The following is a 50,786-nucleotide window of genomic DNA, read 5'->3' on the forward strand; positions in this document are numbered from 1 at the left end:
TAGAACGTGCCCACCATTGGCGAGCGAGCCACGGTGCCGTTGAGCGCTGGTGCTGCCGGAGCTGCCGGAGCGGCGGCGGCAACGGGCGCTGCTGCCGGAGCAGGGGCGGCGGCCGGTGCGTGCATCGGTGCCGGTGCATAGAACTGCTGGGCCGGGGTCTTGCTGTGGCGGCTGATGCGTACGGACTCTTCGCCTTCCTTGATCTCGAGCTCGTCGATGCCGGACTCTTCCAGCAATTCGATTAGTTTCTTAACTTTACGGATATCCATGAATCATCAACTCCCAAGGGTCGGTCAGGGGCGTTTAACGCTTGTTGTTCAAGCTGTTGCCTGTTTTTCAAGCTGCTCTAGAGCGGCCTCCAGGGCCAGTCGGTAACCGCTGGCGCCAAGGCCGCAGATCACTCCCACCGCTACATCGGAGAAGTAAGAGTGATGGCGGAAAGGTTCGCGTTTGTGCACGTTGGACAAATGCACTTCGATGAATGGGATGCTCACCGCCAGCAGCGCGTCACGTAATGCGACACTTGTGTGCGTAAAAGCTGCGGGATTGATCAAAATGAAGTCCACGCCTTCGCCGCGCGCGGCATGGATGCGGTCGATCAATTCATATTCGGCGTTGCTTTGCAGGTAGAGCAAATGATGGCCGGCGGCGCGGGCTCGCTGCTCCAGGTCCTGGTTGATCTGGGCCAGTGTCACGGCCCCGTAGACGCCCGGTTCGCGGGTGCCCAGCAGGTTCAGGTTGGGTCCGTGCAGGACCAATAGGGTCGCCATCTGCTGTTCCTTGTTATCTGTGAGCAGGTGTCAGAACCCGGCGACTATGCCGCAAAGTCTTTGTGACTGTCCAGTTCTCTGCAATAGCCAGCACGATGACCGATGTTTGCGCGAAATTTGTGACCGAGGTCTCTGATCCGGTCATACGGTTTGAAATCGAACCCTGTGGGAGCGGGCTTGCTCGCGAAGGCGGCGGTACATCCAACACCGATGCAAACTGACCCACCGCTTTCGCGAGCAAGCCCGCTCCCACCATGGATCTGTGGTGCTTAAACCCTGAACGCCTGCACCGCCGTGTGCAGCCGCCCACCCAGCACCAGCAGGTTGTCGCCCTGTTCCCGGCCTTGGCCGATGCGTAGCAGGTTATCCCCACCCAGTTGGTGAATCCGCTCGCTGTGATCACGGATTTCGCTGACGGCACCGCTTTGTTGGGCGGTGACATCGGCGATGCGAACTGCGGTGTCGGAAATGGTCTGGATGGCCCCGACGATTTTATCCAGCGCACCGTCGGCAGCTTGTGCCTGGCTGGCGGTGGCTTCGGCGTGTTCGACCTGGGCGCGCATGCCATCCACCGATTGGCGTGCGGCCAGTTGCAGGCGGGCGATCAGCGTTTGGATTTCGGCCGTGGCCCCGGCGGTGCGTTGGGCCAGGGAGCGGACTTCCTCGGCCACCACGGCAAAGCCGCGGCCCATTTCTCCGGCGCGAGCGGCTTCGATAGCGGCGTTGAGGGCCAGCAGGTTGGTTTGGTCGGCAATCGAACGAATCACGGTCAGCACGCCGCCGATGGTGGCGGATTCCTCCGCCAGTTGTTCGATCATCTGCGCGTTGCCTTGCACTTCCCCCACCAGCGCGTGCAGACCGGTGAGGCTCAGGCCAATGACCTTCTGGCCTTGCTCCACGGCATGTCCGGCGCTGCGGCTGGCGTCGGCGGCCTGGCTGGCATCGCCGGCGACTTGCTGGATGGTCGCTTCCAGTTCGCTGAGGGAGTCGCGGATCAACGCCGTGTCGCCGGCCTGGTGCTCGGCACCGCTGTGCAGCTCGCCGCTTAACTCGGCCAGGGTTCGGCTGCTGCCGGCGACCTGCTCGGCGTTGACGCGAATGGTGCCCACCAGGTCCACCAGATAAGCCCGCAGCCGATTGAGCGACGCTTCGATGTCCTGCAACTCGCGATTGCTGGCGCCCACATGGATGTCGCGGCTGAAATCCCCTTCGGCCCAGGTCGACAGGGCCGGTGCCAGTTGCGTCAAGGTCCGGGCCAGGCGCCGCTGCAAGGTGTCGATCAGCAGCGCGATCAGCAGGATCAGGCCGATCATCACGCCCTGGATCACGCGAACCTCTCCTTGAATCTGCCCATGTTGAGCACGAACCGCAGGCTCCATGGCATCGATTGCCTGTTGTACATCGGCGATTTTCAAGTGGGTGGCGCTGCTCAGTTCACTGCGCTTCTGGATCAGCTCGCGGGTGCGTCCCAGTTCGGCGGGGTAGCGGCTGAGCAGGCTATTGAGTTCGCGCTTGAGGGCGATGCCGGCATCTTCGGCAGCGGCTTTTTCCTGGGCCTCCAGGCCCATCAGCGCGGCGAAATCATCACTGCCGGATTCGCTGCTGGCTGTCACGCCCAGTAGCGGCAGACTATCGAGGCGTTCGGCCTGCGCGCGGATGCTCGCCAGCTCCCGTTCGACGTCGGCGGCCAGTTCGCTGCGACCGCTGCTGACCAGTTTGTCCCGGGCCAGGGACAACCGGCCCAGGTGTTGTGATGCGGCGAACAGCGGGGGCAAGTAAGCGGGGGCAGCATTGGCATATTGGGCGAGCTGGTCGAGACTGGCGCTCAGTTCACGTTCAGCCTGAAGCAGCAAGGCCTGCGGATCGCCCGCCAGTTTGCCGGCGGCCAGCAGATCGGTCTTGCTGAAGCCGTCAAGGTTCGACAGGCTCGGGCGCAGGGTCTTGGCCAGTTCCGGCGGGAATTGATCCAGGTCTTTTTGCAGGGTCTCCAAAGCCTGGGTGGCAGCGCTCAGGCGCAAGGCGTCGCCGCTGTCCAGGTACGCCCCGATATTGCGCGCCACCTCGCCCTGGAACTGCCGCGACAGGCCCAGGTAACGTTCCATCAGAAGATAGGGGCGCTCCAGGGCGATTTGCGACCACCACAGCGTGGCGCCCAAGCCAAGGCACACGGCGACTAAAAGGAGGGTGTTGAGATTGGTCAGCAGCTTCAGGCGCATCAAAGGTCTACCAGGGGCAGAATCGTAAGTGCCTGAAGTTATTGCGTTTGCGTTACAGGTTTATGACCGAGTCAGTGGATTCTGATGAAAAGGTGGCACTTTGCTTTGATTGCCGGGCGCTCTGCACGCGGTTGCGTCCTGCGTGCTTGGCGCGGTACAGCGCTTCGTCCGCCTGGCTGGCCATCATCAGGCTGTCGGAGTCGTCGCTCATCTCCACCACGCCGGCGCTGAAGGTGCACCACAAGTCTTGGGGCTGAGCCGGATAATGGATTTCGGCAAAGCGTTGGCGGATTTCATCGAGCACCTTGCAGGCGGCATCGATATCGGTATCGGGCATGACGATGGCGAACTCTTCACCGCCGTAGCGGCCGATGAAGTCGGTCTTGCGCAGACGCTGCTTGAGAAACAGCGCCAGACTCTTGATCACCCGGTCGCCCATGGGGTGGCCGTGGCTGTCATTGACCCGTTTGAAATGGTCGATGTCCAGCATCGCAAAGCTCAGGGGCTTGCCTTCGCGACGAGCCCGGAAGCTGCAATCTTCGAGCAATTGCAGGATATGAGTGTGGTTGTACAGCCCGGTGAGGCTGTCGCGTACCATCCGTGCCTTGAGATTACGGGCCCGCGCCGCACGGTTGCGCACGGTGGTGATCAGGTGTCGGGGCTTGATCGGTTTGGTCAGGAAGTCATCGCCGCCTTCGCTCATGGCGTCGAGCTGTTTGTCCAGGTCGTCTTCGGCGGACAGGTAAATGATCGGCACACTGACGTAACGGTCGTTGTGGCGAATGACCTTCGCCAGTTCCGTGCCGGTGCAGGCGGGCATGTACATGTCGAGGATGATCAGGTCGGGCTGGAAGTCCGCCAGCTCGGCCATGGCCTGGATCGGCTCGATCAACGTGCGGGTGACGATGCCGGCGCTGTTGAGCAGGCGTTCGGTGTGCAGGGCCTGGGCGCGGGAGTCGTCGATGATCAGCACTTTGTAGGGTTCGTACTGGGCGACGCAGGTCAGCACTTCGATTTTTTCCAGCAGGCTTGAGGCTTCGAGGGTGCCGGTGAGAAATTCCTGGCCGCCAGCGCGCACGGCCGCCAGGCGTGTCGGGGTGTCGGTTTCCAGCAGGCTGAAGAACAGCAACGGCAGCGGCTGCTCCAGGCCTTCCTGGGCTTCGGCGGCCAGTTTCAGGCCGATGCCTGGGCCGCTGAAGTCCACGTCCATGACAATGGCCGCGGGCAGGCGCTCGACCATCGAGGTGCGAAACGCTGCGACGCTGTCCAGGGCCAGGGCGCTGAGGCCAAAGAATTCCAGCTGCTTGGCCAGCCGTTCAGCGCGGTCATGGTCCTGCAGCATTACGTAGATGGGTTTGCGCAGCGGCGGCAGAAAGGTTTGTTCGAGCTGGTCGCCGTGGCGCAGGCCGGTGCGGGACAGGCGCTGCATCAAGCGGTTGATTTCGGTGATCAGGTGGCTGCTCAGGCGCCCGCGATTGGCGTCCACTGCTTGCAGTGACTGGCTGATGCCTTCGGCAAGCTGGGAGTGTTCCGGCTGTTCGAAACGCTCGGCAAAACGCAGCAGGCGCAGATTGGCTTCGCTGAGTTCCGACAGGTCGGTGCTGGACCATTCACTGCGTTGCAGGCGCTGCCAGATCTCCAGGATCTGACGAGCCTGATGAATTACCCGCTGGGCAAAGTGGTGCTTGAGGCGCTCACGGCTGGGGTCTTCTGGCTCGGTCATATCCTGACTACTAGTTAGGGTGCATGCTGAGATCGACTGGTGGCTCTATGCTAGCACCTCTTTCTCCCCGTCATGAGTGTCATACGTCAATATTATGTCTAGGGGCGAAATTCAGTTTATGACCCATCAGTCTCATAGGCCGATGACGGCGCTTCCTTTATAGTGGCAGATCGATTGCCCTGTCGTGGCCGGCATGATTTGCGCCGCATTATCGCGTTTCAAATCAGGCACGATGGCGTAGGGTTGTGGTCGAACCGTGAACTCAAGTGATTTGAAGGGACATCGCCATGCTGGACTGGAAAAACCGCGCGGGCAGCGCGCCTGAACGTGCCGCCGAACCGAAATCGGCTACCCGCGGCTACCTGGGTGGGCTGTTTTTCAGCCGGGCACTGGCCACGCTGATCGGCCTGTACCTGCTGGTGACCATTGCCGTCGGCTGGTACTGGAGCCAGGAACCCGCCCTGTTCCCGGTGCAGCAAAATGCCCAGGCGGCGGCCGAGAAGGACGGCCGGCAAATGGTGGTGGGCTACACCACCGTCGAAACCCTCAAGACCGTGGCCGGGACTCTGCTGAACAAGCCCGGCGGCTACATTTCCAACGACCGCTTCCCGCCAGGCCTGTGGATGGACAACATGCCGAGCTGGGAATACGGCGTGCTGGTGCAGGTTCGCGACCTGAGCCGCGCCTTGCGCAAGGACTTCGCCCGTTCCCAGTCCCAGTCCGCCGAAGACGCCGACCTGGCCAAGGCCGAGCCGCGTTTCAACTTCGATAACCGCAGCTGGGTGTTGCCCTCCAGCGAGTCGGAATACCAGGAGGGTATCAATTCCCTGAGCCGCTATCAGGCCCGGCTGTCCGACCCGACCCAGAAAAATGCCTTGTTCTACGCCCGCGCCGACAACCTGAACAACTGGCTGGGTGATGTCGGCACTCGCCTGGGATCGCTGTCCCAACGCCTGTCGGCCAGTGTCGGCCGGGTCAAGCTCAATACCTCGCTGAAAACCGAAGTCCCGATTCCGGGCCAAGTGCCGCAGGTAGATGAAGAGGTGGTCGAAACCCCGTGGCTGCAAATCGATAACGTGTTCTATGAGGCCCGCGGCCAGGCCTGGGCGCTGTCGCACTTGCTGCGCGCCATCGAAGTGGATTTCGCCGATGTGCTGGCGAAAAAGAATGCAACGGTCAGCGTGCGGCAGATCATTCGTGAGCTGGAAGCCTCCCAGGAGCCGGTCTGGAGCCCGATGATTCTCAACGGCAGCGGCTTCGGTGTATTGGCGAACCACTCGCTGGTGATGGCCAACTACATCTCCCGCGCCAACGCGGCGGTGATCGACTTGCGGCAATTGCTGAACCAGGGCTGATTCCATGGACGAAAGCAGCCGGGAGGTCGCTCATCGGGCGGCCTCGGATGCCGAGCTGATCGCTTGGGTCGACGAACACGACAACCCGCTCGGCAGCCTGGTGCGTTCCGATCTGCGTGAGCGCGGCCTGATCGGCCGCGGCACCTACATCCTGCTGTTCAACTCGGCCGGTGAGCTGTGCGTTCACCGGCGGACTTTGAGCAAGGCGATCTACCCGGGTTTCTGGGACGTGGCGGCAGGAGGCATGGTCCAGGCGCACGAGACTTACGCCGAGTCGGCCGCCCGTGAGCTGGCGGAGGAGCTGGGCGTGAGCGGCGTGGAGCTGACGGCCCATGACCATTTCTATTTCGAAGACACCGGCAGCCGCCTGTGGTGCTCGGCGTTCTCGGCCGTGTGGGACGGTCCGCTGATCCTGCAACCTGAGGAAGTTCTCGAGGCGCGTTTCCTGGCCGTCGACCAAGTGCTCGATGAAATCCAGCGCAAGCCTTACTGCCCGGACTCGCTGGCGGCGCTGGAACGTTATTTGCGCGTCCATGGCGATGGCGTCGCAAAGAAGCTATAAATTGGCGCCGATTGGCCCTTAGCAAGTCGGCTTTTTGCCGTTACACTGCGCGACTTTTCAAGCTGAATCGCCTCTGCGGTCCAGTAGCGCTGCCCCTGCCTGAGTGGGGCTTCGCGGCCGAGGTACGTTCTCCCCCTCGACCAGTCTTTGTCCTCCCAAGAGGATTGCCGGTGGCCAAAAAAGCCGCATCCTTCGCCGCCCTGGGCGGCCTGGTATTTTCTACCGACGCCGGTCGTCACTGCCCTGATTGCCGTCAACCGGTGGATGCCTGCATCTGCAAACAGACCGCCATCCCTGAAGGTGATGGCATCGCTCGCGTGCGCCGTGAAAGCAAAGGCCGCGGCGGCAAGACGGTGACCACGATCACCGGCGTGCCGTTGGCCGAAGACGCGCTCAAGGAACTGGCCACCACGTTGAAGAAACGCTGTGGCACCGGTGGCGCGTTGAAAGACGGCATCATCGAGATCCAGGGCGATCACGTCGAGCTGTTGCTGGCGGAACTGACCAAGCACGGTTTCAAGGCGAAAAAATCCGGCGGCTAGCAGCCTCTGTGAAAACCACCCTCGGCTTGATCCGAACCCAACGTTCGGCGTCGCCTACATGGTTTTCACAGAGCCTGTTCTGAACGGGCTTCTAAACTCAGCGCTGCGAGCAGGGTCTACCTTGCTGACAGACAATTCGTCATTTTCACTCTTTAGACTGCGCCAGCCTCCGACCGGATGGTGCATTTTGACTTCTTTATAGGGGACTTCGATGTCCGTACGACGCACACGCAAAGACGATGGCAGCCAATGGACAGTTGCGGACAGCCGCAGTGTTTACGGGATTCGCCATTGGGGGGCCGGGTATTTCGCGATCAATGACGCCGGTCGCGTCGAAGTCCGTCCCAACGGCCCCGACAGCTCGCCCATCGACCTGTTCGAGCAAGTCGACCAGCTGCGCCAGAGCGGCCTGTCGCTGCCCTTGCTGGTGCGCTTTCCCGACATCCTGCAGGACCGTGTGCGCCAGCTCACCGGCGCGTTTGACAGCAACATCGCGCGCCTGGAATACCAGAGCCAGTACACCGCGCTCTATCCGATCAAGGTCAACCAGCAGGAAGCGGTGATCGAAAACATCATCGCCACCCAGAACGTCTCCATCGGCCTGGAAGCCGGCTCCAAGCCGGAGTTGCTGGCGGTGCTGGCCCTGGCACCGAAGGGTGGCACCATCGTCTGCAACGGCTACAAGGACCGTGAGTTCATCCGCCTGGCGCTGATGGGCCAGAAGCTGGGTCACAACGTCTTCATCGTCATCGAGAAAGAGTCCGAAGTCGGCCTGGTGATCGAAGAGGCCGCCGTGCTCAAGGTCAAGCCACAGGTTGGCCTGCGGGTGCGCCTGTCGTCCCTGGCGTCGAGCAAGTGGGCCGACACCGGTGGCGAGAAGTCCAAGTTCGGCTTGTCTGCCGCACAACTGCTGTCGGTGGTAGAGCGCTTCCGCGCCGCCGGCCTGGACCAGGGTATCCGCCTGCTGCACTTCCACATGGGTTCGCAGATCGCCAACCTGGCGGACTACCAGCACGGTTTCAAGGAAGCGATCCGTTACTACGGTGAGCTGCGCAACCTCGGCCTGCCGGTGGATCACATCGATGTCGGCGGTGGCCTGGGCGTGGACTACGACGGTACCCACTCGCGCAATGCCAGCTCGATCAACTACGACATGGACGATTACGCCGGTGTCGTGGTCGGCATGCTCAAGGAGTTCTGCGATGCCCAGAGTTTGCCGCATCCGCACATCTTCTCCGAAAGCGGCCGCTCGCTGACCGCCCACCACGCCATGCTGGTGGTGCAGGTGACCGACGTCGAGAAACACAACGATGACGTGCCGGTGATCGAAAACAAGGAAAGCCTGCCGGAAACCGTGCAGTGGCTGGTTGACCTGCTGGGCCCGACCGACATCGAGATGGTCACCGAGACCTACTGGCGCGCCACCCACTACATGAGCGACGTGGCCACCCAGTACGCCGACGGCAAGCTGACCCTGGCTGAAAAAGCCCTGGCCGAGCAATGCTACTTCGCCGTGTGCCGTCGCCTGCACAACTCGTTGAAAGCTCGCCAGCGTTCCCATCGCCAGGTGCTGGATGAACTCAACGACAAGCTCGCCGACAAGTACATCTGCAACTTCTCGGTGTTCCAGAGCCTGCCGGACACCTGGGCCATCGGCCAGGTGCTGCCGATCCTGCCGTTGCATCGTCTTGACGAAGAGCCGCTGCGCCGCGCCGTGCTGCAAGACCTGACCTGTGACTCCGACGGCAAGATCAAGCAGTACGTCGACGAGCAGAGCATCGAGACCAGCCTGCCGGTCCACTCCCTCAATCCGGGTGAGGACTACCTGCTGGGGATCTTCCTGGTGGGCGCCTATCAGGAAATTCTTGGCGACATGCACAACCTGTTCGGTGACACCGATTCGGTGAACATCTACCAGAACGCCGATGGCAGCGTTTACCACGCCGGTATCGAAACCCACGACACCATCGAAGACATGCTGCGTTATGTGCACCTGTCGCCGGAGGAGTTGATGACGCACTACCGCGACAAGTGCGCCAGTGCCCGCATCAGCGCCGCCGAACGCACCCAGTTCCTGGATGCGTTGCGCCTGGGGCTGACGCGTTCGTCCTACCTGTCTTCCTGATGGGCCGTTAACGCCCTCCGGGGCTGTCAGAAAATACACCGTATTTTGCGGGTTTTTTCGGACAATCCCGGAGGGCGTTTTTATTTGTGCCGGCTGTTCATTCCGCAACTCGGTTCATCTAACCGGCGATGTCCTTATTTCGTGTAGTCCCTTTCCTAACTTGTACTTGGGCCCTCTACTCGGCCATGGCTCTCAGCGAGAATCCCCGGCCGCCCCTCCTGTAGAGAAACGCCGATGTCCGATCCAGCCCGCGAGCCAGCATTTCGTCTGGAGATAGCCGGTCTGCCCGAACCCTTTGTCGTCGTGGCCTTCACGGGTAGCGAAGCCATCAGCGAACCCTTTGTCTATGAAGCGCAGTTGTTGATCAACGATCCGACCCTGGACTTGGCGGGCTTGTTGTACCGCAGCGTCTGGTTGAGTTTCGGGGCTGCGGGCCGGGGCATTCATGGTCAGCTCCACGAGCTTGTACAACTGCGTCATGACGCCAGCTGCCAGGTGCGTATCGGGCCGAAGCTGGCTTGCCTGGCGCAGCGCTTCAGTCAGCGTGTGTTCAATGCCCGTTCGGTGCCGCAGATCATCCGCCAGGTGCTCAAGGCCCATGGCATCAGTGGCCGCAGCCTGTGTCTGGATTTGAGCGGTGACTATCCGCTGCAGGACTTCTGCACCCAGTATCGGGAGTCGGACTTGCAGTTTCTCCAGCGGGTGTGCGCCCAGGCGGGCATCCACTTCCATTTCGAGCAGGCTCGGGACAGGCATTGCCTGGTATTTGCGGACAGTACAGGCAGTTTTCCCCCTGTCGGCGAGGCGGTTTACGCGGGCGATGGGCAGACGCCCGGGGTGAGGGCCTTCAGCGTTCAAACCGATGCATCGGGGGAGCAGGTCGCCCAGGGCCGCAGCGATCTGCTGGGCCTGCATTGTGGCCGGACGCTGTCGTTGGCGGCCCATCCTTTCAACGGTTGGAACCAGCGCTGGCTGTTGACGAAGATTGAGCATCGCGCTCAGGCCGGCGTGTATGACAACCATTTTCGAGCCATCCCCTGGGGGGCGCCGTTCGTGGCGACCGGGATCCCTGCAAAGCCGCGCATGGTCAGCCGGCAACGGGGTTGGGTGGTGACGGTGGATGAGCCAGCGGTGCCAATGGCCGGGCGAGTGGCGGTGCAGTTTGACTGGGTTTATCAGGGCGAGGGGGCCAGCCCCAGTCATTGCTGGCTGCCCTTGGCGCCCGAGCTGGCCGTTGACGGGCCAGGCGTCATCCGTGACGGCACCGAGGTGTTGGTGAGCTTTATCGAAGGCGACCCGGATCGGCCGTTGATCAGTGCGTTTCTCGACGTACCTGCAGCCGTAGAGACAGCGGATGAGTCATCGTCGAGCGAACCTCCCGTGCAGTCTGTGGCCGATCCGTTCCTGTTGGCCGCGATCCAGAGCGCCGAGCCGCTGGTGTTATTGTGCCTGTTGCCGGGAGGAGGAAGCTTCAGCCCTTGTGCTCAGCCGGTATGTACCTGCCGTATGCTGACGCGGCGCGGCGCGGGCGCGGCTCCATGAACGCTGCCGCCATGCCTGGAGCTTCGCCTCAATGGCTATTGCTCGACGTACCGGGCGCTCCCGGGGCTGCACGACTTCTGCAAGAACAGTTTGCCGGGGCTCGACGCTTTGCCTTGTTCGAAGGCACCGAGTTGCATGGGCTGAGGGAACACGGTCCGCTGCTGGTGGATTTACGGCAATCACCGGCGCTGGCCGGTCTGTGTCATCTGGATGCCGGTGCCTGGCCGGGGCTGCTGTTGGTAAGCGCATCGCCAGTCGCGCCATTGCTGGCGCATCTGCGGCGTATGCTCACGGTGACCCTGGGCCTGCATCACAAAGCCTTGTTGAACTACTACAACCCGCACACCGCCAGCTACTTTTTCGACGGTTGCGACCCGCGGGAGCTCAGTTGCTGGTTGGGGCCCATCGGGTGGCTGCGCTGGTTCGGCGGCACCTGGGCCGACCGGGCGATCGGCAGCCAGGGCTGGCAGCAATTGTCCAATCCCGGTTTACCGGTGCAGGCGCTGGAGAACGAGCACAGCCTCAGTGACCGGCAGCAGCGTCAGTTGCAGCAATGCCTGCTGGAGCGTCATGCCTGGCAATGGTCTTGCTCCACGGGGCGGGATTACCGCCTGCTCTGGGGAGACTTGCAGCAGGGCTTGACGCTGGGCTTCACCGAACGGCCGGTGCTCGACGACTGGCTGTGGCTGCGCCTGCAATACCCCGACGCCCAGCCAGTGTCGGGGCTGCCGGGCGGTTCGCAACGCGAGCGGCTCGATCATCTGCGACGGTTGTGGCGGGACAGTCCGGATTGAAACGTTATTGGGCGTGAGCAGCGAGCCATTCGTCACGCCGCTGCAAGTGCCAGGCGATAGCACCGAGGGTCAGGCTGCGCAATGCCATGAACAACAGGAAGGTGATCCATAACCCGTGGTTGCCCAACCCTTGCAGCGCCCAGGCGAACGGCACCACCAGTAACAGGGTCAGCAGCATGCCGTTGCGCATTTCCCGAGCGCGGGTGGCGCCGATGAACAGGCCGTCAAGCAGATAGCTCCAGACTGCAATCAGTGGCAGCGCGGCCAGGTAGGGCAAGTAGCGATAGGCGGTGTCGCGCACGTCGGGGATGTTGGTCTGCATATCGATGAACAGGTGGCCGGCGAGCAGAAACAGCAGGGCAAAACCGACGCTGGCAATCAGTGACCAGCCACAGGCCACCACCAGCGAGCGGCGCAGGGCCAGGCGGTCGCGGGCGCCAATGGCGTGGCCGCACAGTGCTTCGACAGCGTGGGCCAGGCCGTCCAAGGCATGGGCGGTCAGCAGCAGGCCGTTGAGCAGCAGGGCATTGGCTGCCACGGTGGCATCCCCCAGGCGCGCGCCTTGCACCGTGATCAGGAAAAACACCGCTTGCAACGCCAGACTGCGAATGAAAATGTCCCGGTTTACCGCCAGCAGCGGGCGCCAGTTTTGCCACAGCCCCAACGCCGCCCAGGCAATCCGCCCCGGCCAGGCCCGCAGCGTTTTGTGAGCCAGGGCCAGGCCGACCAGCGCCCCGGTCCACTCGGCGACGACCGACGCCCGGGCCGATCCGGTCACACCCCAGTCCAGACCAATCACGAACCACAGGTTCAGGGCAATGTTCACCAAGTTGGTCACGAGCAAGATCGCCAACGGTGCCCGGGCATTCTGGGCACCGAGGAACCAGCCCACCAGCGCATAACTGGCCAGCGCCGCCGGCAGGCCGAAGAGCCGGGTATGGAAGAAGTCTTGGGTCAGTTGGTTGAGTTCGGCGGACGGCTGCATGAAATGCAAGGCCACGCCACTCAACGGCACACCGACCGCCCCGAGCACTATCGACAACCCCATCGCCAGCAACAGGCCTTGCAGTAACACCTGGCGCAACGCGGCCCCGTCCCCGCGTCCGGCAGCCTGGGCGGCGAACCCGGTGGAGCCCATGCGCAGGAACCCCATGGCCCACGCCAACACCGTATACAAACTCGCCCCGACCGCCACCGCGCCCAACTGGTGGGCATGGGGCAAATGGCCGATGACGGTGCTGTCCACCAACGCCACCAGCGGCACGGAAATGTTCGAGAGAATCATCGGCGCAGCCAACGCCCAGACCCGTCGATGGGTGAGGTTGTCGCGCCAATCGGTGATCAGGTTGGACATGGGGGCTCCTTGATGGAGCGCGATTGTAGCGGGTTCCAGGGCGGATACTGATCGTTCCCACGCTCCTGCGTGGGAATACCTCTAAGGACGCTCTGCGTTCGGCTTTAGGACGCGGAGCGTGGGAAGGATCTCAACTCCGTGGGAGCAAGGCTTGCCCGCGATGAAGATGACGCGGTCTTCCAGGGAGCCGAGGCGTCTGTCTCGCGAGCAAGCTTTGCTCCCACACAGCGCTCTCGGCCCTAGTGAATAATCCAACTCAACACCCACAACCCCAGCACCAACCAAATAATCCCCATGACGATCGACGCCCGCATGAACGCGCGGATCGCCGAGTACAGCAGCATCAACCCGAGGATCAGTGCCAGGATGCTGATGATCGAGGTGTCCATGCCCAGGGTGCGGGCCAGGCCATCGACGAAGTTGCCGCCGGCATTGGCCAGGGTGTTGAACAGGCCGCTGAGCAGGTCGACGATGAAACGGATCACCGAACCGAGCGCCTGGCCGAGCCATTCGAAAAAGCTTTCTACCTGCATGTATGCATCCTGATGAGAGGGGGGACGTTGAGCCTTTGGCTTCTGATTGTAGGAGCTGCGCGGGCCGCAATCGTTCGATTATGGGGCAAACCGCCGCTTCGTACCGAGACTCTTGCCTTCCCCGGTCATCCCCCCGAAGCTATGCGCATTCAGGAGAGCCCGATGAACCTTGTTGAACTGACCGAACGCCTGCACGCCATTCGTGACCGTAACGATTGGCGGCCATTCCACAGCCCGAAAAACCTCGCCATGGCCGCCAGCGTGGAAATGGCCGAGCTGGTGGAGATTTTCCAGTGGCTGACCGAGGACCAGTCGCGCCAGCTGCCCGCGGACAAACTGGCCCACGCCGGGCAGGAAGTCGGCGACATCGTGTTGTACCTATTGCTGCTGTGCAGTGAACTGGGGTTGGACATGGACGCGGTGGTACGCAGCAAACTGGCCGACAGCGAGCGGCGGTTCGGCCAATGAGCGACCGTCATTTCGATCAACTCGCCACGCGCTTTGCGGAAAAAATCTACGGCGGGGCCAAGGGCGCGATCCGTCTGGCGGTGCTGCAGGCCGATCTGCTTGAGACCTTGCCGGATCGCCCGTTGCGGGTGCTGGATATCGGCGCCGGCCTGGGCCACATGTCGTTGTGGTTGGCCGAGCGCGGCCATCAGGTGACCCTGGCCGAGCCGGCCGAGCCGATGCTCGAAGGCGCCCGCCAACGGTTTGCCGATGCTGGCCAGAGCGCCACGTTCATCCAGGCGCCGTGGCAGGAATTGCTCGGTCAGCTCACTGCGCCTTACGACCTGGTGTTGTGTCATGCGGTGCTGGAGTGGCTGGCCGAGCCCCACGCGATCCTGCCGGTGCTGCATCAACTCACGGTCCCGGGTGGTTGGCTGTCCCTGGCGTTCTACAACCGCGACGCGCTGGTCTATCGCAATCTGCTCAAGGGGCATTTCCGCAAATTGCGCAAGAACGACATGGCCGGTGAAAAACAGAGCCTGACGCCACAACAACCCCTTGATCCGCGTGAATTGGCGGCGCAACTTGAAGGCTTGTGGCAGGTCGAAACCCAGAGTGGCGTGCGGGTTTTCCATGACTACATGCCGGTGGAGTTCCAGGGCCGCGTCGAGCTTGCGCAGTTGCTGGAAATGGAGCTGGCCCATCGTCGCCATCCGGCGTTTGCCGGGTTGGGACGTTATCTGCACTGGATCTGCCGTCCCCTCTGATCTGAAAGAGCAATCGGAGCGCTAAATGAAAGGTCGTTCAGGGTTGTTGGTGCTGTGCCTGGGGCTGGCGGCCTGCCAGGGCAGCAACCCGTATGTCGCCACATCTAACCCGCTGCCGCCGGCACCGCCCGAGGCAGCCACGGTGTTCGACCGCAGTGCCTACCCGGCGCCGCCCCGTGATTACGGGCGCTATCGCAGTTGGGCCTGGCTCAACGGCCGTCTGCCAGCGGGTACCGCTTGGGCGGACTCAGCCCAGGTGGCTGAAGCGGTGAGCAATGCCCTGGACCAGCGTGGCCTGCGCCCATTACACGATAACCGGCCGGCCGATCTGTTCGTTAGCGCCGATCTGCGCCTGGAGACTCGCGTGCGCCAGGTTCGGGACGACTATGATTCCGGTTACTACGGCGGCTACAGCCGTCATGACCGCTATGGTCCCGGCTATGGCATGTACCACTCGGTGCCGATGGTGCGCACGTATCAGGAGCAGGTCGTGGTGGTGCGTGTGGATCTGTTCGATGCCCGCAGTGGTCAGCCGGTATGGAGCGCCAGCGCCGAAACCAGCCAGCGCGGCAATCAGAGTGAGCACACCGATGCCATTCGCGAAGCGGTGGAAAAAGCCCTGTCGGCTTATCCTCCAAGTTGATTACGCAACGGAGAAAAATCATGTTTCGCCGTCTTGCTCTACTGGCGTTCGCTGTACTGCTCAGCGCCTGTGCTACCAACCAGGTCAACCACGACTTCGACACCAGTCGTGATTTTGCCGCCTATCGCAGCTGGAGCTGGAAGGAACCGGCGCTGCAATATCGGCCCGATGATCCGCGGATCAAGAGCGACCTGACGGAGCAGCGGATTCGCCAAGCCGTGGCCGATCAACTCGACCAACGCGGCCTACGCCCGGCTGCGGCTGGCGGGCGAGGCGATGTGCTGGTCCAGGCCTACCTGATCGTCGAGGATCGCCAACAGCAAGTGACCACCAACTACGGCGGCGGTTGGGGCAGCCCCTGGAATGGCTATTGGGGTGGGCCGATGTACAACGAAACCCGCAACATCAGCTACAAAGTCGCCACCGTGCAGATCGACCTGCTCGACGGCAAGGACGGCAAGCTGGTGTGGCGCGGCAGTGATGAACGAATGCTCAGCAACTCGCCCAACCCGACTGATCGCGACATGGCGGTGCGTGAGACCGTGGGGCGGATTCTGGCCAACTACCCTCCGCGGTAGGCAGATCCAGCATCGAAGCAAGCCAACCCACCGCTTTCGCGAGCAAGCCCGCTCCCACAGGGATTGGTGGTGGATGCAATTTCTATGATCACCAAGGAACCCATGTGGGAGCGAGCTTGCTCGCGAAGGCGGCTTTGCGGCCGACCTGTTCATCCCGTATGTACCCGATAAAAACTGTCGCAGCAGCGCCCATCTCAGCCAACCGGCCGCCACTCGCCTACCATATGCTCCAACTCCCCAGCCCCGACCAATCGCAAATCCCCACTGGACCCTGCCGCACTCGCCAGCAGCGTCACCTCACTGGGCAGGCGCACGGGTTTCTTGAAGGTCACTTCGATCTCGATGTTGGCATCGGGCAGGTGGTCGTCCAGCGCCGCCAGGGTCCTGGCTTTGTTCCATAGGCCGTGGGCGATGGCGGTGGGGAAGCCGAACAGTCGGGCGCTGAGGCCGCTCAGGTGGATCGGGTTGTAATCGCCGGACACCTTGGCGTACTGCCGACCGATGTCCGCTGGTGCCGTCCAGCGTGCCACTTCAGTCAACAGCAGGCTTTTCTGCGGCGAGTCTTCCACCAGCGCGCCATCCAACTGCACGCCTTTGCAGAGCATTTGGCTCGTGGCTTCCCACAACGGTCCCAGTTGATCATCGAGGCGGGTCACCAAGTCGAACACCGCGCCTTTGGGATGGGCTTGCAGATTTTCGACATTGACGCTGGCCCTTACCTGGCTGACGCCGCCCATGGGCCGTAGCACACGGATGCGGTTGCTCAAGTGGATCAGCCCCAGCAGTGGAAACGGAAAGTCCCGGGCAGTGAGCAATTGCATTTGCAGGGCGAACGCCAGGACGTGGGGATAGGTCGGCGGCAACAGCCCGTTTTCGGCAAAACCACAGACCTTGCGATAGGCCGCCAGGCGTTGCTGATTGACCTGCACCATTTGGCGCAATCCTTCCTCGGGCAACGTTTTTCCGGTGACTTTGCGCCGTGTCGCGGCTTTCGCATACAGCCCGGACATACTCGGCGCGCCACTTACCTCATGCCATTGGATCGTCATGGTCATGCTCCCAAAAGGCTTTGCCCACAGACCCGCAACGCCTGCCCGGTCACCGCGCCTGTTCCCGGCTGCGCCAGCCACGCCACGGCTTCGGCGACGTCCTGGGGCAGGCCACCCTGGCCCAGGGAACTCATGCGCCGCCCGGCTTCGCGCAGGGCGAAGGGGATCTCGGCGGTCATGCGCGTTTCAATGAAGCCCGGTGCCACGGCGTTGATGCTGATGCCGCGCGCCTGCAACGCCGGCGCCCAGGCCTGGGCCAGTCCGATCAGCCCGGCCTTGCTTGCGGCGTAGTTGGTTTGCCCGCGATTGCCGGCGATGCCACTGATGGACGCGAGCAACACTACGCGGCCATTGTCCCGCAGGGTGCCGCTGTCGAGCAGGGCCTTGGTCAGCACTTGCGGGGCGTTGAGGTTGACCGCCAGCACGGCGTCCCAGAACTCCGGGGTCATGTTGGCGAGGGTCTTGTCCCGGGTGATACCGGCGTTGTGCACCACGATGTCGACGCCGTCCGGCAGGTGCTCGATCAATTGTGCGGCGGCGTCCTCGGCGCAGATATCCAGCGTGACGCTGCGCCCGCTCAAGCGTGCCGCCAGGGCGTCGAGGTCGGCCTTGGCCTGGGGAACGTCCAGCAGAATCACGTCGGCGCCGTCCCGGGCCAGGGTTTCGGCGATGGATGCGCCGATCCCCCGGGCTGCGCCGGTGACCAGGGCCTTGAGCCCGGTGAGCGGTCGGGTCCAATCCTGGACCTGGGTGCCGCAGGCGTTGAGGCGAATGACCTGCCCGGAAACGAAGGCACTTTTGGGCGACAGGAAAAACCGCAGCGCGCCTTCCAGCTGCGTTTCGGCACCGTCGCCGACATACAGCAGTTGCAGCGTCCCGCCGTGGCGCAGTTCTTTGGCCAGGGAGCGGCTGAAACCCTCCAGCGCCCGCTGGGCACTGGCGGCGAACGGATCGCCAAGGCTTTCCGGGGCACGACCGAGGATAACGACATGGGCGCTGCGGTCGAGATTTTTCATCAGTGGCTGGAAAAACGCCCGCAACTGTTTGAGCTGATCAGCCTGCACCAGATGGCTGGCGTCATACACCACTGCCTTGATTTTCGGGCCGTGGCCGGGGATCCACTCGCTGGCCAGGGTCGGCTCGGCGCCGTAGACGAAAATGGCATCGGTCAGGCGCTTGGCGAATGTGCCGACTTGTTCGGTCAACGGCCCGCCGCCCAGCAACAGCGCCCCCTCGATCGGCCGCAGCCGCCCGGCTTGCCAGCGCTCCAGACGCACCGGTGATGGCAGGCCGAGGGCCCCGACCAGACGCAGGCCAATGGGCGAATTGGCGAAGTCGATATAACGGTCTGACATGGAACACACTCCGGCTGATGAGGTTGAAAGTGTGGACCATGATTGGCAATCAGTCGTTCGATTGGCGAGATAAAGCCTAAGCTTGTGCAGGACTATTAGCGCATTCGTACCTGCACAGGGAGTTTTTCATGACACAGCTACGCCGCGTCGCGATTATCGGTGGTAACCGCATTCCCTTCGCCCGCTCCAACGGGCCCTATGCCACCGCCAGCAACCAGGCGATGCTGACCGCTGCCCTCGAGGGGCTGATCGAGCGCTACAACCTGCATGGCCTGCACATCGGCGAGGTTGCCGCCGGTGCGGTGCTCAAGCACTCCCGGGACATGAACATGACCCGCGAATGTGTGCTCGGTTCGCGGTTGTCACCCATGACGCCGGCCTATGATGTACAACAGGCCTGCGGCACCGGGTTGGAGACAGTGCTGCTGGTGGCCAACAAGATCGCCCTGGGCCAGATCGACAGCGGCATTGCTGGCGGGGTAGACACCACTTCGGACGCGCCGATTGCGGTCAATGAGGGGCTGCGCAGGATTCTGCTGCAAGCCAATCGCGCCAAGACCACCGCCGACAAGATCAAGACCTTCCTGCAACTGCGCCCCCAGCACCTCGTTCCTGACCTGCCGCGTATCAACGAGCCGCGCACCGGCCTGAACATGGGTCAGCACTGTGAAATGATGGCGCAGACCTGGCAGATTCCCCGTGAAGAGCAGGATCGATTGGCGTTGGACAGTCATCAGAAAATGGCCGCGTCCTACGCCGAAGGTTGGCATAACGATTTGATGACGCCATTTCTCGGCCTGACCCGGGACAACAACCTGCGCCCGGACCTGACCCTGGAAAAACTCGCCTCCCTCAAACCCGCCTTCGAAAAAAGCGCCAAGGGCACGATGACGGCGGGCAATTCCACGCCACTGACCGATGGCGCCTCGTTGGTGTTGCTGGGTAGCGAAGAATGGGCCAAGGCCCGTGGCCTGCCGATCCTGGCGTACTTGCGGGACGGCGAAACGGCGGCGGTGGATTTCGTCAATGGCGCCGAAGGGCTGCTGATGGCGCCGGTCTACGCCGTGCCGCGACTGCTGGCGCGTAACGGCCTGACCTTGCAGGACTTCGATTACTACGAGATCCACGAGGCGTTTGCCGCCCAAGTGCTGTGCACGTTGAAGGCTTGGGAGGACGCGGATTACTGCAAGACCCGCCTGGGCCTCGACGCGCCGCTGGGCACCATAGACCGCAGCCGCTTGAACGTGAAGGGCAGTTCCCTGGCCGCCGGGCACCCGTTTGCCGCCACGGGCGGACGAATTGTCGCCAACCTCGCCAAGTTGCTGGATGCGGCGGGGCGAGGCCGGGGGCTCATCTCCATTTGCGCCGCCGCCGGCCAGGGTGTGACGGCGATTATCGAGCGGTGAGGATCGCGCCGTCCTGTTGAGACGCCAGTGCCCGCTGCTGGCTGGCGTAGCGCTCGGCGAGGATCGAGCAAACGATCAGCTGCAACGGGTGGTAGATCATGATCGGCAACAGGATCAATCCCAGGCCGGGGTTGTTGCCGAAAATCAACGCCGCCATCGGCACCCCGGCGGCCAGGGACTTCTTGCTGGCACAGAACACCGCCGCGATTTCATCGGTGTTGCTGAACCGCAGGGCCCGGGCGGTGCGGGTGGTCATCCACAAAATGATTGCCAGCAGCACGGCGCTGCCGATCACCGCGCTGAGCAACACGCCGTGGCCTTGCTGTTGCCAGATCCCCGACACCATCGAATTGCAGAACGCCGCGTAGACCAGTAGCAGGATCACCAATTTGTCGATGACGCTGGTGTAGCGTTTGTACCGACCGAAAAAGCCCGCCAGCCAACGCCGCAGGAACTGTCCCAGCACCAGCGGCAGCAGCAACATCATGCACAGGTCGAGCAAGGTCGAACCCAAGTCAATGCCGCCGGCACCGCTGCCGACCACGAAACTGACCAGCAACGGCGTCAGGACCACCCCCAGTACACTCGACAGGCTCGCGTTGAGAATCGCTGCCGGCACATTGCCGCCGGCGCTGCCGGTCAGGGCCACCGAGGAGGAAATGGTCGAGGGCAGGGCGCACAGGTAAAAGAACCCCAGCATCAGCAACGACGGCACATGACTGCCCAATAGCCAGTTGCTGAGCAGCCAGAGCAACGGAAACACGCCAAAGGTAAACCCCTGCACCATCAGGTGCAGCCGGGTGTTTTTCAGGCCGTGGCGGATCTGCTCGCCGGACAGGTTGACCCCGTGCAGGAAGAACACCACGAAGATGCCGATATTGACCACCCACTCGGCGTGCATGGCGCCGCCGCTGGCGCCAAAGGTTGGAAAGAAATACGCCAGCAGTGTGGCGAGCAACATGCCGCAGAGGAACCAGTCGGTCACCATGCGTTTGAGGTGTCTGAAGATATGCATAGGGCACCGCAAGTTGTAAGAAAAGTCGACTTAGCCTAACGTCGTCCCCACCAGTCGTCTTGCGACATAAGGCCAATCAATGCCGACTAACGGACACCAGCAGCTCGAACGGCGCATTCCCGACCTGACGGAATTGCCGAGGCCGCTGTATGCCCGTGTTGAAAGCTTGAGCGCCGGCTCCTGGACGCAAGCTCATCGGCATGATTGGGTGCAGTTTTCCTACGCTATCAGTGGCGTTCTCGGCGTGCACACCGCCGAGGGCAGCTTCTTCGCACCGCCACAGCGGGGCATCTGGATCCCGGCTGACCTGGAGCATCATGTCGTGACCTCCACCCGGGCGGAAATGCGCAGCCTGTATGTCCATCGCCAAGCCTGCCCATGGGCCGATGAGCGCTGCCGGGTGTTGGAGGTCACGCCGCTGGCTCGGGAGTTGATCAAGGTTTTTTGTCAGATGCCGGCTGATTATCCACAGGGCGATAGCCGGGAGGAGCGCTTGGTGCAGGTGTTGCTCGACCAGTTGGCAACCCTGCCGGAAGTGGGTTTTTCCCTGCCGCTGCCTCGACATCCTCGCCTGCTGGGGCTGTGCAACGAACTGATCGAACGGCCCGAGCAGAACGTCACCTTGCAAGCCTGGGCCGAACGCCTTGGCACATCGGAAAAAACCCTGATGCGCCTGTTCCAGCGTGAAACCGGCCTGAGCTTTCGCGCCTGGCGCCAGCGCGTGCGCTTGCTGTCGTCCCTGGGGTCGCTGGAGAAGGGCGATAGCGTGACCAGCGCGGCGTTGTCCTGTGGGTATGATTCTACGTCTGCTTTTATCGTGGCGTTCAAGGGGATGTTCGGGTTTACGCCGGGGGAGTTGTTCAAGTCTTGAACCCGGATAGCCGACATGACTGTCAGCTCTTGTCGCAAATACCTGTGCATTCAGTTGTCAGTGTCACGCCCGGTCTCGGCTATGATTCGGCTCGGTCGATCTGATCCGGCACATTGTGTGCATCACAGGTTCATAGGTCGGCAACCCCTCCCCGTGGAGCAAGGATTGCCGTATAACGACTGTCATTCGCGTGTTTGGTAATAAAGGACCCACAATAAAAGCTGATGAAGACTCCAAAACGCATTGAACCCCTGATCGAGGACGGTCTGGTCGACGAGGTGCTGCGCCCACTCATGAGTGGTAAAGAAGCAGCTGTTTATGTGGTGCGCTGCGGCAACGAGCTACGTTGCGCCAAGGTCTACAAGGAGGCGAATAAGCGAAGTTTTCGTCAGGCGGCCGAATATCAGGAAGGCCGCAAGGTCCGCAACAGCCGCCAGGCTCGTGCCATGGCCAAAGGCTCCAAGTTTGGTCGCAAGGAAACCGAGGACGCCTGGCAGAACGCCGAAGTGGCGGCGCTGTTCCGCTTGGCAAGCGCCGGTGTGCGCGTGCCCAAGCCGTACGACTTCCTTGAAGGCGTGCTGCTGATGGAGCTGGTGGCCGACGAGTACGGCGATGCGGCGCCGCGTCTGAACGATGTGGTGCTGGAGCCGGACCAGGCCCGTGAATACCATGCGTTCCTGATTTCCCAGATCGTGCTGATGCTGTGTACCGGCCTGGTGCACGGTGACCTGTCGGAGTTCAACGTACTGCTCACGCCGACAGGCCCGGTGATCATCGATCTGCCGCAAGCCGTGGATGCCGCGGGTAACAACCATGCCTTCAGCATGCTGGAACGGGACGTGGGCAACATGGCCTCCTACTTCGGTCGGTTTGCGCCGGAGCTCAGGCGCACCAAGTACGCGAAGGAGATGTGGGCGCTGTATGAAGCCGGAACCTTGCACCCGGCCAGTGTGCTGACTGGCGAATTCGACGAGCCGGAAGAATTGGCGGACGTTGGCGGGATCATGCGCGAGATCGAGGCCGCCCGCCTGGACGAGGAACGTCGGCAAGCCGTTCGCGCCGCCGACGATGCCCCACCCGGCAAAACCGAAGAACCGCCTCCGCCCTGGATGCAGTGATCGGTTGAACCACAAACCCGGCCAAGGCCGGGTTTTTTATGGCTGCCAAAAAACTCAGCCTCACCGCAGATCCATTGTGGGAGCGAGCTTGCTCGCGATAGCGGTGGATCAGCCTGCATCGATGTTGAATGGACTGCCGTCATCGCGAGCAAGCTCGCTCCCACAAGGGGGTTGAGTGTTCCAGGGGCTGTCAGGCGTGCGCGGTTTCCTGGCAACACCCCGACGCCAGTTCCTTGAGGATCGGGCAGTCTGGGCGGTGGTCGCCATGGCAGTGTTCCACCAGGTCCTGGAGGGTGTCGCGCAGTTCGGCCAGTTCGCGGATTTTCTGGTTCAGTTCGTCGATGTGTTGCCGGGCCAGGGCCTTGACGTCGGCGCTGGCGCGTTGGCGGTCCTGCCAGAGGGTCAGCAGTTTGCCGACCTCTTCCAAGGAAAACCCCAAGTCCCGGGAGCGCTTGATGAACGCCAGGGTGTGCAGGTCATCGGCACCGTAGATCCGGTAGCCGCTGTCGGTGCGATGGGCCGCCTTGAGCAGGCCGGTGGATTCGTAATAGCGGATCATCTTCGCGCTCAGGCCACTCTGGCGGGCCGCTTGGCCGATGTTCATCGCTTGTCCTCCAGGTGCTTGGGTGTCCAGAATTTCAACAGTAACGCATTGCTCACCACGCTGACGCTCGACAGCGCCATGGCCGCGCCGGCCAGCACCGGGTTGAGCAAGCCGAACGCCGCCAGGGGAATGCCGATCAGGTTATAGACAAACGCCCAGAACAGGTTCTGGCGGATCTTGGCGTAGGTCTTGCGGCTGATGTCCAGGGCCGCCGGCACCAGTCGCGGATCACCGCGCATGAGGGTGATGCCTGCGGCGTGCATCGCCACGTCAGTGCCGCCGCCCATGGCAATGCCGATGTCAGCGGCAGCCAGGGCCGGGGCATCGTTGATGCCGTCGCCGACCATCGCCACCACCGAATGGCTTTTCAATTGCTGGACGATGGCAGACTTATCCGCCGGCAGTACTTCGGCATGGACGTTTGTGATTCCCAGCGCCTCGGCCACCACCCGGGCGCTGCCGCGGTTGTCGCCGGTGAGCAAGTGGCTGGCGATGTGGCGTTCATTCAAAGCGTGTACGGCCGCGAGGGCGCCGGGCTTGAGCGTGTCACCGAAGGCGAACAGGCCCAGCACCCGTGGCGTCGCGTCTTGATCGATCAACCACGAAAGGGTCCGGCCTTCGGTTTCCCACGCCTGTGCCGATTCGGCCAGCGTACCGGGACTCAGGCCCAGTTCGTCCAGCAGGCGCCGGTTGCCCAAGGCCAGGCGGCGACCGTTGAGGCTGCCGGCAATACCGCGCCCGGTCAGGGTCTGGCTGTCGCTGATATCCGCCACGTCCAGGCCGCGCTCGGCGCAGGCGTCCAGCACCGCTTTGGCGAGGGGGTGTTCGCTGCCGCGTTGCAGCGCACCGGCCATTTTCAGCAGCGTGTCTTCATCACCATCAAGGGCACTCAAATGGGCGATGCGCGGCGTGCCGGAGGTCAAGGTGCCAGTTTTGTCGAACACCACCGTATCGACTTCATGGGCGCGCTCCAGGGCTTCGGCATCCTTGATCAGAATGCCGTGGCGCGCGGCCACGCCGGTGCCGGCCATGATCGCTGTCGGTGTCGCCAGACCCAGGGCGCACGGGCAGGCAATCACCAGCACGGCAACGGCGTTGATCAGCGCGGTTTCCAGCGGCGCACCGTACAGCCACCAGCCGATCAGCGTCGCCAGGGCCAGCACCAATACCACCGGCACGAAGATCTGGCTGACTTTATCCACCAGTTTCTGAATCGGAGCCTTGGCCGCCTGGGCGTCTTCCACCAGGCGAATAATGCGCGCCAGGACGGTTTCGGCGCCCAGCGCCTGAGTGCGCACCAGCAGCCGGCCTTCGCCGTTGATGGCGCCGCCGGTGACTTTGTCGCCGGGTTGTTTGGGCACCGGCAGGCTTTCGCCGCTGATCAACGCTTCGTCGGCGTGGCTCTGGCCTTCCAGCACTTCGCCGTCCACCGGGAAGCGCTCGCCGGGCTTGACCAGCACCAGGTCATTCAAGCGCAAGGCGCTGATAGCGACGTCTCGTTCCTGGCCATTAACCACCTGGATCGCCCGCTCCGGCCGCAAGGCTTCGAGAGCGCGAATGGCGCTGGCCGTCTGGCGCTTGGCGCGGCTTTCCAGGTATTTGCCCAGCAATACCAGGGCAATCACCACGGCCGAGGCCTCGAAATACAGGTGTGGCATGCTGCCGGGACCGGCGATGACCCACTCATACAGGCTCAAGCCGTAGCCGGCGCTGGTGCCCAGGGCTACCAGCAAGTCCATGTTCCCGGCCCCGGCGCGCACGGCTTTGAAGGCGGCGACATAAAACCGCGCGCCGAAAATGAATTGCACTGGCGTTGCCAGGGCGAACTGCACCCAGGCCGGCAACATCCAGTACACGCCGAACGGCTGCAACAGCATCGGTAGCACCAACGGCACGGCCAGCAAAATCGCCAGCACCAGGGCCAGGCGCTCACGGTTCAAACGGTTGGTTTGCCTGTCACGAGGCTGCTCGGCCTGCCAGATGTTGGCATCGTAGCCAGCGCGCTTGACGGCATCGATCAGGGTTTGCGGGTCAACCTGACCGAGCAATTCGACATGGGCCCGTTCGTTGGCGAGGTTGACGCTGACGCTGCCCACACCGGCGATTTTGCTTAAGGCCCGTTCCACCCGGCCGACGCAGGAGGCGCAGGTCATGCCCTCGATGTTCAATTCCAGGGTTTGAGCAGGAACGCTGTAGCCGGCCTGTTCGACGGCCTGTCTCAAGGCGGGCAGGCTGCCCTCGGGCGCCTGGACCCGCGCCTGTTCGGTCGCCAGGTTGACGCTCACGGCGCCAGCGCCGGCAACTTTGCTCAAGGCCCGTTCGACCCGCCCGGCACAGCTGGCACAGGTCATGCCGGTAATCGGCAGATCGAAAGTAGTGGATTCGGACATCGCTCAGGCTCCCTGTAGTGAATGCCTACAGGATCAACCTTGCCATGCTGGCAAGGTCAAGCGCCAATCCAAAAGCATGCACATACCCCTTGTGGGAGCAGGGTGTCAGTAACCGAGCCCAGCCTGCTTGAGGTACATGCCTTGTTGATTTATGGCGATGCGGAACTTCAGGATATCGCCGGCCCTGAGTGTGATTTCCTGCGACCCGGGCGCGAGCATGCCCGGATTGCATCCCGGCGCCTGCCCCGGCAGCAACTTCAGGCGCAAGGAGAATTGACCCGGTGGCAAGTTGAACGAGGTGCTCTGCTCCTGGAACAGCCGCGCCGAGAGCTGATCCTGAACGTAAATGCCGATTTCGCAGGAGGTCGCCACTTCCAGGCGCTCGCGGGAAATGATCAGTACGCCGAAATCTTCGCCGGTGGCCGATGCCTGGGGGGCCACCGCTGAAAAACCGAGCATGCAAAACAGGCTGAACGCTGACCAGCGCATGGCTGAACCTCCGGTGTGAAATCCTTGATATGTGCAGCTTGGCTGAGCGCGGTGCCGATTGCCAGCCCGGCAGTTTTCGCCAGAACTTGACCTTGCCATGATGGCAAGCTTGAAGCTATTGGAAACCTCATCCAAAGGAGTCATCTCATGCAAACCTTCAATGTTCAGGGAATGTCCTGTGGTCACTGCGTCAAGGCGATCACCCAGGCGGTCCAGGCCAAGGATCCGGCGGCCGACGTGCAAGTCGACCTGGGCGCCAAGACCGTTCAGGTGCAAAGCTCGCTGCCGGCCGATGCCGTGCTCGAGGCCATCAAAGAAGAGGGGTATGAGGTCAGCGCCGCCTGAAGATTTTTAATAGTTAGCGACCTATCGGAATGTTCAAGGGCGCCCGGCAGGGCTAGACTGTCGGGCTGCTGACTGACGCTTGAGCTGGACGCCCGATGAACCTCCGTACCATTCTGATTCTTGGCGCCTTGAGCGCTTTCGGTCCCTTGGCGATCGACTTCTATTTGCCGGCCTTCCCGGCGATGGCAAGCGCCTTTGGCACCGACGAAAAACACATCCAGTTGACCCTGGCGGCTTATTTTCTCGGGTTGTCCATCGGGCAATTGGCCTATGGGCCGGTGGCGGATCGCTTCGGACGACGTATTCCGTTGTTGGTTGGCATCGGCCTGTTCACCCTGGCGTCCCTGGCGTGCGCCTACGCGCCGAGCCTCGAATGGCTGATCGGTGCCCGCTTCGTCCAGGCCTTGGGTGGCTGCGCCGGGATGGTGATTTCCCGGGCGGTGGTCAGCGACAAGTGCGACGCGGTGGGCTCGGCCAAGGTGTTCTCGCAATTGATGCTGGTGATGGGGCTGGCGCCGATCCTCGCGCCGATGCTCGGCGGGTTGTTGGTGAACCTGTATGGCTGGCAGTCGATTTTCATTGGCTTGACGCTGTTCAGCGCAGTGGCGTCGACAGCGGTGGCCCTGTGGCTACCGGAAAGCTTGCCGGACCATGTGCCTCGGCAACCGTTGTCAGGTGCGCTGCGCCAATACGGTCGGCTATTGACCGATTCGGTGTTCCTCGGTCATGCGTTGACAGGGGGCATCGCCATCGCCGGGATGTTTGCCTACATCGCCGGCTCGCCTTTCGTTTTCATCAAGCTCTACGGAGTACCGGCCGAACACTTTGGTTGGTTGTTCGGTATCAACGCAGCGGGCTTCATCCTGGTGGCGCAGGTCAATGCCCGGTTGTTGTCCAAGCGTGGCCCGGCCTTCCTGTTGAGTCGCGCGGTATGGATCTACCTGGGCGCCGGCTTGAGCCTGCTGGCCGTCAGCGCTTTGCAACCGGAACGGTTATGGCCGTTGCTGATCCCGCTGTTTATCTGTATCGCCAGCCTCGGTTGCATCCTTCCCAATGCATCGGCCTGCGCCATGAACGGGCAGGGCGCCCGGGCCGGCAGTGCTTCGGCGATGCTGGGCTGCCTGCAGTTTTCCGTGGCTGCCGGGGCAGCCGCCTTGGTGGCGGCGCTGCATGACGGCACCGCCGTGCCGATGGCGCTGGTCATCAGCCTGTGCGGGCTGTTGGTGGTGGGTGCAGCTGTGCTGACCCGCCGCCTGCAAAATGCCCGGGCGCTGGTCGAGGCCAGTCGCCAGGTTTGATTCAGCTGGCTGCGCGCTGTTGCTGTTCGGGGAAATGATGGGGCGCGTGAAGTCGCGCTTGCAGGATCTTGGTGAAGGCCTGGGCTTCGGCCTCGGTGCGGAAGGTTACGACGTGCTGGTCGAGGCGCACCTGCCATTGGGATTTTGCCACTTCTTTTATCAGGATCTTCATTGCTGACCTCCTCACGTAAAAGATTGCGTTGCAAAGGTCTCGAGTGTAGACCGGAATGCGATCGTAATTGTGACAAGGGTCAATTCTCAGACTGACGGCATGGGATTTTCTGTGGGAGCAAAGCTTGCTCGCGATAAACGGTGACGCGGTCTGATAGAAACCGGGTTGCCTCTGTCGCGAGCAAGCTTTGCTCCCACAGGAGTCAGGCCCTCGGTGGTCAGAAGCCTTCCAGCACAATCTTGCCCTTGGCCTTCCCACTCTCCAGCAGCGCATGCGCCCGGCGCAGGTTCTCGGCGTTGATGGTGCCGAAATGCTCGCCGACGGTGGTCTTCAAGGTGCCGGCGTCGATCAGTGCCGCCACCCGGTTGAGCAGTTTGTGTTGCTCAATCATGTCGGCCGTTTCAAACAGCGAGCGGGTGTACATGAACTCCCAATGCAACGACAGGCTCTTGCGCTTGAGCTTGGTCACATCCAACGCCTTGGGATCGTCGATCAACGCCAATTGGCCCTGGGGCGCCAAGGCTTCGACCAACTGATCCAGATGCTGGTCGGTCTGGGTCAGGCTGGCAACGTGGGTCACTTGAGGCTGGCCTGCTGCTTTCAGCGCGTCGCTCAACGGCTGGCTGTGATCAATTACCAGGTCGGCGCCCAGGCCTCGCACCCAATCCTGGGTCTGCGGGCGGGAAGCGGTGCCAATGACCTTGAGCCCGGTGAGCTGGCTGGCCAACTGCGTCAGGATCGAACCCACGCCTCCCGCAGCGCCGACGATCAACAGGCTCTGGCCTTGGTCGCCCTGGCCTTCCTGGATGTGCAGCCGCTCGAACAACAACTCCCAGGCCGTGATGGCCGTCAGTGGCAGCGCCGCCGCTTCGGCGAAACCGAGGGTCTTGGGCATATGGCCGACGATGCGCTCATCCACTACATGCAACTCGCTGTTGCCACCGGCCCGGGCGATGGAGCCGGCGTAGAACACCTTGTCGCCAGCCTTGAACAGCGTGACTTCGCTGCCCACCGCCTTGACCACGCCGGCCACGTCCCAGCCCAGTACCTTGGCTGCGCCGTCTTCGGGCTGGACGTTCTGGCGGACCTTGGTGTCCACCGGGTTCACCGAGATGGCCTTGACCTCCACCAGTAAGTCTCGAGGGCCGGCGACAGGTTCCGGCAGTTCGATATCTTGTAGCGACAGTGGGTCGTTGATGGGCAACGAATGGTAGTAGGCGATGGCTTTCATGAAGCAGCTCCGTGAGGTGAGTTCGATGGCGCTCATGGTTAGCTATTTATTGGCGAGATAAAACCGGCTAAAAGAACAGGCTCTTTCAATACTTTTTTGATAATGGAGTCGTCATGCTTCGATTCGATGACTTGCAGTTGTTTGTCCGGGCGGCGGATCTGGGCAGTCTTTCGGCCGCGGCCAGGGTCATGGACCTGTCGGCGGCGGTGGCCAGTGCTGCGTTGAAGCGCATCGAGCAACACCTGGGCGCGCGACTGTTGGCCCGTTCTACTCGCAGCTTGCGGCTGACTGCCGAGGGCGAAGGCTTTCTCGAATATGCCCGGGCCGCATTAAGCAGCCTCGACGAAGGCCGGCGGTTGTTGACCAGCGGCCAGGACCAGGTCAGCGGAGTGTTGCAGTTGTCCGCGCCGTCGGACCTGGGGCGCAACCTGCTGCTGCCCTGGCTGGATGCGTTCCAGCGCGAGCATCCTGGGCTGACGGTGCGGCTGCTGCTGGGCGACCGCATCGCCGACTTGTTCAAGCAACCGGTGGACATTGCCTTGCGTTATGGCGAACCGGAAGACTCGAGCCTGGTGGCCTTGCCTGTTGCTGCGGATAACTACCGGGTGTTGTGCGCGTCGCCGGATTACCTGGCACGCCACGGTGAGCCCCATCAGTTGGAACAACTGGCCCAACATAACTGCTTGCTGTACATGCTCGGCACCCGGGTGCATGACCGTTGGTGTTTTCATGATGGCAAGCGGGAAGTGAGCCTCACTGTCAGCGGTGATCGTTTCAGCGACGATGCCGATGTGGTGCGGCGCTGGGCGGTGGCAGGTGCGGGGATCGCCTACAAGTCGTGGCTGGATGTCTCCACCGATGTGCTGGCCGGGCGTCTGAAAATCCTTTTACCGCACCTGCAATGCGAGCGCGCGCCGCTCAATTTGTTGTGTGCCCATCGGGCGCAACTGAGCAAACCGATCAACCTTTTGCGGGAAATGCTCCAGGCTCGTTGCGCAGCGTTGACGGCCCAATTTCCGCTATCGACAGGGCCCGGCCATTAGTCGCGCGCAAATAGAGAATTTTCCCTCACGAACAATCGCCTCCAAAGGTTTCCGGAGGACAGGAAACCTTGAACGCCCCGCTTATACTAGCGGCCGCCTGAGTCGGCGCGGCATCCAGCGCGGCGTCGCGCTATTTGCAGCGGTCGGGTCGCCTTGGGCGGCCCCATTGCTGGTCAATATGCGCCAGAGCGGTAGACGAATGATTCAACAGGGAGTGAATACATGGAACATGCACCTTGCATCAGCCAGATCGCCACGCTGCTGGCCGACCCCAAGCGCAGCGCAATGATGTGGGCCTTGATGGACGGCACGGCCCGGCAGGCTGAAGAGTTGGCTTTGCTGGCCGGGCTGTCGCCGTCTTCGGCCAGCGCTCATCTGGGACGCCTGTCCGCCGGAGGCCTGTTGAAAGTCGAAGCCCGGGGCCGCAAGCGGTTTTTCCGCCTGGCAGCGCCCGAGATCGGTGCTGCCGTCGAAGCGCTGGCCAGCGCGACCCTGGCCAGTACGCCGCGGCAGATTCCGGACGTTTTCAAGCGCGGGGTCATGCCGAGCAAGGCGCCATCTGCCCCTGCCTCGTTGATACGGGCCAGGCTTTGCGACGATCACCTGGGGGGAACCCTGGCCGCCGATCTGTACCAGCGTCTGCTGGACGGCGGATGGATCGAGCAGTGCGACCAGCGAGTGGTCGTCACCCACAAGGGCGCCAATCAGTTCGCCGGGCATGGCCTGTTCATCCAGGCACTGGCCTATCGTAATGCCCGCATCGCTTGCGCCTGCCCGGACTGGAGCGAACGTCGTCCGCACTTGGGCGGCGCGCTGGGGGCTGGGTTGCTGCAACTGTTCATGCAATCGGGCTGGTTGAGCCTGCCCAATGATTCGCGGGCCTTGCAAGTGACGGTGCTCGGCCAGCAGGAAATCCACCGGTTCGCCAGGCAAGAGGCTGTGGAGATGGCGCTATAACACGTCGTCCAGGGTTGTCGGCAGGTCGCATCCAGCAATAACCATCGGCCAGGTTCGCGCACACTCGGTCCGGGGAACTATCGGATTGGGGGATGCACATGGATATTCAAGGTTACAGCGCGGCGGAGCGCCTGGAGCGGCTGCCCATCAGCGGCTATCACCGGGTTATTTTCATCATTATTGCCCTGGCGTTTTTCTTCGACTCCATGGACCTGGCCATGATGACGTTCTTGCTGGGCTCGATCAAAACCGAGTTCGGCCTGAGCAGCGCCCAGGCCGGTTTGCTGGCCAGCTCCAGCTTCTTTGGCATGGTGCTGGGGGCATCGCTGTCGGGCATGCTGGCTGATCGTTTCGGGCGCAAACCGGTGTTCCAGTGGAGCATCGTGTTGTGGGGCGTCGCCAGTTACCTGTGCTCCACCGCCCAGGACATCGAGACCTTGACACTGTTTCGGATCCTGCTGGGTGTCGGCATGGGCATGGAGTTTCCGATTGCCCAGTCGATGCTCTCGGAGTTGATTCCGGCCAAGCGTCGGGGTCGCTACATTGCCTTGATGGACGGTTTCTGGCCGCTGGGTTTTGTGGCGGCGGGTGTGCTGTCGTATTTCTTGCTGCCGGTGATCGGCTGGCGCGACATCTTCCTGGTGCTGGCGGTGCCGGCGGTGTTTGTCCTGGTGATTCGCTTCTTTATTCCTGAGTCGCCGCGCTGGTTGGAGCAAGCCGGACGGGGTAACGAAGCGGATGCGGTGCTCAAGCGAATCGAAGACAAGGTCCGCGCCTCGCTGGGGCATCAGGATTTGCCGGAGCCGATCCGCTTGCCGAGGGTTGAGAGCACACCGGGCAACTTCTTTTCGGCACTGGCGCAGATCTGGTCACCGCTGTATCGCCAGCGCACGATGATGATCTGGAGCGTCTGGTTCTTTGCCTTGCTCGGTTTCTACGGTCTGACGTCCTGGCTCAGCGCGTTGTTGCAGCAGTCGGGGTTCGCCGTGACTCAGTCGGTGTATTACACCGTGCTGATTTCCTTGGGCGGAATTCCCGGCTTCCTGATGGCGGCCTGGTTGGTGGAGCGTTGGGGGCGTAAGCCGGTGTGCGTCATCACGCTGCTGGGCGGTGGGGCGATGGCGTTTCTCTATGGCCAGAGCGCGGTGTTTGGCGGCAACGTCAGCCTGTTGATCGGCACCGGGTTGTTGATGCAGTTTTTCCTGTTCGGCATGTGGGCGGTGCTCTACACCTACACGCCAGAGCTGTACCCCACCTCGGCCCGGGCCACGGGCTCGGGCTTTGCCTCGGCGGTCGGGCGCGTCGGTTCGCTGCTTGGGCCACTGGTGACCGGGCTGGTCTTTCCCATCACCGGGCAGGGCGGCGTATTTGCCCTGGGCGCGCTGTGTTTTGCCGTGGCGGCGGGGGTGGTCTGGTTGTTCGGGATGGAGACGCGGGGCAAGACGTTGGAAGAGTTGAGCGAAGCGACAGTCGCCGATTGAACGCTATCCCTGTGGGAGCGAGCAAGCTCGCTCCCACAGGGATTTCGGTGACGCTTAAGGTTTAACCAACCGCGCATCCAGGCTGTTCTGCGCCAAGCGCTTGGCCTGGTCCTGGGTCATGCCCAGGTGGGTGTACAGCGCGTGGAAGTTCTCGGTGACGTAGCCGCCGAAGTACGCCGGGTCGTCGGAGTTCACCGTCACCTTCACGCCGCGTTCGAGCATGTCGAGGATGTTGTGCTGCGACATGTCGTCGAACACGCACAGCTTGGTGTTGGACAGCGGGCACACGGTCAGCGGAATCTGTTCGTCGATGATCCGCTGCATCAGTCGCTCATCTTCGATGGCCCGAACGCCATGGTCGATGCGCTGGATCTTCAGCAGGTCCAAGGCTTCCCAGATGTACTCGGGTGGACCTTCTTCGCCAGCGTGGGCGACGGTGAGGAAGCCTTCGTTGCGCGCACGGTCGAACACACGCTGGAACTTGCTCGGTGGATGGCCCATCTCCGAACTGTCCAGGCCCACGGCCACGAAGGCATCGCGAAACGGCAGTGCCTGGTCGAGGGTTTTCTCGGCTTGCTCTTCGCTCAAGTGACGCAAGAAGCTCAGGATCAAGCCGCTGGTGATGCCCAGTTGCTGCTCACCGTCCTTGAGGGCGGCGGCGATGCCGTTGAGCACCACTTCGAAGGGCACGCCACGGTCAGTGTGGGTTTGCGGGTCGAAGAACGGTTCGGTGTGGATCACGTTCTGTGCCTTGCAGCGCAACAGGTAGGCCCAGGTCAGGTCGTAGAAATCCTGGGAGGTGCGCAGCACATCGGCGCCCTGGTAATACAGGTCGAGAAACTCCTGCAGATTGTTGAAGGCATAGGCCTTGCGCAAGGTGTCGACGTCGCTCCATGGCAGGGCGATCTTGTTGCGTTCGGCCAGGGCGAACAGCAGCTCAGGCTCCAACGAGCCTTCCAGATGCAGGTGCAGTTCAGCCTTGGGCAGGGCGTTCAGCCAATCGTACATGTTCTTTTCTCATCAGCGAATCGATGGTGGGCATTCTACAGGGGCTGGCAGCAATGTCTGGTAAAACCTGACCGGCTGATCCACTAACCGGCCTGCTGCTCCCTTCGGTAAGCATAGGTGTCGGCGAAGCGCGACAGCAGAAATTGCGCGCAGGTGGTGGTCGGGTACTTCGGCGGATGGGCGTCATCCTGGCAACCGGGCAGGCACTGGATCAGCGTGTCGGGGTGCGGCTCGGCAAAGAATGGCATCGAATAACGGTCCACCCCCAGCGGGCTGATCACTCGATGCGGCGTGGACAGGTAACGGTCGTTGCTCCAGCGCGCCATCATGTCGCCAAGGTTGATCACGAACGTGCTGTCGATGGGCGGTGCGTCGATCCACTGGCCGTCGACGTTGCGCACTTGCAGGCCTCCGGCGGCGTCCTGGTAGAGCAAGGTGATGCACCCGTAGTCGGTATGGGCGCCGGCACCTTGCTGTTCGTCGCTACTGGCGGTATGGCGCGGCGGGTAATGGATCAGGCGCAGCACGCTCACCGGCTCGTTGAAGCGTGTGTCGAAAAAGTCCCGCTCGATGCCAAGGGCCAGGGTCATGGCCCGTAGCAGGGTTTGTGCGAGTGCCTGCATGTCGCGGTAATGCTGCTCCATCAAGGTTTGCCAACCGCTCAGGTCCGGGTGTCGGTTGGGACCACGCAGAGGCTTTTCCGCCAGTACTTCGGGATGATCGGCCGGCAGGTGCAGGCCCATGTCGAAGGTTTCCTTCAGGTCGCTGGGCTTGGCCGGGTCCAGTTGTTCCGTGGCGACGGCGCCGTAGCCGCGGTGGTGACGGGTTTGGGTGATGTCGATCTTGAGCTTTTCGTCGACGGGCAGGGCGAAGAAACGTTGGGCGTTATCCAGCACTTGGGCGATGCGCGACGGGCTGATCGGGTGGCCCTTGATGTAGAAAAAGCCCCATTGGCGGCAGGCACGGTCGATCTGCTCGGCGACCGATTGCCAGGCGCTGGCATCGTCGGTGTAGAGAGGGCTGATGTCGATGATGGGAAGGCTGTTCATACTGCTTTCCTGAGTTTGAATGCGGACCCATGTGGGAGCGAACTTGCTCGCGATAGCGATTTATCTGTCGACATCGATGGTGAAGGTCAGTCCGCTATCGCGAGCAAGCTCGCTCCCACAGGGTTATGTGTTTGGCCTGAGGGTTACTTCGGAATCTCAGCCTTCATGCCTTCGACGTAATAATTCATCGACGCCAGTTCCGCGTTGGTGGCGCTCACGCCCGCCGGGATTTTCTCGACGCCGGCCTGGTCCTTGATCGGCCCGGTGAACGGATGGAACGCGCCGCTCTCGATGTCGGCGATGATCTGTTCGGCTTCGCCCTTGACCGCCGCTGGCACCAGGTCGCTGATTGGCAGTTTTACCGTGCCTTCCTTCAGGCCGCCCCAGTAGTCCTGGGATTTCCAGCTATGGTCGAGCACGCTCTGGGTCGCCTGGATGTAATGCGGGCCCCAGTCGTTGACGATGGAGGTCAGCACGGCCTTGGGACCGAAGTGGGCCATGTCCGAAGCGTAGCCGACTGCGTATACGCCGCGCCGCTCGGCGGCCTGGATCGGTGCCGGGCTGTCGGTGTGCTGGAACACCACGTCCACGCCCTGGTCGATCAGCGCGTTGGCGGCGTCGGCTTCCTTGCCCGGGTCGAACCAGGAATTGACCCACACCACTTTGATCTCGGTGCCAGGGTTGTACTTGTTCAGGGCCAGTTGGATGGCGTTGATGTCGCGGATGACTTCCGGGATCGGGAAGGACGCGACGTAGCCGATCTTCTTGGTCTTGGTCATCTTGGCCGCGAGGAAGCCGCCGACGTAGCGGCCTTCGTAAGTGCGAGCCAGGTAGGTGCCCAGGTTCTTGTCCTGCTTGTAGCCGGTGGCGTGTTCGAAGATCACTTTTGGAAATTGCTTGGCGACTTTCAACGTCGGGTTCATGTAGCCGAAGGAGGTGGTGAAGATCAGGTCGTACTTGTCCTTGGCCATGTTGCGGATCACCCGCTCGGCGTCAGCCCCTTCCGGTACGTTTTCCACGTAGTTGGTGGTGATCTGCTCGCCGAATTTCGCCGCGAGTTCCTTGCGCCCCTGTTCATGCTGATAGGTCCAGCCATGGTCGCCGATCGGGCCGATGTAGACGAAACCGACCTTCAGCGGGTCGGCGGCACTGGCGCTCAAGCCGGCGCTCAGGCCGACGGCTGCGACGACGGCGCAAAACAACTTCTTCAAGGGGCGTTTGTGCATGAACTCGAACTCCATATTGTTGTGAGGTTGGCTGTACCGCACCAATGCAAAATGCTGACCAACAAGACAACAAAATCTGCGATCTTTCCGAGGCAGCCATCGCGAGCAAGGACAACGCAATACCTGTGGGAGCGAGCTTGCTCGCGATGAGGTCCTTGAGATCGATAAAGGTGCACCTGCCACCCACTCGCCACTCCCTGGTGCGTCACTTAGCCCGAACGTTCGCCGCCCCCTACAGTCAGTAGCTCATGACCCCACCCACGGTGATAGGCCCGCGATGCTCACTTTGATCAAACAAGAAAAACTGCTGTTGCTGGCGCTGATCGCCGCGGTGGTCGCCTATCCGCTGGAGCACTGGCTGTTGGGCAGCGGGCAGGTTGTGGCGTTGCTCGGCGGTTTGGTCCTGATCGGCTTTATCGTCGCGGCCTCCATGCGTGTGGCCCATCACGCCGAACTGCTGGCGGAGAAGGTCGGTGATCCCTACGGCACGATGATCCTGACGTTGTCGGCGGTGCTGGTCGAAGTGGTGATCCTGGCGATCATGATGAGCAACGAAGCGTCGCCGACCCTGGTGCGGGACACGATCTATTCGGCGGTGATGCTCGACATCAACGGCATTCTCGGGCTCGCGGCGCTGATGGGCGGGATCAAGCACGGCGAGCAGGCTTACAACGATGATTCGGCGCGCACCTACAGCGTGATGATCCTCACCGCCATGGGCGTATCGATGGTGGTGCCGGAGTTCATTCCCCGCGAGAGCTGGAAAATGTATTCGGCATTTACCATCGGCGCGATGATCGTGTTGTACACCCTGTTCCTGCGCATGCAGGTCGGGCCTCACAGTTACTTTTTCAGTTACAGCTACCCGGAAAAACGCCGCAAGAAAGAGCCCGTGGAAAATGAACCGAAGCCCATCAGCCTGACGTTCTCCATCAGTGCCCTGGTGTTTGGCGTGGTGGTGATCGGCGCGCTGGCTGAAGTCATGTCCAAGGCCATCGACCTGGGGCTGGAAGGCACGGGCGCGCCGCCAGTGGTCACGGCGATTCTGGTGGCCGCGATTTCCGCCGCCCCGGAGATCCTCACGGCCCTGCGTGCCGCCTTGGCGAACCGTATGCAATCGGTGGTGAACATCGCGCTGGGCGCTTCGCTGTCGACCGTGATCCTCACGGTGCCGGTGATGGAAGCCATGGCGCTCTACACCGGCCAGCCGTTCCAGATGGCCATGACCCCGGTGCAGACGGTGATGATCTTCATCACCCTGATCGTCAGCGCCATCAACCTCAACGATGGCGAAACCAACGCCATCGAAGGCATGACCCACTTTGTGCTGTTTTCGACGTTTATCATGTTGTCGTTGCTGGGCCTCTAGAAGAGCATCGCGGGCAAGCCTTGCTCCCACAGTGAAGGGTGGGTGTTGATGAAGGTAGCCTCGCCGCGAGACCTGTGGGAGCAAGGCTTGCCCGCGATGGCGTCCGGTCAGGCGCCGGCAATCAACTCCCGCGCCGCCTGGCTGTGATCGGCAATCAACCCCTTCAAGTCCAACCCTTCGACCTGCCCATCGATCACCCGCCATTGCCCGCCGACCATCACCCGATCGGCCCGGTCCGCGCCGCACAGCAGCAGGGCCGAGATCGGATCGTGGCTGCCGGAGAAACGCAATTCATCGAGCTTGAACAGCGCCAGGTCTGCCTGCTTGCCCACCGCCAATTCACCGATATCGCTGCGTCCGAGCAGTTGCGCCGAACCCCGGGTCGCCCATTTCAGCACGCGTTCCGGGGTGATCGCTTGCGCGCCATAACGCAGGCGCTGGATGTACAGCGCCTGGCGGGTTTCAAGGATCATGTTCGAGGCGTCGTTGGAGGCCGAGCCGTCCACACCCAGGCCCAGGGGGGCGCCGGCGGCGGTCAGGTCCAGGGTCGGGCAAATGCCCGAGGCCAGGCGCATGTTGGAACTCGGGCAATGGCAGATGCCGGTGCCGGCGGCGCCGAGACGGGTGATTTCTTCAGGGTTGAAATGAATGCCGTGGGCCAGCCAGGTGCGCGGGCCGAGCCAACCGACGCTGTCCAGATAGTCCACGGTGCGCAGGCCGAAGCGTTGCAGGCAGAAGTCTTCTTCATCAAGGGTTTCGGCCAGGTGTGTGTGCAGGCGTACGTCGAGTTTTTCCGCCAGTTCAGCGCTGGCACGCATGATCTCGGGCGTGACTGAAAACGGCGAGCAGGGCGCCAGGGCAATCTGGATCTGCGCGCCGTCGCCGCGTTCATGGTACTGGGTGATCAACCGCTGGCTGTCGTCGAGAATCACCTGGCCCTGCTGCACGGTCTGCTGCGGCGGCAAGCCACCGTCGTCCTCGCCCAGGCTCATGGAACCGCGGGTCAGCATCGCGCGCATCCCCAGTTCACGGACACTTTGCACCTGCACGTCGATGGCATTTTCCAAGCCTTCGGGAAACAGGTAATGGTGATCGGCCGCCGTGGTGCAACCGGAAAGCAGCAGCTCAGCGAGTGCCACTTTGCTTGCCAGGGCGAGTTTTTCCGGGGTCAGTCGCGCCCATACCGGATAGAGGGTTTTCAACCACGGAAACAGCGGCTGGTTCACCACCGGTGCCCAGGCACGCGTCAGGGTTTGATAGAAGTGATGATGGGTGTTGATCAGCCCCGGCAGGATCACATGCTCGCGGGCGTCGAAGACCGTATCGCATGGTTGGACGGGGTGTTGGCCGGCACTCAGCAGTTCGACGATCACACCGCCCTGCAGGACGAGGCCGCCACGGGCATCGAGGTCGTTGGCAGTAAAAATGGCGAGGGGATTTTTTAACCAGGTACGGGTCGCAGGCATGGTGGCCGGCTCCTCTGAAAGTGGGTTCAGGTTAGCCAGCTCAGTGATGCCCTGTCTGCTGATCCAGGGTCGCCGTTGGGTAGGGCGAGGTGCGGAGTTTACTCAGGTTGTGTTGCAGTTTTCCAGAGCCCGCCGAGATCAAAATGTGGGAGCGGGCTTGATCGCGATAGCGGTAGGTCAGTCGACATCGATGTTGGATGTGAGACCGCCATCGCGAGCAAGCTCGCTCCCACAGGGTTATCGGTGTTCCACAGGGTATCGGGTGTTTACCAGGGAATCGTCTCGCCCTTGTAGTTGACGAAATGATGTCCGCCCTTACCAGCGAAGGCATTCACCTGATCAATCAGGCCACGGGTGCTGGTCTGGACATCGATATCCGCCCCTTCACCGCCCATGTCGGTCTTGACCCAGCCCGGATGCAGCGACAGTACCGTCAATGTCTGTTCGCCCAATTGAGTGACAAAACTATTGGTCATCGAATTGAGCGCCGCCTTGCTGGCTTTGTACAGCGCCAGTTCCGGGGCGTCGGGCATGGTCACGCTGCCCAGCACCGAACTCATGAACGCCAGCACGCCGCTGCCGTCGCGGATCTGGCCGACGAAGCGCTGGGCCAGGTTGATCGGCGCCACGGCGTTGGTGAAGAACAACTGGCCGACTTCGGCCAGCGTCGCGCCACCGGGACTCTGATTGTCCGGGCCTTTGACACCCGCGTTGATGAACAGCAGGTCGAAGGTTTCACCCTTGAGCTGTTGGCTCAGGGCGATGACGGCTTGCTGATCGTCCATGTCGAGCTTCTCGATCCGTACCGGGCCCAGTGCTTTCAACGCCTCTGCGTTCTGCGGGTTGCGCACGGTGGCGGTCACGTTCCAGCCATCGCTGAGCAGTGTCTTCACCAGGCCGAGGCCCAAGCCTCGGGAGGCGCCGATGATCAATGCGTTTTTTGCCGAATTCATGAAGGCATCCTTGAGTGAGAAGGTCACGGATTTAATGGACAACGTTGCCCGAGCCGTTGTTTCAGCTCGTGACGCAACGCGTCGAGTTCGGTCATGCGGGTTTCGATCAGGTTCAGCTTGTCTTGCAGCAATTGCGCTACGGCGCAGTCAGGGTCCTGCGCCTGCCACAGGGCGGCGACGCTGGCGCCGATCTCGCCCAGGGTAAAACCCAGGCGCTGGGCCGTCTTGATGTAGAGCACCAGTTGCACCATGTCGGCGGGGTAGTGGCGATAGCCATTGGCGCTGCGCTGCGCAGCGATCAGGCCGCGCTGCTCGTAGAAGCGCAGGGTGTCACGGCTGACGGCGCAGGCTTGGGCGAGTTCACCGATGCGCATGGTGGGTCTCCGAAGGGCTTGACCTTGGAGCATACCCCAGGCTTTAGGCTCTTTGCTTCCCAATTATCTGGAGCAAGGTGTATGTGGACTTTGATGCAATATCGCCGGGTGGTGCGCGGCAGCGCCTGGTACGACCTTATCGTGTCGGCCGTGCTGGCCACGCCGTGGAGCTTTTCGGCGTTGCATAGTGTGTTGACGAGCATGGCTCAGCTATTTGACCTGCCTGGAGAACTGCCGCCGTTTGCGCCGGCGCATCTGCTGATGGTGAATCTGCTGGGCTCGATTGTCTGCGTGTGGTCGGTGCTGCGGATTCGGGATCCGCAGCCGCTGTATGGGCGTTATGACGCGGTGGGGCGGTTTTTGTTTTCGACCTGGATGCTGTATGCATTGCTTCATGGGGCCAGTGCGGTGTTGTGGGTTTTCCTGTTTTTAGAGGTGGTGTGGGGCGTCATGCAAATACTGCCCATCCGTGGCGAGGGAGCTTGCTCCCGCTGGGGTGCGCAGCACCCCTCCTAAGGAGGCGACTGCTGCGCAGTCGAGCGGGAGCAAGCTCCCTCGCCACAGGGTTTCTCAATGCCCCGCCTGCCAAGGCTGTCCCAGCGACACCGGCGCATACAGCCGCGTGCGCACCGCGTCCCGGGACAGCAACACCAGCACCACAATGGTCGCGACGTACGGCAGCATCGCCAGCAAGCTCGATGGAATCGCCAGCCCCAAGCCCTGGGCCACCAGGTGCAGGATGCTGGCGAGGCCGAACAGGTAGGCGCCCAGCAGCAGGCGCCACACCCGCCAACTGGCGAACACCACCAGCGCCAGGGCGATCCAGCCACGTCCGGCGCTCATGTTTTCGGCCCACATCGGCGTGTAGGCCAACGACAGATAAGCGCCGGCCAACCCGGCCATGGCGCCGCCGAACAGCACCGCCAGGGTTCGCACCCGCAACACCGGCAGGCCCATGGCGCTGGCGGCATCGGGATTCTCGCCGACGGCCTGGATGATCAACCCGGCGCGGCTTTTCACAATCACCCAGGCCACCAGGGCAAACAGCGCGAAAGACAGATAAACCAGCAGGTCTTGGGCAAACAGCATCCGCCCGATCAACGGGATTTCACTCAAGTACGGAATCGCCAGGGGCTCGAACCCCGCCAGCGGTTTGCCGACCCAGGCCGCCCCGACAAAACTCGACAGGCCCACGCCGAAAATCGTCAGCGCCAACCCGGTGGCCACCTGATTGGCGTTGAACACCAGCGCCACCAAGGCGAACAGTGCCGACAACAGCATCCCGGCGGCCATCGCCAGCAGCACACCGAGCCACAGGTTGCCGCTGTTGAACGCGACGATAAAACCCATCACTGCGCCGAACAGCATCATGCCTTCCTGGCCCAGGTTCAGGACGCCGCTTTTCTCGCAGACCAATTCACCCAGGGCCACCAGCAACAAGGGTGTGCCGCAGCGGACCATGGCGTAGAAAATATTGCTCAACAGGTCGATATCCATCACAGCGCTCCTGCCTGTACGGCGGTGGTTCGTGCGCGCCGGGCCCAGCGCAGGTTCAGGCGCGGCCGATACAGGATCAGGACGTCGCAGGCCAACAGGAAAAACAGCATCATCCCCTGGAACAGTTGGGTGATCGCTTGGGGCAGATTGAGCGACATTTGCGCGCTCTCGCCGCCGATGTACAGCAATGCCATCAGCAGGCTGGCGAACAGAATGCCGATGGGATTGAGGCGTCCCAGAAAGGCCACGGTAATTGCCGCGTAGCCGTAGCCCGGCGACACCTGCGGCACCAGTTGGCCAATCGGCCCGGTCACTTCGCAGACACCGGCCAACCCGGCCAGCGCGCCGCTGATCAGCAGCGCCAGCCACACCAGCGGCTTCTGGCGAAAACCGGCGAAACCGGCGGCGCGCGCGTCCAGGCCCAGTACCTTGATCTGAAAGCCGACAAAGCTTTTCTGTAGCAAGACCCACACCGCCACCAGCGCCAGCAGGGCGAAATACAACCCGGCATGCACCCGGCCATCCTCCAGCAGCAACGGCAGGCGACTGGCTTCGCCGAACATCGCCGACTCCGGAAAGTTGAAACCCGCCGGGTCTTTCAGCGGCCCGTGCACGCAAAACAACAGCAGGTTCAGCGCGATGTAATTGAGCATGATGCTGGTCAGGATTTCATTGGCATTGAAGCGCGTGCGCAGCCACGCCGTGAGCCCGGCCCAGGCCGCACCGGCGAGGGTGCCGGTCAGCAGAATCAGCACCAGTGCCCAGCGGCTTTGCAGGCCGATGATGTTTACCGCCAAGGCGCTGCCGGCCAGGGCGCCCAGCAGCAGCTGGCCTTCGGCGCCGATGTTCCAGACCCGCGCCTGATAAGCCACCGCCAGGCCGAGGGCACACAGCAGGATTGGCAAGGTCTTGACCAGCCACTCGGACACCCCGTACAGATCGCTGATCGGCGCGATCAGCAAGGTGAACAACGTTTGCAACGGGTCATGCCCAAGCGCGATGAACAGCAGCGAGCCACAGCTCAGGGTCAATACAGCGGCCAATAGCGGCGAGCACCAGAGCATCAGGCGCGATTGCTGGCCACGGGGTTCGAGAGAAAGCAGCATGTAAAACTCCGTTAAACCGGCGTGGGGGCGGGGGATTGAGGCGCGTCGAACTGGCCGGCCATCCAACCGCCGACGTCGCTGAGCCGAGTCTCGACCGTGGGGCGCAAGGCCGACAGACGCCCGCCGCACAAGGCTCCGAGGCGGTCGCTGATCTGAAACAGTTCATCGAGGTCTTCGGAGATCACCAGAATCGCCGCGCCCGCATCGCGCAAGGCAATCAGCGCGCGATGGATGGTCGCCGCCGCGCCGACGTCCACGCCCCAGGTTGGGTGAGCGGCCACCAGCAGTTTGGGCTGTTGAAGGATTTCTCGGCCGAGAATGAATTTCTGCAGGTTGCCCCCCGACAGGCTGCGCGCCGGGGTCTTGGTGTCGGGTGTCTTCACACCAAAACGCCGGATGATCTGCTCGGCGAGATCCTCGACCTTGCTGCGTCGAATCAAGCCATGGCTGACCAACCCCTGTTGGAAGGCGCTGAGCAAAGCGTTATCCGCCAGGCTCATTTGCGGCACCGCTCCGTGGCCCAGGCGTTCGGCCGGGACAAACGCCAGCCCGCGCCGGCGACGGGCATCGGGGCGCAGGTGCGCCACGGGTTGGCCGTCGAATCGGATCGTTTCGCCTTGCTGGCGGGCAAGCTGTATTTCTCCGCTGAGCAACGCGAGCCACTCGTCCTGACCGTTACCTGCCACCCCGGCGATACCGACGATTTCGCCGCTGCAAACCTCAAGGTCAATGTTGCGCAACGAACAGCCGAACGGGGCCGGGTTGTGCCAGGACAGCTTGTTGATCTGCAGGAAGGCTTTGTCTGCGCTGACCTTGGGGTAGTCCGTGATCAGCCCGGCCGCTTCGCCGACCATCAACTGCGCCAGTTCCCGATCCGAGCATTGCGCCGGTGTGCAATGCCCCGACACTCGTCCGCCGCGCAGCACCGTGGCGCTGTGACACAGCGCCCGCACCTCAGCCAGTTTGTGGCTGATAAACAAAATACTGCAGCCCTCGCTCGCCAGATGGCGCAGGGTCACGAACAATTCTTCGGCTTCCTGGGGCGTGAGCACCGAGGTCGGCTCATCGAGAATCAGCAAGCGAATGTCCTGCATCAGGCAGCGGATGATCTCTACCCGCTGACGTTCGCCAATCGACAGGCTGTGGACCAGCCGCTGCGGTTCCAGCGCCATGCCGTAGCGCCGGGAGACTTCGCGGATCCTGGGTTCCAGTTGTGCCGGTGTACCGGCCGCCGCGCCCATGGCCAGGGCAATGTTCTGCGCCACCGTGAGGGTTTCGAACAATGAAAAATGCTGGAATACCATGCCGATCCCCAGGCTGCGGGCCTGTGCCGGGTTGCGCAGATTGACCCGTTGGCCTTGCCAGATCACCTCGCCCGAATCGGCCTGGGTGACGCCGTAGATAATCTTCATCAGGGTGCTTTTGCCCGCACCGTTTTCCCCAAGCAGGGCATGGATTTCGCCGGGCTGGATATTCAGGTCGATGGCGTCGTTGGCCAGGCAACCAGGGTAGCGTTTGCTGATCTTGCGCAATTGCAGGCGCGCAATGGAATCGGGGTTGGACATGACAGGCTCGGGTCGATGGACATGAATGCCTGTGGATAAAGCAATTTCCTGGCCATCAGGTCAGGAAATTCGCGCTTGCCCCAAGGCACAGGCCTTCAGCGCATAACCGGACGGGTTTCACCGGCAGATGTCGGCACCGTATTGGGGCGCTCGGGTTGCGGCGAGCCCCGGTTTTGCCCGCTAATAGATGGTTAAAAAATGAACAAGCGCTCGCGAGCCATGCCCTTCTTGGGGTCGAGGGAGCCATGAACGGGTTATCCACAGGTTGCTCCACAGTTATTGTGCGCAAGCCAGACGCTCGGGCATAAGCACTGTGCGGCTTTCTTCTAAAGGTGATAAACCGTTGCAAGCATCTGTTTTATTGAAAGAATTGTCGGATAAACGGGGCTTTGAATAAAAAATGAGCAACCCGCTCAAACCCGCATGACAGAAGGGTTACAGCCGGATGTGCTCAGGTTATCCACAGCCGGGTGCACAGTGGGTGTGGGCAAATTGCAAGTTTTGCGCGCGCCCCGAAAGGTGGCAGACCTTCGGTTTCAACGCTCGAGCAGAATTCGCCCGCGGCTCAGGTCGGCCAGTTGTTTTTGTAATGTCTCGATCTGCGCCTCACCCACGGCCAGCTGCATGTCCACGCCATTGGCCGTAAAGCTTTCTTCATTCACCAGCCCGCCACATTCGGCAACCCGCAGTTTCACCAGAGGCAGTTCCGCGAACCCGCAGGTGCAGCGAAGCGCCACCCGGCTGATCAATTCAATCTTGTCAGCGTTTTGCAGGCACTTGTTCGCGCCGCCGCCATAGGCGCGAGCCAATCCGCCCGTGCCCAACTGGATTCCGCCATACCAGCGGATCACCAGCACCACGACCTGGTCGCACGCCTGGGCTTCAATGGCCGCCAGGATCGGCCGTCCGGCGGTACCGCCCGGTTCGCCATCGTCGTTGCTGCGATATTGATCACCGAGTTTCCAGGCCCAGCAATTGTGCGTGGCGTTCAGGTCGCTGTGCTGTTCGATAAAGGCCTGGGCATCGGCGGGGCTGGTGATGTGGGCTGCAACGGTGATGAAGCGGCTTTTGCGAATTTCTTCGCGGTATTCGCAAAAACCGGCAAGGGTAAAAGGCATGGGGATCTTAGAAAGCTGGTGTCAGGCCGCAGCCCTTGAGAATGATGCGGATCAGGTTGTCGCCGGCATCGATCATGTCTTGCTTGGTCAACTTGCTGCGACCGGTCACGCGGCAGATCTGCGTAGCGAAGTCGGCGTAATGCTGGGTGCTGCCCCATAACAGGAAGATGAGGTTCACCGGGTCGACCGGGTCCATCTTACCGGCATCGATCCAGGCTTGAAACACGGCAGCACGGCCGTTGAACCAGGCGCGATAATCCTGGTTGAAATATTCGGTCAGGCATTCGCCTCCGCTGATCACTTCCATGGCAAACAGCCGCGACGCCTGGGGTTGGCGCCGGGAGAATTCCATCTTGGCGCGGATGTAGCGGGTCAAGGCTTCGGCCGGATCATCTTCAGCCGTGAGGGTATTGAAGGTGCTGTCCCACAATTCGATGATGTTGCTCAGCACCGCCACGTACAACCCGAGTTTGTTGGTGAAGTAGTAATGCAGGTTCGCCTTGGGCAGCCCGGCTTTCAGGGCGATAGCGTTCATGCTGGTGCCTTTGAATCCGTGACGGGCGAATTCATCTTCGGCGGCCTTGAGGATGGTCTCTTCGTTCTTTTGACGAATGCGACTGGTGGGCTTGCCACCGTGGGCAGGGACTTCAAAGGTCATGGACGTTTCCGGGCTGGGTCTGTGGGGCAAGCAACTGCGTTGATAGCGCACCGGCAGCGATCCGACAAGTGCCTCTGCTATATAAAGCCTGACTGAACACTTGTGGGAGCGGGCTTGCTCGCGAAAGCGGACGGTCATTCAACATTGATGCCGACTGATACAGCGCCTTCGCGAGCAAGCCCGCTCCCACAAAGAGCAAAGGTATTAGCGGGTTGCCGCGAGGCTCTCGAGAAAACTTTCCAGCACCAGGTGAGGCCGTCGGCCCTTGCGCGTAACCGACGCCAGGCTCAGGTCGTAGAAACGCACGGTGGGTTTTAGCGCACGCAACCGTCCTTGCTGGACCCAGAGGCTGGCGTAGTGATCCGGCAAGTAACCGATGTAGCGCCCGGTGAGAATCAGGAACGCCATGCCTTCGCGGTCCGATGCACTGGCGGTGCAATTGAGCGCCTGGTAATGGGCCTGGATCTCGGCCGGCAGGCGGAAGGTCGGCGCGATAGCGTCCTGGCTATTGAGACGCGCGTCGTCGAGTTGCTGGTCATCCACATAAAACAGCGGATGCCCGACCGCGCAATAGAGCAACGACCGTTCGCTGTACAACGGTTGATATTCCAGTCCGGACAGCGCACTGGCCTGCGGCACCACGCCGACATGCAAGCGTCCATCGAGCACGCCTTGCTCGACTTCGTTGGGCGCGATCATGCGAATCTGGATCTGCACGTCGGGCCCACGTTCCTTCAACTGAGCCAAGGCGTGGGTGATGCGCATGTGGGGCAGGGTGACCAGATTGTCGGTCAGGCCGATGATCAACTCGCCGCGCAAATGCTGGTGCAGGCCGTTGACCTCGGTGCGAAAGCTTTCCAGCGCACTCAACAATTGCAACGCCGATTGATAAACCTCGCGACCTTCCTCGGTCAACGAGAACCCGGCGCGCCCGCGTTGGCACAGGCGCAGGCCGAGGCGTTGTTCGAGATCGCTCATCTGCTGGCTGATGGCGGAGCGTCCGATGCCAAGCACCGTTTCGGCTGCGGAGAATCCGCCGCACTCCACCACGCTGCGGAAAATGCGCAGCAAGCGGATATCGAAGTCGCTGACCTGGGCCAGTGGATCGGGACGGCGAACGCTCATAGTTTAGTGATCCACTGACTGAAGGTTAGAAAAGTTGGATTTCACCGACTTTATCGTCGTGTCAACTTAGCTGCAAGAACGTCTTTCGATCCCCTGACGCTTATGTCCTGCGAGGTTTTGTCGATGAACATGCCCGAACACGCTGCCGGTTCCCTGGCCAGTCAGCTCAAGCTTGATGCCCACTGGATGCCTTACACCGCCAACCGCAATTTCCAGCGCGACCCGCGTTTGATCGTCGCCGCCGAAGGCAGTTGGCTGCAGGATGACAAGGGACGTAAGGTCTACGACTCGCTGTCGGGCCTGTGGACCTGCGGTGCCGGGCACACGCGCAAGGAAATCCAGGAAGCGGTCGCCAAGCAGTTGGGCACTCTCGATTACTCGCCGGGTTTCCAATACGGCCATCCGCTGTCGTTCCAACTGGCGGAAAAAATCACCAGCCTGACCCCGGGCAATCTCAATCATGTGTTCTTTACCGACTCCGGTTCCGAGTGCGCCGATACCGCGGTGAAAATGGTCCGCGCTTACTGGCGTCTCAAGGGCCAGGCGACCAAGACCAAGATGATCGGCCGTGCCCGTGGCTATCACGGCGTGAACATTGCTGGGACCAGCCTTGGTGGCGTCAACGGTAATCGCAAGCTGTTCGGCCAGGCGATGATGGATGTCGACCATTTGCCTCATACCTTGCTGGCGAGCAATGCGTATTCCCGGGGCATGCCGAAGGAGGGTGGCATCGCCTTGGCCGATGAGCTGTTGAAGCTGATCGAACTGCACGATGCCTCCAACATCGCTGCAGTATTCGTCGAGCCAATGGCCGGGTCGGCGGGCGTGCTGGTGCCGCCTGAGGGGTACCTCAAGCGCCTGCGGGAAATCTGCGACCAGCACAGTATCCTGCTGGTGTTCGATGAAGTGATCACCGGTTTCGGTCGCACCGGTTCGATGTTCGGTGCCGATAGTTTTGGCGTGACCCCGGACCTGATGTGCATCGCCAAGCAAGTCACCAATGGCGCGATCCCCATGGGCGCGGTGATTGCCAGCTCGGAGATCTATCAGACCTTCATGAATCAGCCGACCCCCGAGTACGCGGTGGAATTCCCCCATGGCTACACCTACTCGGCGCACCCGGTGGCCTGTGCGGCAGGCTTGGCGGCATTGGACCTGTTGCAAAAGGAAAACCTGGTGCAGAGCGTGGCCGAGGTCGCGCCGCATTTCGAGAATGCCTTGCACGGTTTGAAGGGCTCGAAGAACGTTATCGATATTCGCAACTATGGCTTGGCCGGGGCGATCCAGATCGCGCCGCGCGATGGCGATGCGATCGTGCGCCCGTTCGAGGCCGGCATGGCGTTGTGGAAAGCTGGGTTCTACGTACGTTTCGGCGGCGACACCCTGCAGTTCGGGCCAACGTTCAACAGCAAGCCGCAGGACCTGGATCGTCTGTTTGACGCAGTGGGCGAAGTGCTGAACAAACTCGACTGATGCAGTCCTCTCTATAGCTTTCAATAACGGGCGTCCGACGACGGGCGCCCGTGGATAAATTCTGGAGTCCCCATGAGCCTCATTCCGCATTTGATCAATGGCGAACTGTTGAGCGACAGCGCTCGTACGGCTGACGTGTTCAACCCGTCCACTGGCCAGGCGATTCACAAGGTGCCATTGGCTGATCGCGCGACCATCCAGCAGGCCATCGACGCTGCCAAGGCGGCTTTCCCGGCTTGGCGCAACACCCCGGCGGCCAAGCGTGCGCAGGTGATGTTTCGTTTCAAGCAGTTGCTGGAGCAGAACGAGTCGCGCATTGCCCAGTTGATCAGCGAAGAACACGGCAAGACATTGGAAGACGCGGCCGGTGAGCTCAAGCGCGGCATCGAGAACGTCGAGTTCGCCTGCGCGGCGCCGGAGATTCTGAAGGGCGAGTACAGCCGTAACGTAGGACCGAACATCGACGCCTGGTCAGATTTTCAGCCTCTGGGAGTGGTGGCGGGCATTACACCGTTCAACTTCCCGGCGATGGTGCCGCTGTGGATGTATCCGCTGGCGATCGTGTGCGGGAACTGCTTCATCCTCAAGCCGTCCGAGCGCGACCCGAGCTCGACGTTGCTGATTGCCCAGTTGCTGTTGGAGGCCGGTTTGCCCAAGGGCGTGCTGAGCGTCGTGCATGGCGACAAGGCCGCCGTGGATGCACTGATCGAAGCGCCGGAAGTGAAGGCGCTGAGTTTTGTCGGTTCGACGCCGATTGCTGAATACATCTACGCCGAGGGCACTCGACGCGGTAAACGCGTCCAGGCGCTGGGTGGGGCAAAGAATCATGCGGTATTGATGCCGGATGCCGATCTGGACAACGCCGTCAGCGCACTGATGGGCGCGGCGTACGGTTCATGCGGTGAGCGTTGCATGGCGATTTCGGTGGCGGTGTGTGTGGGCGACCAAGTGGCGGATGCGCTGGTAGCCAAGTTGGTGCCGCAGATTCAGTCGCTGAAGATCGGCGCAGGCACATCTTGCGGGTTGGACATGGGGCCACTCGTGACGGGGCAGCATCGCGACAAGGTCAGTGGCTATATAGAAGACGGCGTGGCGGCGGGTGCTGCGCTGGTGGTCGATGGTCGTGGCTTGAGCGTGGCCGGCCATGAAGAAGGTTTCTTCCTGGGTGGCTGCCTGTTCGATCGCGTCACACCCGAGATGCGTATCTATAAGGAAGAGATCTTCGGGCCGGTGCTGTGCATCGTCCGGGTCAACAGCCTGGAAGAGGCGATGCAACTGATCAACGATCACGAGTATGGCAACGGTACTTGCATCTTTACCCGTGATGGCGAGGCGGCGCGGTTGTTCTGCGATGAGATCGAGGTCGGCATGGTGGGGGTCAACGTTCCATTGCCGGTGCCAGTTGCCTATCACAGCTTTGGCGGCTGGAAGCGTTCGCTGTTCGGCGACCTGCACGCCTACGGCCCGGATGGGGTTCGTTTCTATACCCGTCGCAAGGCCATTACTCAGCGCTGGCCGCAGCGTGCAAGCCATGAAGCATCACAGTTCGCTTTCCCCAGCTTGTAACGGGTACTAGAAGAGGCCGGCGCCCTGGGGCGCCGGCCTCTGCTTTTGCGGGGCTTTTTGACTGATGTGACAGAATTATGAAAATAGGTGTTGACGGCAAATTCTGGACGTCTATAATTCGCCCCACTTCCGGCGCAGTCGAAACGAAAAACTCCTTGAGTTTCAATGAGTTACCATTGTTTTGAAGGTGTCGGGCTTCAGTTCATCGAGGTCAGGAAGGAGTTGATAAGGCGGTGTTGTGTGGCCTTGTCAGCGGTTCGATCGTCTCGGTCGAAAGCGGAGAAAAAGAGGTGTTGACAGCAGTGAGTAACGCTGTAGAATTCGCCTCCCGCTAACGAGAGATCGGAAGCGCAAGTGGTTGAAGTTGCAAAGGAAACTTTGAAAACTTCTTAAAATAACCGCTTGACAGATACACGGGGCGCTGTAGAATGCGCGCCTCGGTTGAGACGAAAGATCTT

General features: G+C 61.9%; 48 protein-coding genes (1 of these 48 running past the window's edge). 22 read left to right on the plus strand and 26 right to left on the minus strand.

Features of this window, described 5'->3' with window-relative positions:
- The 4 genes from accB to gcbA form a co-directional block, all read right to left on the minus strand.
- Nucleotides 1–269, minus strand: partial view of an acetyl-CoA carboxylase biotin carboxyl carrier protein gene (gene accB, locus EPZ47_RS03205; protein ID WP_003197423.1) — the 5' portion only. It extends 196 nt beyond the left edge of the window; 269 of the gene's 465 nt are visible here — the first part of the coding sequence; it begins with the start codon at nucleotides 267–269; its stop codon lies beyond the left edge, outside the window.
- 48 nt (nucleotides 270–317) lie between these two features.
- Nucleotides 318–770, minus strand: a complete 453-nt coding sequence (gene aroQ, locus EPZ47_RS03210) for a type II 3-dehydroquinate dehydratase (RefSeq protein ID WP_024781400.1) — start codon at nucleotides 768–770, stop codon at nucleotides 318–320.
- Between the two features lie 269 nt (nucleotides 771–1,039).
- Nucleotides 1,040–2,986 carry a methyl-accepting chemotaxis protein gene (locus EPZ47_RS03215; protein WP_135843501.1) on the minus strand — a complete coding sequence of 649 codons (1,947 nt, stop codon included), beginning with the start codon at nucleotides 2,984–2,986 and terminating at the stop codon, nucleotides 1,040–1,042.
- 52 nt (nucleotides 2,987–3,038) lie between these two features.
- Nucleotides 3,039–4,709 carry a diguanylate cyclase GcbA gene (gene gcbA / locus EPZ47_RS03220; RefSeq protein ID WP_135843502.1) on the minus strand — a complete coding sequence of 557 codons (1,671 nt, stop codon included), beginning with the start codon at nucleotides 4,707–4,709 and terminating at the stop codon, nucleotides 3,039–3,041.
- Between the two features lie 287 nt (nucleotides 4,710–4,996).
- On the opposite strand from gcbA, the gene EPZ47_RS03225 reads away from it, so the two are divergent.
- The 6 genes from EPZ47_RS03225 to EPZ47_RS03250 all read left to right on the plus strand — a co-directional run bounded on the left by EPZ47_RS03225 (nucleotide 4,997) and on the right by EPZ47_RS03250 (nucleotide 11,629).
- Nucleotides 4,997–6,064, plus strand: coding sequence for a DUF2333 family protein (locus tag EPZ47_RS03225; protein WP_135843503.1), 1,068 nt, complete (start codon nucleotides 4,997–4,999; stop codon nucleotides 6,062–6,064).
- A gap of 4 nt (nucleotides 6,065–6,068) precedes the next feature.
- Complete coding sequence (locus EPZ47_RS03230) at nucleotides 6,069–6,626, plus strand: NUDIX hydrolase (RefSeq protein WP_135843504.1); 558 nt, start codon at nucleotides 6,069–6,071, stop codon at nucleotides 6,624–6,626.
- Nucleotides 6,627–6,796: 170 nt separating this feature from the next.
- Entirely contained in the window at nucleotides 6,797–7,168 is a 372-nt protein-coding gene (locus EPZ47_RS03235; RefSeq protein WP_025211628.1) for a translation initiation factor Sui1, read from the plus strand.
- Between the two features lie 211 nt (nucleotides 7,169–7,379).
- Nucleotides 7,380–9,293 carry an arginine decarboxylase gene (gene speA, locus EPZ47_RS03240; protein WP_135843505.1) on the plus strand — a complete coding sequence of 638 codons (1,914 nt, stop codon included), beginning with the start codon at nucleotides 7,380–7,382 and terminating at the stop codon, nucleotides 9,291–9,293.
- A 234-nt stretch (nucleotides 9,294–9,527) separates the two neighbouring features.
- On the plus strand, nucleotides 9,528–10,835 hold the full coding sequence (locus EPZ47_RS03245; RefSeq protein WP_135843506.1) for a type VI secretion system Vgr family protein: 1,308 nt from the start codon (nucleotides 9,528–9,530) through the stop codon (nucleotides 10,833–10,835).
- Entirely contained in the window at nucleotides 10,832–11,629 is a 798-nt protein-coding gene (locus tag EPZ47_RS03250; RefSeq protein ID WP_135843507.1) for a DUF4123 domain-containing protein, read from the plus strand. Before EPZ47_RS03245 ends, EPZ47_RS03250 begins: the two co-directional genes overlap by 4 nt.
- 4 nt (nucleotides 11,630–11,633) lie before the next feature.
- On the opposite strand, the gene EPZ47_RS03255 is transcribed toward EPZ47_RS03250, so the two are convergent.
- Both EPZ47_RS03255 and EPZ47_RS03260 read right to left on the minus strand, forming a co-directional pair.
- A complete protein-coding gene (locus EPZ47_RS03255; protein ID WP_135843508.1) occupies nucleotides 11,634–12,983 on the minus strand; it encodes an MATE family efflux transporter in 1,350 nt (449 codons plus the stop codon).
- A gap of 239 nt (nucleotides 12,984–13,222) precedes the next feature.
- Complete coding sequence (locus EPZ47_RS03260; protein ID WP_135843509.1) at nucleotides 13,223–13,516, minus strand: hypothetical protein; 294 nt, start codon at nucleotides 13,514–13,516, stop codon at nucleotides 13,223–13,225.
- Between the two features lie 162 nt (nucleotides 13,517–13,678).
- On the opposite strand from EPZ47_RS03260, the gene EPZ47_RS03265 reads away from it, so the two are divergent.
- From EPZ47_RS03265 to EPZ47_RS03280, 4 genes are read left to right on the plus strand one after another with little or no spacing between them, the layout of a single operon-like run.
- Nucleotides 13,679–13,984 (plus strand): MazG-like family protein, encoded by a 306-nt coding sequence (locus EPZ47_RS03265; protein ID WP_024780720.1) that lies wholly within the window; start codon nucleotides 13,679–13,681, stop codon nucleotides 13,982–13,984.
- A complete protein-coding gene (locus EPZ47_RS03270) occupies nucleotides 13,981–14,730 on the plus strand; it encodes a methyltransferase (RefSeq protein ID WP_135843510.1) in 750 nt (249 codons plus the stop codon). The genes EPZ47_RS03265 and EPZ47_RS03270 overlap by 4 nt, the downstream gene beginning before the upstream one ends.
- Before the next feature lie 25 nt (nucleotides 14,731–14,755).
- Nucleotides 14,756–15,373 (plus strand): DUF4136 domain-containing protein, encoded by a 618-nt coding sequence (locus EPZ47_RS03275; protein ID WP_135843511.1) that lies wholly within the window; start codon nucleotides 14,756–14,758, stop codon nucleotides 15,371–15,373.
- Between the two features lie 20 nt (nucleotides 15,374–15,393).
- The gene (locus EPZ47_RS03280) at nucleotides 15,394–15,951 is read left to right on the plus strand and encodes a DUF4136 domain-containing protein (RefSeq protein WP_135843512.1); all 558 of its coding nucleotides are present in this window, start codon (nucleotides 15,394–15,396) and stop codon (nucleotides 15,949–15,951) included.
- 194 nt (nucleotides 15,952–16,145) lie between these two features.
- Here the strand turns inward: EPZ47_RS03280 and EPZ47_RS03285 are convergent, their stop codons facing one another.
- Both EPZ47_RS03285 and EPZ47_RS03290 read right to left on the minus strand, forming a co-directional pair.
- Complete coding sequence (locus EPZ47_RS03285; protein ID WP_135843513.1) at nucleotides 16,146–17,000, minus strand: MaoC family dehydratase; 855 nt, start codon at nucleotides 16,998–17,000, stop codon at nucleotides 16,146–16,148.
- A gap of 2 nt (nucleotides 17,001–17,002) precedes the next feature.
- Entirely contained in the window at nucleotides 17,003–18,355 is a 1,353-nt protein-coding gene (locus EPZ47_RS03290) for a 3-oxoacyl-ACP reductase (protein ID WP_135843514.1), read from the minus strand.
- 128 nt (nucleotides 18,356–18,483) lie between these two features.
- On the opposite strand from EPZ47_RS03290, the gene EPZ47_RS03295 reads away from it, so the two are divergent.
- The gene (locus tag EPZ47_RS03295; protein ID WP_135843515.1) at nucleotides 18,484–19,761 is read left to right on the plus strand and encodes an acetyl-CoA C-acetyltransferase; all 1,278 of its coding nucleotides are present in this window, start codon (nucleotides 18,484–18,486) and stop codon (nucleotides 19,759–19,761) included.
- Here EPZ47_RS03295 and EPZ47_RS03300 read toward each other — a convergent pair.
- Nucleotides 19,748–20,776, minus strand: coding sequence for a bile acid:sodium symporter family protein (locus tag EPZ47_RS03300; RefSeq protein ID WP_135843516.1), 1,029 nt, complete (start codon nucleotides 20,774–20,776; stop codon nucleotides 19,748–19,750). The two genes, EPZ47_RS03295 and EPZ47_RS03300, sit on opposite strands and share 14 nt — an antisense overlap.
- A 79-nt stretch (nucleotides 20,777–20,855) precedes the next feature.
- Here EPZ47_RS03300 and EPZ47_RS03305 point away from each other — a divergent pair, with 79 nt between their 5' ends.
- Together EPZ47_RS03305 and EPZ47_RS03310 are read left to right on the plus strand one after the other, a co-directional pair.
- Nucleotides 20,856–21,647 (plus strand): AraC family transcriptional regulator, encoded by a 792-nt coding sequence (locus EPZ47_RS03305; protein ID WP_135843517.1) that lies wholly within the window; start codon nucleotides 20,856–20,858, stop codon nucleotides 21,645–21,647.
- Nucleotides 21,648–21,871: 224 nt separating this feature from the next.
- Entirely contained in the window at nucleotides 21,872–22,765 is an 894-nt protein-coding gene (locus EPZ47_RS03310; RefSeq protein ID WP_135843518.1) for a PA4780 family RIO1-like protein kinase, read from the plus strand.
- 190 nt (nucleotides 22,766–22,955) lie between these two features.
- On the opposite strand, the gene cueR is transcribed toward EPZ47_RS03310, so the two are convergent.
- From cueR to EPZ47_RS03325, 3 genes are all read right to left on the minus strand, one after another.
- Entirely contained in the window at nucleotides 22,956–23,369 is a 414-nt protein-coding gene (cueR, locus tag EPZ47_RS03315; RefSeq protein WP_135843519.1) for a Cu(I)-responsive transcriptional regulator, read from the minus strand.
- Nucleotides 23,366–25,759 (minus strand): heavy metal translocating P-type ATPase, encoded by a 2,394-nt coding sequence (locus tag EPZ47_RS03320; RefSeq protein WP_135843520.1) that lies wholly within the window; start codon nucleotides 25,757–25,759, stop codon nucleotides 23,366–23,368. The genes cueR and EPZ47_RS03320 overlap by 4 nt, the downstream gene beginning before the upstream one ends.
- 105 nt (nucleotides 25,760–25,864) lie before the next feature.
- Nucleotides 25,865–26,248 carry a hypothetical protein gene (locus tag EPZ47_RS03325; RefSeq protein ID WP_135843521.1) on the minus strand — a complete coding sequence of 128 codons (384 nt, stop codon included), beginning with the start codon at nucleotides 26,246–26,248 and terminating at the stop codon, nucleotides 25,865–25,867.
- Nucleotides 26,249–26,395: 147 nt separating this feature from the next.
- Here EPZ47_RS03325 and EPZ47_RS03330 point away from each other — a divergent pair, with 147 nt between their 5' ends.
- Both EPZ47_RS03330 and EPZ47_RS03335 read left to right on the plus strand, forming a co-directional pair.
- Complete coding sequence (locus EPZ47_RS03330) at nucleotides 26,396–26,593, plus strand: heavy-metal-associated domain-containing protein (protein WP_135843522.1); 198 nt, start codon at nucleotides 26,396–26,398, stop codon at nucleotides 26,591–26,593.
- 95 nt (nucleotides 26,594–26,688) lie between these two features.
- The gene (locus tag EPZ47_RS03335) at nucleotides 26,689–27,891 is read left to right on the plus strand and encodes a multidrug effflux MFS transporter (RefSeq protein ID WP_135843523.1); all 1,203 of its coding nucleotides are present in this window, start codon (nucleotides 26,689–26,691) and stop codon (nucleotides 27,889–27,891) included.
- A 1-nt stretch (nucleotide 27,892) separates the two neighbouring features.
- Here EPZ47_RS03335 and EPZ47_RS30165 read toward each other — a convergent pair whose 3' ends face one another.
- Together EPZ47_RS30165 and EPZ47_RS03340 are read right to left on the minus strand one after the other, a co-directional pair.
- Nucleotides 27,893–28,063 (minus strand): hypothetical protein, encoded by a 171-nt coding sequence (locus tag EPZ47_RS30165; protein ID WP_178084233.1) that lies wholly within the window; start codon nucleotides 28,061–28,063, stop codon nucleotides 27,893–27,895.
- 217 nt (nucleotides 28,064–28,280) lie between these two features.
- Nucleotides 28,281–29,294 (minus strand): zinc-binding alcohol dehydrogenase family protein, encoded by a 1,014-nt coding sequence (locus EPZ47_RS03340; protein WP_135843524.1) that lies wholly within the window; start codon nucleotides 29,292–29,294, stop codon nucleotides 28,281–28,283.
- Between the two features lie 113 nt (nucleotides 29,295–29,407).
- Between EPZ47_RS03340 and EPZ47_RS03345 the strand changes: the two genes are divergently transcribed.
- The 3 genes from EPZ47_RS03345 (at nucleotide 29,408) to EPZ47_RS03355 (ending at nucleotide 32,775) form a co-directional block, all read left to right on the plus strand.
- Nucleotides 29,408–30,337, plus strand: coding sequence for a LysR family transcriptional regulator (locus EPZ47_RS03345; RefSeq protein WP_135843525.1), 930 nt, complete (start codon nucleotides 29,408–29,410; stop codon nucleotides 30,335–30,337).
- A 222-nt stretch (nucleotides 30,338–30,559) separates the two neighbouring features.
- A complete protein-coding gene (locus tag EPZ47_RS03350; protein WP_135843526.1) occupies nucleotides 30,560–31,294 on the plus strand; it encodes an ArsR/SmtB family transcription factor in 735 nt (244 codons plus the stop codon).
- A gap of 98 nt (nucleotides 31,295–31,392) precedes the next feature.
- A complete protein-coding gene (locus EPZ47_RS03355) occupies nucleotides 31,393–32,775 on the plus strand; it encodes an MFS transporter (RefSeq protein ID WP_135843527.1) in 1,383 nt (460 codons plus the stop codon).
- Between the two features lie 54 nt (nucleotides 32,776–32,829).
- Here the strand turns inward: EPZ47_RS03355 and EPZ47_RS03360 are convergent, their stop codons facing one another.
- The 3 genes from EPZ47_RS03360 to EPZ47_RS03375 form a co-directional block, all read right to left on the minus strand.
- Nucleotides 32,830–33,783, minus strand: coding sequence for an adenosine deaminase (locus EPZ47_RS03360; RefSeq protein ID WP_109752310.1), 954 nt, complete (start codon nucleotides 33,781–33,783; stop codon nucleotides 32,830–32,832).
- 83 nt (nucleotides 33,784–33,866) lie between these two features.
- Nucleotides 33,867–34,832, minus strand: a complete 966-nt coding sequence (locus tag EPZ47_RS03365) for a 2-oxoglutarate and iron-dependent oxygenase domain-containing protein (RefSeq protein ID WP_135843528.1) — start codon at nucleotides 34,830–34,832, stop codon at nucleotides 33,867–33,869.
- A gap of 143 nt (nucleotides 34,833–34,975) precedes the next feature.
- Nucleotides 34,976–36,058, minus strand: coding sequence for a BMP family ABC transporter substrate-binding protein (locus EPZ47_RS03375; protein WP_135843530.1), 1,083 nt, complete (start codon nucleotides 36,056–36,058; stop codon nucleotides 34,976–34,978).
- A gap of 277 nt (nucleotides 36,059–36,335) precedes the next feature.
- Between EPZ47_RS03375 and EPZ47_RS03380 the strand changes: the two genes are divergently transcribed.
- A complete protein-coding gene (locus EPZ47_RS03380; protein WP_135843531.1) occupies nucleotides 36,336–37,427 on the plus strand; it encodes a calcium:cation antiporter in 1,092 nt (363 codons plus the stop codon).
- Between the two features lie 107 nt (nucleotides 37,428–37,534).
- Here the strand turns inward: EPZ47_RS03380 and EPZ47_RS03385 are convergent, their stop codons facing one another.
- From EPZ47_RS03385 to EPZ47_RS03400, 3 genes are all read right to left on the minus strand, one after another.
- Nucleotides 37,535–38,893, minus strand: coding sequence for an 8-oxoguanine deaminase (locus EPZ47_RS03385; RefSeq protein WP_135843532.1), 1,359 nt, complete (start codon nucleotides 38,891–38,893; stop codon nucleotides 37,535–37,537).
- Between the two features lie 266 nt (nucleotides 38,894–39,159).
- Nucleotides 39,160–39,846 (minus strand): SDR family oxidoreductase, encoded by a 687-nt coding sequence (locus EPZ47_RS03395; protein ID WP_135843534.1) that lies wholly within the window; start codon nucleotides 39,844–39,846, stop codon nucleotides 39,160–39,162.
- A 23-nt stretch (nucleotides 39,847–39,869) separates the two neighbouring features.
- The gene (locus tag EPZ47_RS03400) at nucleotides 39,870–40,220 is read right to left on the minus strand and encodes a MerR family transcriptional regulator (RefSeq protein WP_135843535.1); all 351 of its coding nucleotides are present in this window, start codon (nucleotides 40,218–40,220) and stop codon (nucleotides 39,870–39,872) included.
- 81 nt (nucleotides 40,221–40,301) lie between these two features.
- Here EPZ47_RS03400 and EPZ47_RS03405 point away from each other — a divergent pair, with 81 nt between their 5' ends.
- A complete protein-coding gene (locus EPZ47_RS03405) occupies nucleotides 40,302–40,736 on the plus strand; it encodes a hypothetical protein (protein ID WP_135843536.1) in 435 nt (144 codons plus the stop codon).
- A gap of 54 nt (nucleotides 40,737–40,790) precedes the next feature.
- Here EPZ47_RS03405 and EPZ47_RS03410 read toward each other — a convergent pair whose 3' ends face one another.
- The 6 genes from EPZ47_RS03410 to EPZ47_RS03440 form a co-directional block, all read right to left on the minus strand.
- Entirely contained in the window at nucleotides 40,791–41,717 is a 927-nt protein-coding gene (locus EPZ47_RS03410) for an ABC transporter permease (protein WP_135843537.1), read from the minus strand.
- Nucleotides 41,717–42,823, minus strand: a complete 1,107-nt coding sequence (locus EPZ47_RS03415) for an ABC transporter permease (RefSeq protein WP_135843538.1) — start codon at nucleotides 42,821–42,823, stop codon at nucleotides 41,717–41,719. Before EPZ47_RS03415 ends, EPZ47_RS03410 begins: the two co-directional genes overlap by 1 nt.
- An 11-nt stretch (nucleotides 42,824–42,834) precedes the next feature.
- A complete protein-coding gene (locus EPZ47_RS03420; protein WP_135843539.1) occupies nucleotides 42,835–44,388 on the minus strand; it encodes an ABC transporter ATP-binding protein in 1,554 nt (517 codons plus the stop codon).
- Between the two features lie 536 nt (nucleotides 44,389–44,924).
- Nucleotides 44,925–45,506 carry an IMPACT family protein gene (locus EPZ47_RS03425; protein WP_135843540.1) on the minus strand — a complete coding sequence of 194 codons (582 nt, stop codon included), beginning with the start codon at nucleotides 45,504–45,506 and terminating at the stop codon, nucleotides 44,925–44,927.
- Nucleotides 45,507–45,513: 7 nt separating this feature from the next.
- Nucleotides 45,514–46,164 (minus strand): TetR/AcrR family transcriptional regulator, encoded by a 651-nt coding sequence (locus tag EPZ47_RS03430; protein ID WP_135843541.1) that lies wholly within the window; start codon nucleotides 46,162–46,164, stop codon nucleotides 45,514–45,516.
- A 204-nt stretch (nucleotides 46,165–46,368) separates the two neighbouring features.
- Nucleotides 46,369–47,289, minus strand: coding sequence for a LysR family transcriptional regulator (locus EPZ47_RS03440; RefSeq protein ID WP_135843543.1), 921 nt, complete (start codon nucleotides 47,287–47,289; stop codon nucleotides 46,369–46,371).
- 123 nt (nucleotides 47,290–47,412) lie between these two features.
- On the opposite strand from EPZ47_RS03440, the gene aptA reads away from it, so the two are divergent.
- Nucleotides 47,413–48,762: an omega-aminotransferase AptA gene (gene aptA / locus EPZ47_RS03445; RefSeq protein ID WP_135843544.1), complete on the plus strand. Its 1,350-nt coding sequence runs from the start codon at nucleotides 47,413–47,415 to the stop codon at nucleotides 48,760–48,762.
- Between the two features lie 72 nt (nucleotides 48,763–48,834).
- Entirely contained in the window at nucleotides 48,835–50,328 is a 1,494-nt protein-coding gene (locus tag EPZ47_RS03450; RefSeq protein WP_135843545.1) for a CoA-acylating methylmalonate-semialdehyde dehydrogenase, read from the plus strand.
- The last annotated feature ends 458 nt before the right edge of the window (nucleotides 50,329–50,786 follow it).

The sequence above is a fragment of the Pseudomonas viciae genome, assembly GCF_004786035.1.
GTDB lineage: Bacteria > Pseudomonadota > Gammaproteobacteria > Pseudomonadales > Pseudomonadaceae > Aquipseudomonas > Aquipseudomonas viciae.

Bases quoted from the DNA above. Each gene is read 5' to 3' on its own strand.
- aroQ (WP_024781400.1), bottom strand. From the start codon at position 770: ATGGCGACCCTATTGGTCCTGCACGGACCCAACCTGAACCTGCTGGGC.
- EPZ47_RS03215 (WP_135843501.1), bottom strand. From the start codon at position 2,986: ATGCGCCTGAAGCTGCTGACCAATCTCAACACCCTCCTTTTAGTCGCC.
- gcbA (WP_135843502.1), bottom strand. From the start codon at position 4,709: ATGACCGAGCCAGAAGACCCCAGCCGTGAGCGCCTCAAGCACCACTTT.
- EPZ47_RS03225 (WP_135843503.1), top strand. From the start codon at position 4,997: ATGCTGGACTGGAAAAACCGCGCGGGCAGCGCGCCTGAACGTGCCGCC.
- EPZ47_RS03230 (WP_135843504.1), top strand. From the start codon at position 6,069: ATGGACGAAAGCAGCCGGGAGGTCGCTCATCGGGCGGCCTCGGATGCC.
- speA (WP_135843505.1), top strand. From the start codon at position 7,380: ATGTCCGTACGACGCACACGCAAAGACGATGGCAGCCAATGGACAGTT.
- EPZ47_RS03245 (WP_135843506.1), top strand. From the start codon at position 9,528: ATGTCCGATCCAGCCCGCGAGCCAGCATTTCGTCTGGAGATAGCCGGT.
- EPZ47_RS03250 (WP_135843507.1), top strand. From the start codon at position 10,832: ATGAACGCTGCCGCCATGCCTGGAGCTTCGCCTCAATGGCTATTGCTC.
- EPZ47_RS03255 (WP_135843508.1), bottom strand. From the start codon at position 12,983: ATGTCCAACCTGATCACCGATTGGCGCGACAACCTCACCCATCGACGG.
- EPZ47_RS03260 (WP_135843509.1), bottom strand. From the start codon at position 13,516: ATGCAGGTAGAAAGCTTTTTCGAATGGCTCGGCCAGGCGCTCGGTTCG.
- EPZ47_RS03265 (WP_024780720.1), top strand. From the start codon at position 13,679: ATGAACCTTGTTGAACTGACCGAACGCCTGCACGCCATTCGTGACCGT.
- EPZ47_RS03270 (WP_135843510.1), top strand. From the start codon at position 13,981: ATGAGCGACCGTCATTTCGATCAACTCGCCACGCGCTTTGCGGAAAAA.
- EPZ47_RS03275 (WP_135843511.1), top strand. From the start codon at position 14,756: ATGAAAGGTCGTTCAGGGTTGTTGGTGCTGTGCCTGGGGCTGGCGGCC.
- EPZ47_RS03280 (WP_135843512.1), top strand. From the start codon at position 15,394: ATGTTTCGCCGTCTTGCTCTACTGGCGTTCGCTGTACTGCTCAGCGCC.
- EPZ47_RS03285 (WP_135843513.1), bottom strand. From the start codon at position 17,000: ATGACGATCCAATGGCATGAGGTAAGTGGCGCGCCGAGTATGTCCGGG.
- EPZ47_RS03290 (WP_135843514.1), bottom strand. From the start codon at position 18,355: ATGTCAGACCGTTATATCGACTTCGCCAATTCGCCCATTGGCCTGCGT.
- EPZ47_RS03295 (WP_135843515.1), top strand. From the start codon at position 18,484: ATGACACAGCTACGCCGCGTCGCGATTATCGGTGGTAACCGCATTCCC.
- EPZ47_RS03300 (WP_135843516.1), bottom strand. From the start codon at position 20,776: ATGCATATCTTCAGACACCTCAAACGCATGGTGACCGACTGGTTCCTC.
- EPZ47_RS03305 (WP_135843517.1), top strand. From the start codon at position 20,856: ATGCCGACTAACGGACACCAGCAGCTCGAACGGCGCATTCCCGACCTG.
- EPZ47_RS03310 (WP_135843518.1), top strand. From the start codon at position 21,872: ATGAAGACTCCAAAACGCATTGAACCCCTGATCGAGGACGGTCTGGTC.
- cueR (WP_135843519.1), bottom strand. From the start codon at position 23,369: ATGAACATCGGCCAAGCGGCCCGCCAGAGTGGCCTGAGCGCGAAGATG.
- EPZ47_RS03320 (WP_135843520.1), bottom strand. From the start codon at position 25,759: ATGTCCGAATCCACTACTTTCGATCTGCCGATTACCGGCATGACCTGT.
- EPZ47_RS03325 (WP_135843521.1), bottom strand. From the start codon at position 26,248: ATGCGCTGGTCAGCGTTCAGCCTGTTTTGCATGCTCGGTTTTTCAGCG.
- EPZ47_RS03330 (WP_135843522.1), top strand. From the start codon at position 26,396: ATGCAAACCTTCAATGTTCAGGGAATGTCCTGTGGTCACTGCGTCAAG.
- EPZ47_RS03335 (WP_135843523.1), top strand. From the start codon at position 26,689: ATGAACCTCCGTACCATTCTGATTCTTGGCGCCTTGAGCGCTTTCGGT.
- EPZ47_RS30165 (WP_178084233.1), bottom strand. From the start codon at position 28,063: ATGAAGATCCTGATAAAAGAAGTGGCAAAATCCCAATGGCAGGTGCGC.
- EPZ47_RS03340 (WP_135843524.1), bottom strand. From the start codon at position 29,294: ATGAAAGCCATCGCCTACTACCATTCGTTGCCCATCAACGACCCACTG.
- EPZ47_RS03345 (WP_135843525.1), top strand. From the start codon at position 29,408: ATGCTTCGATTCGATGACTTGCAGTTGTTTGTCCGGGCGGCGGATCTG.
- EPZ47_RS03350 (WP_135843526.1), top strand. From the start codon at position 30,560: ATGGAACATGCACCTTGCATCAGCCAGATCGCCACGCTGCTGGCCGAC.
- EPZ47_RS03355 (WP_135843527.1), top strand. From the start codon at position 31,393: ATGGATATTCAAGGTTACAGCGCGGCGGAGCGCCTGGAGCGGCTGCCC.
- EPZ47_RS03360 (WP_109752310.1), bottom strand. From the start codon at position 33,783: ATGTACGATTGGCTGAACGCCCTGCCCAAGGCTGAACTGCACCTGCAT.
- EPZ47_RS03365 (WP_135843528.1), bottom strand. From the start codon at position 34,832: ATGAACAGCCTTCCCATCATCGACATCAGCCCTCTCTACACCGACGAT.
- EPZ47_RS03375 (WP_135843530.1), bottom strand. From the start codon at position 36,058: ATGCACAAACGCCCCTTGAAGAAGTTGTTTTGCGCCGTCGTCGCAGCC.
- EPZ47_RS03380 (WP_135843531.1), top strand. From the start codon at position 36,336: ATGCTCACTTTGATCAAACAAGAAAAACTGCTGTTGCTGGCGCTGATC.
- EPZ47_RS03385 (WP_135843532.1), bottom strand. From the start codon at position 38,893: ATGCCTGCGACCCGTACCTGGTTAAAAAATCCCCTCGCCATTTTTACT.
- EPZ47_RS03395 (WP_135843534.1), bottom strand. From the start codon at position 39,846: ATGAATTCGGCAAAAAACGCATTGATCATCGGCGCCTCCCGAGGCTTG.
- EPZ47_RS03400 (WP_135843535.1), bottom strand. From the start codon at position 40,220: ATGCGCATCGGTGAACTCGCCCAAGCCTGCGCCGTCAGCCGTGACACC.
- EPZ47_RS03405 (WP_135843536.1), top strand. From the start codon at position 40,302: ATGTGGACTTTGATGCAATATCGCCGGGTGGTGCGCGGCAGCGCCTGG.
- EPZ47_RS03410 (WP_135843537.1), bottom strand. From the start codon at position 41,717: ATGGATATCGACCTGTTGAGCAATATTTTCTACGCCATGGTCCGCTGC.
- EPZ47_RS03415 (WP_135843538.1), bottom strand. From the start codon at position 42,823: ATGCTGCTTTCTCTCGAACCCCGTGGCCAGCAATCGCGCCTGATGCTC.
- EPZ47_RS03420 (WP_135843539.1), bottom strand. From the start codon at position 44,388: ATGTCCAACCCCGATTCCATTGCGCGCCTGCAATTGCGCAAGATCAGC.
- EPZ47_RS03425 (WP_135843540.1), bottom strand. From the start codon at position 45,506: ATGCCTTTTACCCTTGCCGGTTTTTGCGAATACCGCGAAGAAATTCGC.
- EPZ47_RS03430 (WP_135843541.1), bottom strand. From the start codon at position 46,164: ATGACCTTTGAAGTCCCTGCCCACGGTGGCAAGCCCACCAGTCGCATT.
- EPZ47_RS03440 (WP_135843543.1), bottom strand. From the start codon at position 47,289: ATGAGCGTTCGCCGTCCCGATCCACTGGCCCAGGTCAGCGACTTCGAT.
- aptA (WP_135843544.1), top strand. From the start codon at position 47,413: ATGAACATGCCCGAACACGCTGCCGGTTCCCTGGCCAGTCAGCTCAAG.
- EPZ47_RS03450 (WP_135843545.1), top strand. From the start codon at position 48,835: ATGAGCCTCATTCCGCATTTGATCAATGGCGAACTGTTGAGCGACAGC.